A 57,671-nucleotide genomic window follows, 5' to 3' on the forward strand; every position below is an offset into this window, starting at 1 on the left:
AAATGGTCGTGCTCGCGATTGCCGAAATAGGGAAAGTCGACCGGGACGACCAGGTCGTGCTGATCGTCCATGATCGCCGACAGGCGCAATTGGACATCCGCACCCTCGCCGGTTTTTTCCTCGAGGTTCCACTTGCCCTTTTCGCCCCAGCGGAACCCGGCAGAGCCCAGCGGCACCACCGGCTTGCCCGTCGCATCGTCGATCGCGACAGTCTTCCATTCGGGATTGTTTTCTTCGCCCAGCGCGTTGTCGAAGTCGCTGGCGCGCAGCAGGCGCTCCGGCACGTAGCCATCGCCCTGCCGCACCAGCCGCACCAGCATCGGCATGTCGGAATATTTGCGGCAGTAATCCTCGAAATAATCGGCCTGCCGGTCGAGATGGAATTCGCGCAGGATCACATGGCCCATCGCCAGCGCAAGCGCCGCATCGGTGCCCTGCTTGGGGTTGAGCCAGATGTCGCCGAACTTGGTCGCCTCCGCATAGTCCGGGCTGACCACGGCGACCTTGGTCCCGCGATAACGCGCCTCGGTCATGAAATGCGCATCGGGTGTGCGTGTCTGAGGCACGTTGGAGCCCCACATCATCAGGAAGCCGGCATTGTACCAGTCGGCGCTTTCGGGAACGTCGGTCTGCTCGCCCCAGGTCTGCGGGCTGGATGGCGGCAAGTCGCAATACCAGTCGTAGAACGACATGCAGGTGCCGCCGAGCAGCGAAAGGTAACGCGAACCGGCCGCATAGGAGACCATGGACATGGCCGGGATCGGGCTGAAGCCGATCACCCGGTCGGGGCCATAGGTCTTGGCGGTATAGGCATTGGCCGAAGCGATGATTTCGTTCACCTCGTCCCAGGTCGAACGAACGAAGCCGCCATGACCGCGGATCGCGGTATAGCTTTTGCGCTTTACCGGATCCTCCACAATCGAGGCCCAGGCGCCGACCGGCGTGCGCACCGCCCTCGCCTCGCGCCACAGCTTCAGCAGCCGCGAGCGGACCATCGGATATTTCAGCCGTTGGGCGGAGTAGAGATACCAGCTATAGCTCGCCCCGCGCGGGCAGCCGCGCGGTTCGTGATTGGGGAGGCCCGGCCGGGTGCGCGGATAGTCCGTCTGCTGCGTTTCCCAAGTGATGATCCCGTTCTTGACGTAGATCTTCCAGCTGCACGATCCGGTGCAGTTCACCCCGTGGGTGGAGCGCACGACCTTGTCGTGCTGCCAGCGTTTGCGATAGCCGTCTTCCCACGCACGCGACTGGGTGGTGGTAACGCCGTGCCCGTCGGCAAAGTCCTGCTTCGCGTGGCGGAAGAAGGTCAGGCGGTCGAGAATATAGCTCATCTCAGGCTTCCTTGAGAATGTGAGGGGTGGCCGCCGGGGCGGGTGCGCGTCCGCGCTCGATGTCGTGGAGCAGGCCGCCGGGGCGGGTGTAAGCCCACCAGGTCAACACCGCGCAGCTGGCGTAGAAGGCGAAGAAGCCCCACAGCGCCATCATCGGCGATCCCGTGGCCTCGATCGAGCTGCCGAAGCTTTTGGGAATGAAGAAGGCGCCATAGGCCGCGACCGCCGAGGTGAAGCCGACGATGGCCGCCGATTCCTTTTCCGCCTGCCGGGTCAGTTCGGCGCTCTTCAGTTCAGGCATTAGCCGGGGCACTTCCTGGCGCATGATGATCGGGATCATCTGGAAGGTGGAGGCATTGCCCACGCCGGTCAGGAAGAACATGGCGATGAACATGCCGAGGAAACCCCACCAGCTGCCCGCTTCGAGGAAATAGACCACCCCGACCACGGCCAGCATCATGCCCACGAACACCCAGAAGGTGACGCGCCCGCCGCCCCAGCGGTCCGAAATCCACCCGGTGGCGGCGCGGCTGAGCGCACCCACCAGCGGGCCGAGGAAGACGAATTTGAGCACGTCGACATCGGGGAACTGGTGCTTGGCCAGCAGCGGCAGCCCGGCGGAAAAGCCGATGAAGCTGCCGAAGGTGCCGGTGTAGAGCCAGCTCATCAGCCAGTTGTGCTTGCGCTGGAAGATCACCGCCTGTTCGGCGAAGCTGGCCTTGGCATCGGCGATGTCGTTCATCCCGAACCATGCGAGCAGCGTGGAGGCGATGATGAAGGGCACCCAGATGAAGCCCGCATTCTGCAACCACAGCTGGCCGCCTTCTGCGGTCTGTTGCGGCATACCGCCCAGCGCGCCGAACACACCCGCCGCAATCACCAGCGGGACCGAGAACTGCATCACCGACACGCCAAGATTGCCCAGCCCTGCATTGAGCGCCAGCGCATTGCCCTTCTGCGCCTTGGGGAAGAAGAAGCTGATATTCGCCATCGACGACGCGAAATTGCCCCCTCCGAACCCACATAGCAGCGCCAGCACCAGGAAGATCAGATAGGGCGTTTCGGGATTTTGGACGGCATAGCCGATGCCGAAGGCCGGGATCAGCAGCGAAGCTGTCGACAGCGTGGTCCACAGGCGTCCGCCGAAGATCGGCACCATGAAGCTGTAGAATATCCGCAACGTCGCGCCCGAAAGACCCGGCAGCGCAGCCAGCCAGAACAGCTGATTGGTGCTGTAGTCGAAGCCGATCGAGGGCAGTTTGGCCACGACGACCGACCACACCATCCACACGCAGAAGGCGAGCAGCAGCGCGGGGATCGAGATATAGAGGTTGCGCCGCGCGATCTTCTCGCCGGTTTTCTCCCAGAACTCGGCATCCTCCGGGCGCCACTCCTTTAGTACCTTGCCATCCGGCTCGTAAGCATGGGGCTCGTGCTTGGCATCCTCATGCAGCTCCGCCATTTCGGGGAATTCGGGCAGTGTGCGCCCTTCCACGCGGGCGGCCTTCTGCTCCATTTGGCGCACCGCGATATGCATCCAAACCAGCGCCACGGCGACCAGTGCGAAGAGCACCATGAAACAGCTCGTCCAGATGCCGGTAAGATCGCTTACCGCGCCGAAGATGATCGGCAGAATGAAACCACCCAGCCCGCCGACCAGGCCCACCATGCCGCCGACCGAGCCAACATGGTCGGGATAGTAGACCGGAATGTGCTTGTAGACCGCAGCCTTGCCCAGCGACATGAAGAAGCCGAGCACGAAGATCGTCACCACGAAGGGCACCAGGCCCATTTCGGTGGAGAAGGCGATGTCGCCCCGCGACCCGTGAATGATATAGTCGGTCGAAGGATAGGACAGCATGAACAGGCAGACCAGCGATACGCCGAAAGTGGCGTACATTACCTTGCGGGCGCCGTAGCGATCCGACAGGATGCCGCCGTAAGCGCGGAAGACACTGGCCGAAAGCGAGAAGACGGCGGCCAAGGTACCGGCCAGCTTCACGTCAACGCCATAGACCCCGATCAGATATTTCGGCAGCCAGAGCGCCAACGCGACGAAGGCACCGAACACGAAGAAGTAGTATAGCGAGAACCGCCACACCTGTTCCTTCTTGAGCGGCTCGAGCTGCTCGCGCAGGGTTTTGGGCTTCGCGCCGCTCAGCTTGCGCGCGGCAAGCTCCGGGTCGTCCTTCGAAAACAGGAAGAAAACCACCGCCATCACCGCGGCGACCGTTGCCCAGATTTGCGCGACGGCCTGCCAGCCGAATGCCACCATCACCCACGGCGCGGTAAATTTGGTTACTGCGGCGCCGACATTGCCCATGCCGAAGAAGCCGAGCGCGGAGCCCTGCTTTTCCGGAGGATACCACTTCGACACATAAGCCACACCCACGGCGAAGGTACCGCCCGCGACCCCGAGGCCAAGCGCCGCCAGCAGTGTAAGAAAATAGCTGTCGGCGAAGGAAAGAAGATATGTCGCGATCGCCGAAGCGATCATCGTCAGCGGGAAAACAATCCGTCCGCCATACTGGTCGGTCCATACACCAAGGAAAAGACGCGTGAGCGATCCGGTCAGGATCGGCGTGCCGACGAGCAGACCGAACTGCGTGTCGCTGAGGCCGAGTTCGCCTTTGATTTCAATCCCAATGATCGCGAAAATCGTCCAGACCGCGAAACATATCGTGAATGCGATCGTGCTGAGCCCTAAGGCCCGATTCTGGTCACTCTTGCTAGCGGCTGAGCCAAGCTGCATTTTGGCCTCCCTTGGCTACGTGTTCGTGCATCTTCCAGAAAGGAGCCAGCCCGCCCATCCCTTGATTCAAGTCAAGAAAACAGGATCGTTCGGGGAAAATGGTGGCCGCACTGATCCATGTGAGGTAGGTGAAGGTGTCACATCAATCCACTACTTGATAATTATCAATTTCAGTCCAGCTATTCGACAAGCCAGGAGTCTGACACTGCGCCCCGCCGAAAAACCCGAAGTCGCCAATCTTCCCCTCTTTCGCGCAATGAACGAGGAGGAGCGCGACCGTATCTTCTCCGGATCCTTCCTGCAGGTATTCCCGCCGCAGCTCGTGCTCTTCGAAGTCGGGCAGCGCGCCGATTTTCTCCACGTGCTGGTGGATGGTCTCGCCGAACTCTATACTTCGGTCGGCGATCGCGACACGACCATGCGGATCGTCCAGCCGGTTCGCAGCTTCATCCTGGCGGCGGTGGTCACCGACCTGCCCTATCTGATGTCCGCGCGTACACTCGAATCATCACGCGTTCTGCTCGTCCCCGCCGCCTTGATGCGCGAGGTGGTGCGCAAGGACACGGCCCTGATGGAAGCGACAATGCGCGAGTTGGCCTTCGGCTATCGCGATCTGGTGCTAGCGCTTGCGGATATGAAATTGCGCCAGTCCGCCGAACGGCTGGCGCATTTCATCCTGCAGCAACATGATGTGCAGGGTCTGCCCGAGACGACCGTTCTCCCCGCCGAAAAGCGCGTTCTGGCATCGCTGCTGGGCATGACGCCGGAGAATCTCTCGCGCGCTTTCGGCCTGCTTGGCAAGCAGGGCGTAAGCCTCAAGGGAAGGATGGTAAGGATGTCAGACCGCGCGATGCTGGAAACGTTCGCGCGGCCTGACAAGGTTCCCCGCTAGCCGGGAGAGAGTGGCTGCGGGGTTCAGAATTTCGCTTCGATCGAGAACCAGGCTTTGGTCCGATCGGTTGCAAAGCCGTTTGAGTTGTACTGGGCAAATTTCGCCGAAACGCCGATCTGTTTGGTTAGCGGGTAGGCAACGAGCGCATCGAACTCATGCCCGTAGGCCACATCTCCAACCGTCGAATGGAAGTCGTGATAGCTCGCGCGTAGCAGCAGCCCCTTCACGGGGCCATCGGCGAATTTGTACGCCGCATCGGCATAGAGGTCGCGCAATCCGCTGGCCGGTGTGTTCAGGAAAACGTCCGCCCAGCCATTGAAGGCGTGCAGCGTCGCGAGCGGGGTTTGCAGCGCGACCGCACCATTGCCTTCCAGCCGTTCGTAACCGGCCTTCAGGGTCAATCCTTTGAAGGCAACACCCGGCTCCAGCGCGAGATAATCGAGGCCGAAATTTGCCGGGTTGGGCGAGAGATCGGTCTGGTGGGCATATTCGGCGGCGTAGAGCACCTTCACCCCCTCTGCCACCGGATACTGCCCGGCCAGCCGCCCGCCCAGCGTGCGCGAACTTGCTGCAGGTGCCTGCGGAATATCCAGCCAATATCCATAACCGGTCAGCGTCCCCGCCTCGCCCAATTTATAGCCGATATTCACCGCATTGATCGCGGTATCGCGCCAGATACCCTGCGGCGAGTCCGGGCCGAAGATGCGGTTGACGCGCCAGCTATGGATATATTGCGCGGTCAGCCTGGCGACCGGCGTGACACTGATCCGGCCCGCATCGAAGGTCTGGTCGTTCTGACGCCAGCCAACCGATCCGATCCAGCGTTGATTGTCCAGATTGATGACCTGGCGACCGGCGATAGCGTCCACCGTCTTACCGGGATTGAAGCGCACATAGGCCTGGTTGAGCAGCACGTCGGTCGGGTCGGCCACCACCGGATAGCGGGTGAGCCCGTTGGTGGTGTCGTTATAGTGCCGGGGGCCGATGCGCATGATCGCTTCACCTTCGACCAGCGCGCTCAGGCCCTGCCATGATCCTGTCTTCACACCCGCTTTGACCCGCAGCGTCGATGCGGTGGCGTCTTCCGGCACACCGCCCTGATCGACCAGTTCGAGCCGGTAGCGGATGTCCGCATAGGGGGTGACGACGGGCTCTTCAGCAGCTTGCGCGTGAAGAACTGCGGGCGAGAGCGACACGGCGAGAAGCGGTGCAGCGAGAAGTGTGGCTTGCTTCATATCGCCCAGATACGCGATTCTTCACTGGTGTAATTGATATTAGTCAAAGAAAATGGGTATATCATATGCAATATAGTCGACATGCCTGACGATACCCTCCCGCAACTCTCCCCCGATGAGGCGCTGGCCCTGCTGAAAGACGGCAACCGGCGCTTTCTCGACGATGCGACTTATCAGCCTCCGATAGACCGCATGCGTAGGCTGCACCTGGCGGCGGCCCAGCGGCCCTTCGCGGCTTATCTATCCTGTTCGGATTCGCGCGTGCCGCCGGAACTGCTGTTCGAGCGGGGTCTGGGCGAGCTGTTCATCGTGCGCAATGCCGGCAACACGCTGTGCACCAGCGCACTCGGCAGCCTGGAATTCGCGGTGACGCAGCTCGGCGTTCCGCTGATCGTGGTCATGGGCCACGAGGCCTGCGGCGCATTGCGCGCGGCGGTCGCGGTAACGCGCGAACAGCGCCAGTTCTCGGGCAATGTCAGCAAGGTGCTGCAATCGCTGCTCCCGGCCGTGCTGGAGGCCGATCCCTGGGCCGAGAATCTCGTCGACGCCGCGGCGCTGTGCAATGTGCGCAAGGTGGTCCGCGAATTGCAGCAGGAGGCTTCGCCCGCCCTGCTCGAACCGCAGCGGCGCGGGGCCTTGCGGGTGGTCGGGGCCTATTACCACCTCGATACCGGTCGAGTCGATTTTCTCGACGAGGAGAGATGATGGGAGGAACGCTCGACAATCGCGACCGGCTCGAATTGCGCCGCCGCCGGATGGAACAGGCCCCGCCGGTACTGCGCGGCGGCTTTCGGCCGTTCTTTCTGGGCGCGGGCATTTGGGCCGCCATCACCATCGCGATCTGGCTGTGGGCTTTCAGTGTTGGCGTGCCGCAGATCGGCGCGCTCGATCCGCTGGCCTGGCATCGCCACGAAATGCTGTTCGGCTTTGTTGGCGCAGTCATAGCCGGTTTCGCGCTGACCGCCGTGCCCAACTGGACCGGCCGCCTGCCGATCGCGGGCGCGCCGCTGGCCGCGCTGGCGCTGTGGTGGCTCCTCGCCCGCGCCCTGCCCTTCGCCGCGCCCGAGCTGCCGCTCGCCCTGCTGGCGCTGGTCGATGGCGGGTTCTACCTCGCCCTCGCCGCGCTTATCCTGCGGGAGATCGTGCTGGCGAAGAACCGCAATCTGCCTGTGGTGCTGGCGATCGCCCTATTCGGCCTTGCCGACCTGCTGGACTATGCCGGATCGGCGGGCTTGATCGGATACGATATCGGTCACCGTGCGGGCATTGCGCTGGCCGTGACGCTGGTTTCGCTGATCGGCGGGCGCATCGTCCCCTCCTTCACCCGCAATTGGATGCAGCGCGAAGGGCTGACCGGCAGCCTGCCCTCGCAACCGACCCGTTTCGATATTGCTGTGGTGCTGGCGACCGCCCTCGCGCTGGGGGCATGGATGCTGGCCGGTGCGGTGCCCCCTGTCGGTGCGGCGCTGGTCTTTGCCGGAAGCATCCAGTTGGTCCGCCTAGCGCGGTGGCGGGGATGGCGCACGCTCGCCTCGCCGATCGTGCTGGTGCTCCATCTCGGCTATGTCTGGATACCATTGGGCCTGCTGCTACTCGGCGCGACCGGGTTTGGCGCGCCGATCCCCGCGAGCGCGGGGGTCCACGCGCTGACCGTGGGCGCGCTGGCGGGCATGATCCTGGCGGTGATGACCCGCGCGACGCTCGGCCATACGGGCCGCGCGCTCCATGCCGGGCCGGCCACCCGGGCGAGCTACCTGGCGCTCCACCTCGCCGTGCTGGCGCGTGTGGCAGCCTCGCTCGTCCCGGTGCATTACCAGTCGCTGCTGCATATAGCCGGCGGGCTGTGGATCGCCGCTTTCGCGCTCTTCGTGCTCGCCTATGCCCCTGTGATGCTGCGCTCCCGCCCGGGTGAATGAATGCGGCGGGCGGAATTCTTTGCCCCAGGTCAAAGCGCGTTCGGGACCACCCCCTAGGGTCGACGGCAAACAGCGGATTCGCAGGAGAACAGGATGGATTTCACACTCTCGCCCAAGCAGATCGCATGGCGCGACCGTGTGCGGGCCTTCATGCAGGACCACGTCTATCGTGCCGAGAATGCCTATCACACCCACGCCCGGCAGGAAGGGGCAGCGCGGTGGCAGATCCCTCCGGTGATCGAGGAGCTGAAGGCACGCGCCTATCAGGAAGGGCTGTGGAACCTGTTCCTGCCCCCATCCGAACACGATACCGAAGATTTTCGCGGCGCGGGGCTGAGCAATTTCGAATATGCGCTGTGCGCCGAGGAAATGGGACGCGTCAGCTTCGCGTCCGAGGCGTTCAACTGTTCGGCGCCCGATACCGGCAACATGGAGGTCCTGCACCGCTATGGCACGCCCGAGCAGAAGGCGCGCTGGCTCAGGCCGTTGATGGATGGCGCGATCCGTTCGGCATTCCTGATGACCGAGCCCGACGTCGCTTCTTCCGATGCGACGAATATCCAGACCTCGATCCGGCGCGAGGGTGACGAATATGTCATCAACGGACGCAAATGGTGGTCTTCGGGCATTGGCGACCCCCGCTGTGCGCTGGCGATAGTGATGGGCAAGACCGATCCCGAGGCCGAGCGGCACCGGCAGCAATCGCAGGTGCTGGTCCCGCTCGACACGCCCGGGGTGGAGATCGTGCGGATGCTTCCGGTCCTCGGCTTCGATGGCGCTCCTCACGGCCATGGCGAAGTGGTGCTGCGCAACGTGCGGGTGCCGGTGGACAATATGATCCTGGGCGAAGGGCGCGGCTTCGAGATCGCGCAGGGCCGGCTGGGTCCGGGGCGCATCCACCATTGCATGCGAGCCATCGGCGCAGCGGAACGGGCGATCGACAAGATGTCCGAACGGCTGCAGGCGCGCATCGCCTTTGGCAAGCGCCTGTCGGACCAGTCGATCTGGGAACAGCGCCTGGGCGAAGCCCGGCTCGACATCGAAATGACGCGCCTTTTATGCCTCAAGGCCGCCGACACGATGGACAGGACCGACAACAAGGCTGCGCGGATGGAAATCGCTATGATAAAAGTCGCCGCGCCGCGCACCGCGCTGCGCGTGGTCGATCACGCGATCCAGGCGCATGGCGCGGCCGGCCTGTCGGACGATTTCGGGCTCGCCGAAGTCTATGCCGGTATGCGCGCCCTGCGGATCGCGGACGGTCCCGACGAGGTTCACCTGCGCTCCATCGCGCGCATGGAACTCAGCCGGGCGGAGGCTCGGCTCGCAGACTGGCGCCGCACGGGAAGCGGATCGCTATGAGGATGGCGAAGGACGCCGCCGATCCCTTCGCGACCTTCGCCGCGTGGTATCGCGAAGCGCAGGGCCATGCCGATATTCCCGACGCCTCCGCCGTCAATCTGGCGACCGCGTCACCCGGCGGTGCACCGTCCAACAGAATGGTTCTGATCAAGGAATTCGGCCCGGCGGGGTTCGTGTTCTATACCAATCTGTCCAGTCGAAAGGCGGAGGAGCTGAAAGCCAATCCTCTGGCCTCGCTGTGCTTCTACTGGGCTCCGCTCGGCCGACAGGTCCGGATCGAGGGGGCGGTAACGCAGGTCGGCGACGGCGAGGCGGACAGCTATTTCGCCACGCGCCCGATCGATAGCAGGATCGGGGCCTGGGCCTCGCGCCAGTCGGAAGAACTCGTAAGCCGTACCGAACTGGCGGGCCGGATAGCGCGAACGGCAGCCCGCTTTGCTGCGGGAGAGGTTCACCGACCGCCCTTCTGGTCGGGTTTCAGGCTGACGCCCGACCGGATGGAATTCTGGACCAACAGATCGGGACGCCTCCATGATCGGGTGGGGTTCGAAAGGATCGGCGCGGATCGCTGGCGACGGTTCCTGATCTACCCCTGAGTCTGACGCCCCCGGAGAAACTGCAAACGGAATCATCTCGGAACGCACACCCGGTCCGCGTCATTCGTCCTTGAGCACCGATATCTGGCGCAAGGCAGAGGAGTATCTCTCCAGCGAGTTCGACGTCTTTCCGCGTGGAAGCATGACTTCGATCAGTTGGAAGCTCCCGGAATCCTCCCGCGCTGCCTCGAGTGCCTGCTTCAATTGCGAGCGAGTTGTCACCCGCACGCCCTTCCCGCCAAGCGGCGCGGCCATCTGCGCGAAATGCCAGTCGTCGAGATCGTGGTAGGGCTGGCCCGGCTGGAAACAGCGCAGCATTTCCCAGCTCCGGTTATTGAGCACGATAACGATCGGCGCCCAGCCATTACGGCGGCAATTTCCCAATTCCCAGCCGGTCATCTGGAAGGCTCCATCACCCACCAGAGCAACCGGCCGCCGCCCGGTCGAAGCGCAAATCGCCAGTGCGGCTGGCACGCCCATGCCCATCGACGCATAATAACCTGGCGCGACGAGATCGGTATCGCAGACCTCCAGCCCCACGAAGAGGCTATCGCCGACGTCCGCAGCCATCGGCATGGTTCCCGACGCCGCGAACAGATCGTTCAGCGCCATCGCCACGTCGGAAGGTTCAAGAGCGGTGTCGTCACACGGCAACCCGGTCGCATAGCAAGGGGCCGCCGCCGCCGAAGCCTCTCCGATCGGACCCGCGATCTCCGCCAGGGCATCGACCAGAGCTTCCAGAGTGATATCGGGATAATTGTGGTGCGAAAACGCCACGGCGCTGTCGAAGGCCCGGATCGATGCACGCACATCGACATTGCGATGCGAAACGCCGAAATTGGTGTCGCTCAGGATCACGCCCAGCATCAACAGGCAATCGGCCCCCTCGATTGTCTCGGCTATGCTCGCCTTACCGGCGGAGCCCAGATAGGTCCCGAGGAGCGGCAACACTTCGCCGGCGAACAGGCCACGGCCCATGAACGTCGTCGCGACCGGAATTCCGAGCGTTCTGCATAGCGAGGCAAGCTTGCCCTCGAGACCGTAGCGCCGCGCTTCGACGCCGATCAGGATCGCCGGACGCTCTGCCGATTGCAACCGGCTCAGGATCTCGGCGGCGCAGGCATGGGCCGCCCCTGCGTCGACCGGCGGCTGCGATAGCTGCGGTACGCGTTTGCACGGCCTGTCGACCAGATCGCGGGGCACTTCGAGATAGACCGGACGCGACAGGCTGAGCGCCGTATCGAGCACTCTCGCGATCTCGTCAGGGGCCGTATCGAGATCGTTCAGGATAGCCTGAGCACAGGTCACCTCGCGAAAGATCTCGAACTGGGAGTTCAACGACTTGACCTGGTGGTGAAGCCCCAGCCCCATCCGCGCTTCTTCCGCTCCCGGCCCGCCAGAAATAACGACCATAGGCGATTTTTCCGCATAGGCCTGCGCCACCGCATTGACCATATTGAGAGCCCCGGCTCCATAGGTCACCACCGCCACGCCCAATGTGCTTCCCAGCCGCCCCGCGGCATCGGCGGCGTAACCCACCGAAGGTTCGTGGCTGAGCGTATAAAGCGGCAGGATACCGCTTTCCTGTACTGCCCGGAAGAACGGCAGGACAAAATCCCCGGGAAGACCGAATGCCTGCCGCGCCCCGCGATCCTTCAACGCATCGAGCAGCGCGGTCGCCAGCGTCCTGCCATTCGCCCGGCGGTTTTCCACGGCCGCAACCGGTGCAATCTCATGCAATGCTCTGTCTCCACCTGCTGGAATGACGATGCTCACCCGCTCAACTCGATGGCGTCGGTGGACAGGAGAGCGCGCGATGGCACCTAATCGAAAAAGAATTCCTGTCCTTGATATTTGTCAAATAAATTGCACCACATGAGGTATATTTGCGGCGGCATCATACCATATATTGAGTTAGCTCCGGCTCGATCGATAGCAACTCACACTCAGGGAGTTCGCCATGACCATGACCACCAAGCAATTTTCGATGGAGAGCACCGCTTCGGGGTCCTCGTCGGTCTCCCTGTCCGGTTCTCCGCTCGACACGCTATTCTCCGGACGGTCGATCGACTGCTCCGAAACGGTCGGCGAGTACATCACGGGCGCGGACTGGCGCATCAAGGCCAATGCCAATGTCGGCTATTCGCATGCAGGCCTGGTCAGCAATGTCGCGGGCAAGGTCATCGCCAATTTCTGGCTCGACGAAATCTACTCGCCGGCGGAAGGCAATGCCCATCGCCAGGCCGATCTGCATATCCACGATCTCGACTGCCTGACCGGCTATTGCGCGGGGTGGGCGCTGCGCGCGCTGCTGAACGATGGGTTCAACGGCGTACCGGGCCGCGTCTCCTCGCGCCCGCCGCGCCATTTCCGCGAGGCGCTGGGGCAGATGAGCAACTTCCTCGGCATCCTGCAATCGGAATGGGCAGGCGCACAGGCCTTCTCCAGCTTCGACACCTATCTCGCGCCCTATGTCTTTTACGACCAGCTCAGCTTCACCGAGGTCAAGAAGGCGATCCGCCAGTTCGTCTACAACCTCAACGTGCCCGCGCGCTGGGGCCAGTCGCCCTTCACCAACATCACGCTCGACATCGTCGTGCCCGAAGACCTGCGCAATCTTTATCCCACCTATCGCGACCTGCATCTGTTCGACGGTATCGAAGACGATACCCTGATCGCCCGCGCACAGGCGCGCGACATGGGTATCCGCACGCTCGACGATCTGCGCTTTGTCCATTTCGAACCCGAAATGGAGATGATCAATATCGCCTATTACGAAGTAATGACGGAAGGCGATGCCGGGGGCCAGCCCTTCACCTTCCCCATCCCCACGGTCAACATAACCGAGGATTTCGACTGGGACAGCAAGGTCGCCACCGCCATTTTCGACAACGCGGCCAAGGTCGGTTCGTCCTATTTCCAGAACTTCATCGGCAGCCAGTTCATCGTCGACCCGGAGACCGGCGAAAGAAGGCGCAATCCGGAGGCCTACTCCCCCGGCGCGGTCCGTTCCATGTGTTGCCGCCTGCAACTGGACCTTCGCGAACTGCTGAAGCGCGGCAATGGCTTGTTCGGCTCGGCGGAGATGACCGGATCGCTGGGCGTGGTGACGATCAACATGGCCGCGCTCGGCTATCGCTTCAAAGGCGATCTGCCCAGCCTGATGCGCGAGCTCGATCGGTTGATGGATCTCGCCAGTTCGACGCTGGAAAAGAAACGCGCCTTCGTGCAGCAGATGTACGATCGCGGGCTCTATCCCTACACCGCGCGCTACTTGCCGTTCCTGCGCAACCATTTCTCGACCATCGGGGTCAACGGGATGAACGAGATGGTGCGCAATTTCACCAGCGATGCGTCCGACCTCGCCGATGAACGCGGCATCGCCATGGCGCTCGATATTCTGGAGCACATGCGCCAGCGGCTGGTCGGCTATCAGGAGCGTACCGGCAATCTCTACAACCTCGAAGCCACGCCCGCCGAAGGCACGACCTATCGCTTCGCCAAGGAGGATGTGAAGCGCTTCCCCGATATCATCCAGGCGGGCAGCGGAGAGAATATCTACTACACCAATTCCTCGCAGATCCCGGTCGATCTGACCGACGATCCGTTCGAGGCGCTGGAGCTGCAGAACGATCTGCAATGCAAATATACCGGCGGCACGGTGCTGCACCTCTACATGAGCGAAAAGCTGTCGAGCGCGGATGCCGCGCGGTCTTTCCTCAGGAAGGTGCTGACCAATTACCGCCTGCCCTATGTCACACTGACCCCGGTATTCTCGGTCTGCGACACGCATGGCTATCTCGATGGCGAGCAGCCCGAATGCCCCACATGCGGAGAGCGAACCAAGGTCTGGACGCGGGTGATGGGCTATTTCCGCCCGGTCGACAGCTTCAACAAGGGCAAGCAGGGCGAGCACCGGGCGCGGCGGCATTTCACCGAGGATGCGGCCAGTGTCGGCAACCTCTTCACCGGGATGGAGTGAGGGGACAATGACGCGGTGTGCCACGGCGCAGGGCGAAGGGGCGGTGGAGGGGCGAGCCATATCCCCCTTCCACGCGATCACGCCCTTCACCATGCTCGATTATCCGGGCCGCATCGCCTGCATATTGTGGATCGCCGGATGCAATATGCGCTGCCTCTATTGCCACAATCCGCAGATCGTTACCGGCAAGGGCACGATCGGTGAGGAGCAGGCGCTGGCATTCCTGCGCAAGCGCAAGGGCCTGCTCGAAGGCGTGGTCTTTTCCGGCGGAGAGGCGACCAAATGGCCCGGCCTTGCCGCCTTCATGGCCCGGGTGAAAGCGCTGGATTACGCGATCAAGCTCGACACCAACGGCCTGAGGCCGGATGTGATCGCGCGCTTGATCGAGAGGAACCTGCTCGACCGGGTGGCGCTCGACTACAAGGCCCCCCGGCATAAATTCCGCACGGTCACCGGGGCGAGCGTCTTTGCCCGCTTCGCCCGCTCGCTCGACCTGCTGTGCGGGCAGGATCGAATCGCGGTCGAAGTGCGCAGCACCATCCATTCGGATCTTCTGGGCGAGGACGATATCCTCGACATGGCCCGCGACCTTTCCCGGCGCGGCTATCGCGGAACCTATGCCCTGCAACGAGCGATTGCCGGGCCGGATCGGCCCACATTGGGCGACCTGCCTCCCAATACCCACCCCTTCGACACCGTGCGGCTGGCCCGGCTCAGCCCGCTGGAGCTTACCGTGCGCTGACCCCACTTCGAAACAAGGATATGCACCCATGACCCATTCCGCGCTGATCGTCGGCGCAGGCCCGGCCGGGCTTGCTCTCGCCATCGGGCTCGCCAAGGCGGGCGTCGCCGTGACACTGGTGGAACGACAGGCTGAGGACGAGCTTGCCGAACCCGCTTTCGACGGGCGCGAAATCGCCCTGACCCATGCCTCGATAGCGGCGCTGAAACGCCTTGGCGCGTGGGACCGGATCGGGGCGGACGCGATCCACCCGCTGGCCGAAGCGCGTGTGTTCAACGGCGCATCGCCGCTGGCCCTGTCTTTCGCACCGGGCAGATTGGGCACGCGCCAGCTCGGTTCGCTGGTGTCCAATTGCGACATCCGCCGCGCCCTGTTCGCGGCGGCGCGCGAGTTCCCCTCCATCGAACTGGTCAGCGGGATCAGCGTCGCGCGGGTCGCCACCTGCGAGAACGAGACACGCATATGGCTGGACGATGGCAGCGACCGGGCCGCCTCGCTCCTCGTCGCTGCGGATTCGCGCTTCTCGGCCATTCGCGGGCAACTCGGCATTTCTGCCCGGATGAACCGGCTGGGCAAGTCGATGCTCGTCGGGCGCGTCGCCATCGAGCGCGATCACGGGCAGGTCGCCACCGAATGGTTCGACCACGGGCAGACACTGGCCTTGCTGCCCCTGGGTGAGGGACAGGCCTCGGCGGTGGTCACACTCCCGGACGGGCAGGCGCAGCGGCTTGCCGGGCTGGATGAAGATGCGATGGGCGCGGAGCTGACCCGCCGCTTCGCACGGCGCTTTGGCGAGATGCGGATGCTGACGCCGCTGCATCTCTATCCGCTCACCACGACCTATGCCCACCGCTTTATCACGCAGCGCTCCGCGCTGGTCGGCGATGCGGCAGTAGGTATGCACCCGGTAACCGCGCATGGCTTCAACCTCGGCCTGACAGGGACAGAATGCCTGTCCCGCATTGTTGAGTCCGCGCTCCGGCGTGGATTAGACCCAGGCCACTCGGATCTCTTGCGACGCTATCAACGCGAGCACCGCGCTGCGACATGGCCGCTTTATACAGCGACCAACGCGATTGTCGGCCTATATACCGACGAGCGTCGCGCGGGACTGCTCGCTCGCCAGCTAAGCTTCCGGGCTGCCCGCTTCGCCCCCGCGCGCAAAGCAGTCTCGCGGATGCTCATGCAGGGGGCGTGACGGTAGCCTTTGCTCGCGGATTGCGTTCTTGGGGATACCCGGTCGCATCCGCTTTTTTAGGATTCAAATGACGTAAGAGCGTAATGTCTCGGACGTCTCGACGTCATTGCCTGTGCAGAGTGGCCATCCGGTCGGCTTCGTCCAGGGAAACGATTAGTTGCAGAACCTCCGAAATCACCATCCGCCTCGTGTCTCACCTGCTCCACCTCAAGGGGCGGCCATTTGCACCTATCGCCGCTTGCGATGTGTCGGATTTGGGGCGTTCGTATTGGCCGCCATGTCGATGGCGCCTGCTCAGGTCGCTGCGCAAACGACCGTTTATGAGACAGAGGAGTTCTCACTGGACGTCGGCCTCGATGCGGCAGCCGTGGTTTTCATACAGAACAACCCCTGGTTCGGCGAGGCGGAGGCCAATATCGGCGTCGACACCGACGGATGGACTGAATTCGCGATCGAACCGCAGCTCTATCTCACCGTTCCTCAAGTTCTCGGCGGAGAACTGACTGCCGGCGTCTCAGTTGTAGGCACCAAGACCATTGGCGAAAGCGCCGAAGGCCTCGGTGTCGGCTTCGACAATCCTTCGGCGACGACCATTGAAAAGCTCTATCTGGGTTGGCGGGGCGATCTCGGTCAAGGAACCGTGCTCGATCTTAAGGCTGGCGATTTTGATTATCAGATCGGGACCGGGTTCTTGATCAAGGATGGCGGCCGCGATGGCGGTGACCGCGGAGGCTTTTATCTCGGTGCTCGCACTGCGTCGCGCGGCAGTGTGCTTGCCCAGATCTCAAATGGTGGCTTCACTTTCGAGACATTCTGGCTGGGAAACAATCCCGGCCGCAGCGGTGTACGCGCGCATGTCGGCGGTGCCAATGTGGAATATTCGCTTTCCGATCGAACATCCGTCGGGCTGACGTACATCCAGGTTGGGCATTTCGATGATGCCATCGCGGCAAATACGGTGGAAGAACTTAAAACCTATGACGTCAGGGTCTCTGTTGGCCTCGCGGAAGGACTGACACTGTCCGGTGAATACGCCCGTCAGAGTGGGGCCGAAACTTATGATGGTCTGGGCTGGTACGTCCAAGGTGACTATCTCTTTGACAAGGTACCTCTCGAGCCCACGCTAACCTATCGCTACGCGGTCGTGTCGGGGGATGATCCGCGAACGGTAAAGAACGAGGGATTCGTCCCTCTCGCCTACGGCTTCACCGATTACGGACAGTGGTATCAAGGCGAGATTACGGGAAACTGGATCTTCGCGAATTCGAACCAGAAAACGCATATGGTCAAAGCCGCCGCTTCGCTAAGCGAGCGTCTCTCGCTTAGCGGCTCGTGGATTAATTTTACGCTTGACGAGCCTGGTCAGCTTGGCGTGCTCGACGAAGATTTCGGCAATGAGTTCAATCTTTTCGTAGATTGGCAGGCAACCGAAGAATTGTTTTTGTCAGTCGCTGGCGCGATCATGGTTCCGAGCGATGGGGCCAGGCAGTTCACGGGCGGTGACCGCACTTGGTCGCACGTGATGCTCTATGCTTCGGTATCGTTCTGAAAGGGTCCCAAGCATGACAAAAAATGGCGCACGCACTCCCGAATCCCGCAAAGCCTGGCGTTTTGCCTTTCCCACCGCATACACGATATTGTTTGTACTCATTGCCCTGGTCGCGGCGGGCAGTTGGATCGTGCCTGCGGGCGAATACCAGAGGGCCGAGAATGCGGAACTTGGCCGCAGCGTTCCAGTTCCTGGAACATACGAACCCGTTGCCTCAAACCCGCAAGGCATTGTCGACGTCTTCATCGCGCCAATCGCCGGCTTCTACAATCCCGACAGCTATGAAGCCCAGGCCATCGATGTCGCTCTCTTCGTTATCATCCTCGGCGGATTCCTCGGTGTTGTAACGAGAACTGGAGCAATCGATCGCGCGATCGAGCGAGCTATGGCCGCACTCAGGGGGCGCGAGGTTTGGATGATCCCCATCTTGATGGCGTTCTTCGCTGCAGGGGGAACGACATATGGCATGGCGGAGGAGTCGCTCGCCTTTTACGGTCTTCTCATCCCGGTCATGCTGGCTGCCCGGTTTGACTCCGTGGTTGCAGTCTCGGTAATCTTGCTCGGTGCAGGCGTGGGCGTATTGGGTTCAACCATCAATCCCTTCGCCACCGTCATCGCTTCCAACGCGGCAGGTGTGCCCTTTACCTCGGGTTTAGGCCTACGCCTTTTCATCCTCGTCGCGGGATGGGCTGTGTGTTCCGCCTATGTCGTACGTTACGCGCTGAAGGTACGAGGCGATCCTTCGAGATCTATCGTTGCCGACGAAAGCGATTCAATCGCGGCGCGCTTCAAGAGCGAAGATCACGATCCGACAGCGCCTTTGACCTGGCCCCAGACTCTCACTCTCATCATCTTTGCAGCGACATTTGGCGTAATGATCTGGGGAGTCTCCTCGCAGGGTTGGTGGATGGATAAGATGTCCGCTCTGTTCATCGCCGCCGCCATCCTAGTCGGGGTTGTGACGTGGATCGGCGAAAAAGGGTTTGTGGAGGCATTCATGGAAGGCGCGAAGGACCTATTGGGCGTCGCGCTAATCATCGGCATTGCCCGTGGAATAGTGGTCGTCATGGATGCCGGGAAAATGACCGACACCATCCTTCATGCTGGCGAGCAAGCCCTGAGCGGGCTCGGTGCGGTGGGCTTTATCAATACCATGTTCGGGATCGAACTGGGTCTCTCCTTTCTCGTTCCCTCTTCTTCCGGTTTGGCCGTACTCAGCATGCCGGTGCTGGCGCCGCTTGCCGATTTCTCCGGCGTGGACCGTTCGCTCGTGGTTACGGCATACCAGTCTGCAAACGGGCTGGTGAACCTGATCAATCCCTCATTCGCCGTGGTGATGGGCGCACTCGCAATCGGCGGCGTTCCGTACCAACGATGGCTCAAGTTCATGTGGCCGCTGCTTCTCACCCTCGCGCTGTTGATCATGGGCGCGCTCAGCTTCGCCGTCCTGATCGGCTGAAACACCATTCCCCGTTCCAAGAAAGGACCGCATTTTATGACAGGCTTTGGCGTTCACTCCGAGATCGGCAAATTGCGCAAGGTCATCACCTGCCAACCCGGATTAGCTCACTCACGTCTGACGCCGGCCAACGCCGATGCGTTGCTCTACGACGATGTTTTATGGGTTCAGGAGGCACGCACGGATCATGCCGACTTCCGCATGAAGATGAGCAACCGCGGTGTCGAAGTATACGAATTTCACGATCTGCTGAAAGAGGTTGTGGAAATACCCGATGGACGGGCCTGGCTACTTGATCGCCGCATTTCGGAAAATGAGGTCGGTCTCGGCATGCTCGGGGAATTGCGGGCTTGGCTCGACGAGCTCCCGGCTGCGCAGCTGGCGGTGTTTCTCATCGGCGGCATCGCTGTCCATGAACTGCCCTTCGAAATGCATGACATGTTCGGAAGCTATCTCGGCCCTGACGGCTTTGTCATTCCGCCTCTGCCGAATACACAGTTCCCTCGCGATAACAGTTGTTGGATCGGTAAGGGCCTGACGCTGAACCCGATGTACTGGCCCGCGCGACGCCCGGAGACTCTGCTCGTTGCCGCCGTCTATAAGTTCCATCCAGCTTTTGCCGGAGGCGACTACGGTATCTGGTGGGGCGATCCAGATTTGGACCACGGACCCGCAACGTTGGAAGGCGGCGATGTGATGCCCTGGGGAAATGGGACGGTCCTCATCGGCATGGGCGAGCGCACTTCCCCGCAGGCTGTCGGTCAGGTCGCCAGAGCCCTGTTTTGCAACGAAGCCGCATCGCACGTCATCGCCTGCCAGTTGCCCAGAGCGCGTAGTTCGATGCACTTGGACACAGTCTTTTCCCATTGCGACCGCGACGTCGCAACGGCCTATGTCGAGGTATGCGACCAGATCCAATGCTACAGCCTGCGACCCGGCGGGAACGGCAATGAAATAGATTTTCGCAAGGAAGAGAAGCATCTTTTCACCCTTGCGGCCGAGGCAATCGGACTGAAAAAGCTCCACATCGTCCAGACAGGAGGCGATGCTTACACACAAGAGCGCGAGCAATGGGATGACGGAAACAATGTCGTGGCCATCGAGCCTGGCGTCGTGCTCGCCTATGATCGAAATACCTCGACGAATACGCTTCTGCGCAAGGCAGGAATCGAGGTCATCACCATCAGGGGCTCGGAGCTCGGTCGCGGTCGTGGTGGTGGCCATTGCATGACTTGCCCTGTTTGGCGCGACCCGGTCGATTTTTGACCGAATCTCTCGATCCCGCACCACTTTCCCCTCCTTTCGAACGAGAGAAATTATGGCTTACAACCTCAAAGGCCGCAGCTTTCTGAAGCTGCTCGATTTCGATCAGCGCGCCATGCGCCATCTGCTTGACTTGGCACGCGACCTTAAACGGGCAAAATACTCCGGCACCGAACAGCAACATCTGAAGCGCAAGAACATCTGTCTTGTTTTCGAGAAGTCTTCGACCCGTACCATGTGCGCCTTTGAAGTGGCCGCAATGGATCAGGGCGCAGGCGTCACGTATCTCGGCCCCACCGGTTCCCAGATCGGGCATAAGGAAACGATGAAGGATACAGCGCGCGTGTTAGGTCGCATGTATGATGCGATAGAATATCGCGGGTTTGGGCAAGAGAAGGTCGAAGAACTAGCGGCTTTCGCCGGAGTGCCGGTGTTTAACGGATTGACCGACGAGTTCCACCCGACGCAAATGCTGGCCGACCTCATGACCATGCGCGAGCATGCCGATAAACCGCTATCCGATATCTCCTACGCATTTGTCGGTGATGCACGTAGCAACATGGGCCACTCCCTCATGATTGCTGGATGCCTCATGGGTATGGATGTCCGCATTGCGGCGCCCAAAGTGCTCTGGCCATCGCGCGATTACCTGGACCCCGCTGAGGCTTTGGCGGAGAGATACGGAGCGCGTCTGACGCTGACCGAGGACCCGGCCGAGGCTGTCGCTGGATGCGATTTCGTGAACACCGACGTCTGGGTGTCGATGGGCGAGCGGGACGAGATCTGGAAAGAACGGATCAAATTGTTATCTCCCTATCAAGTAAACGCTGATCTGATGAAAGCGAGTGGAAAACCTTCGACCAAATTCATGCATTGCCTGCCTGCCTTTCACAATATCGACACCACGGTCGGAAAAGATATATTCGAAAAATTCGAAATTGCCGAAATGGAGGTAACTGAAGACGTTTTCGAATCCCCTGCAGGAATTCAATTTGAACAGGCAGAGAACCGGCTTCATACGATAAAAGCAGTTCTTGTCGCCACGATCGGGGATTGACCCCATGCGGATTGTTGTAGCACTTGGCGGCAATGCGCTGCTGCAGCGTGGGGAAGCCCTAACGGCAGCCAACCAGCGCGAGAACATCCGTATTGCGGCGGCCGCCTTGGCGCCGCTCGCGGACGAGCACGAACTGATCATTTCTCATGGCAACGGACCACAGGTAGGTTTGCTGGCTCTTCAGGGAGCGGCCTACAAACCCGAAGAGGCCTTTCCGCTGGATGTCCTCGGCGCGCAGACCGAAGGGATGATCGGTTATATGATCGAGCAGGAGCTGAGAAATCGGCTACCGCCGGACAAGCCGCTTGCCACGATGCTAACCATGGTGGAGGTCGAACCGGACGATCCCGCCTTTGGCAACCCAACCAAGTTCGTCGGTCCGGTTTACGCCGACAACGAGGCCCAGCATTTGGCCCGCGAGAAAGGCTGGGCGATAAAACGCGATGGCGAGAATTTTCGCCGGGTTGTCCCCTCCCCCGCACCAAGGCGCATTGCAGAAATAGCTCCCATCCGCTGGCTTCTGGACAAATCGGCTATCGTGATATGTGCCGGAGGCGGCGGAATTCCGGTAACCCGTAGCCCGGACGGCCTCGTCGTCGGGGTAGAGGCGGTGATTGACAAGGACGCGGCAAGTGCTTTGCTGGCGCACAATCTCGATGCCGATTTGCTCGTGATGGCAACGGATGTTGATGCCGTCTATCGCGACTGGGGCCAAACTACTCAGCGACGCATCCAGTCCGTAACGCCAGGAACAGTCGACGCCTATGAGTTCCCGGCAGGATCGATGGGACCCAAGGTCCAAGCTGCGGTGGATTTTGTCACTCGAACCGGGAAAAGAGCTGCAATCGGAGCGCTGACAGAGCTAGGGGCTGTGATCGCGGGACAAGCCGGGACAGCGATCATACCGGATGAACGCTCTTAGTATTCCGGGCACACACCCGGCTGGAAATCTCACCATCATATGCCGCTCTGATCTCGTTCTTCGCTAACTGCGCCTCGCCGCTGGAATGATCCCTCATCGGCGTTTCCCGAGTTCGGGGTGGGCTTTGGCAGGCGAGCGCTCGTCAATATCACACCTGCGGTCGCGATGGCGGTCCCCAGCGCCATCAGCGGCGTGACACGCTCGCCGAAGAATGCGACGCCAATCGTCAGTCCAAACACGGGAACAAGAAAGCTAAAGACATTGGCATGTGTAAGCTCGATCTTCCCGAGCGTATATTGCCATAGCCAGAAAGCGATAGCAGTTCCGGGAATGCTCAGGCCTGCAAGGCTTGCGATGAACCGAAGTGACCAGTCAATTCTTGCGGGGTCTTCGGTCAAGCTCGCGATAAGCGCGAGCGGAACGGCCCCAATCAGGAGTTGTAGCCCCATGGCTACAGCCGCATCGGCTTTCTTCGAGATTTTTTTGATAGCGATATTGCCCACAGCAACACCCGACGCAGCCAGCAGGACATAAGCCAGCCCCTCGAGCGAGGACGATCGGTTTCCGTCTGCGATCTGCGGTGCCCCAATGACCGCAATGCCCAGGAAACCGATACCGAGGCCGATCCAGCCCTTTGCGGACAAGCGCTCCTTCAGAAGGAGAAACGCCAGAACCGCCGCAATGAGAGGTTGGCTATTGGCGATCACCGTCGCCAGACCCGGAGCGACGAACTCGGCAGCGTGGAACATACCGTAATATCCAAGCCCGGTCATTCCGAAGCCCGCGAGCGAAATCCATCCCCACGTCGGCCCGTCACGCGGCAGAGGTTGGCGTAGCAGCGCGGCAAATCCCACAAGCGTCATCCCCGCGATCACTGCGCGCAGCGCGGCGAAGGTGAGATGAGGTGCGCTATCAAGCCCAATCGTTATCAAAGGATAGCAAGATGCCCACAACACCATCACCAGAGCAGCGGAGAACCGGGCGGGCATGAATATCGTCGCTATATTTTGCGAAGGGAAACGGGGAACGCCGCGCCGCCGCCCGGTACAAACCGTTTGACCGTACGTCGACATGCAAGCTTGATGGCTCGATATAACCGAGAATTGTCCTGCCCCAAACCACCCCCCGGAGCATCGCTACGCGGCGGATGACATTTCGATCGATCCTTGACCACCATCTAGCTCGCGCCAGCGTTGGCACAGCGCCGGTTCCCGAACTCCAAAGCCGGTTCACTCGCTGGGTCCGACTGGGCATCGCCTGTGCGATTATACAGATAATCGCGTGTCAATGGCACGGCATCGCGCTGTAGACTGAGCTGCAGTTGGAAGACCATCAGATCGCCGTTTCTGAACATCATCTCGCAGGCCGCCAAATAGTACTCCCACATGCGGCAAAAGCGCTCGTCGAACATGTCCACCACGGTCCCGCGCCGCTGTTGAAAGCGCTCATACCAGTGCCGCAGTGTTTCAGCGTAATGGAGGCGGAGTATTTCGATATCAGCGACCCACAGCCCTGCACCTTCGACTGCAGCAAGGGTTTCCGAAAGAGAGGGGATATATCCGCCGGGGAAGATGTATTTGCTAATCCACGGATCTCTCCCTCCGGGTGGGGTCCGACGACCGATCGAATGAACTACCGCGATTCCATCGGGCGCTAGATGCTGGCTGATAGACCTGAAGAACGGCGCATAACTGGGCGGGCCGACATGTTCGAACATGCCTACAGAGACAATCCTGTCGAACTTACCACCGACATCGCGGTAATCGCAAAATTCGAACGTCACCTGTTCATCCATTCCGCTTTCGGCTGCTCTTGTTCGAGCGCGAGCGAGTTGTTCTTCCGACAGGCTTATACCGGTGACATGCGCATCGGAACTTGAGGCAAGGTCAAGCGCCAGGCCGCCCCAGCCGCACCCGATGTCGAGTACGCGCGAACCCGGCTCCAGCATAAGCTTGCGCGCGATATGATCTCGCTTGGCAGTCTGCGCTTGCTCGAGGGAGTGGCACCCATCGCTAAAATAGGCGCAAGAATACTGCCAGTCCTCATCAAGAAAGAGCTCGTAGAATTCGTTGGAAACATCGTAATGGTGCGCAACATTTTTCGCGGCACGCCCCCGACGGATCGCGGTCAAGGCCGTCGTCAGTTTCGAAAGCGAGGCCCGAAGCCGCTCAAAAGGCATACGATCGAGCGCATCGAGACCGGACGTGACAATGGCCAACAGGTCCCGAACGTCGCCTTCTTCGACAGTGAGCGCCCCATCCATATAGGCTTCCCCCAAGGCGAGCGAAGGACGAATCATCAATTTGAGTGGCAGGGTCGAACTGTGAAGTCTGATCGTCACCGATGGTCCGGACGCACCGGAATCCACGTTTCGCTTCCTTCCCTGAGCGTCGATGATGGTCAGGCGTCCGCGCCGTAGCAGGGCCTTGAGCGTAGGTGTGATCAGCCCAAGAAAGCTGAACGTCATAGTGTTACTTGCTGTCCGTCCCCGTTCCATACCGGTCCTCGAGTTCATATTGGCAGTGCCAGTTCAAGGACGCCAGCATGGGACGTTGCTTACAGTACGAGTCGCGCGCGTTGCGATCGGGACGAGGATGTAAGAGCGCTGTAAGAAAGTCGATGATCGACCGTCTATCATCCCAAGCCCTAAAAACTGGGCAAGGTAGACGTTGGAAGACCTAGATTATGGCGCACGAAACGCCCGAAGGGCAAAAACCGCTGATGAAAACGAGGGCAGGCGTTTCGCTGATCGCGTTTCTCGCGGTGATCGGTTTCCTACTCCTTTTCGAACACCGCGCGCACATTCCGGGCAATTATCTGGTTCTTGGCGTGCTGCTCGCTGGCTGCATGATTATCCACCTGTTCATGCACGGCGGTCATGGCGGCCATACATCAGGCGATCCGCACGGGGAAGGTCACGCCGACCGGACGATATCCGGTGACGGTGCTCCTGGAAAGCGGATCGCACACAGTACAGAAAGAGACCCTGCCACCAACGATGGGGAGGCGCGCTGATATGAGTGGCTCGTCTTACGGCCTGTGGATCTTGGTCCTATTCAATTCGGTAATCTTCATCCTGTTCGCCTTCAGCTTCTTCAAGCCGCGAACGGGGCGAGACTGGCGCTCTTTCGGAGCGTTCAGCGCTTTCGTTATCGCGCTTTTCACAGAAATGTATGGCTTTCCGCTCACGATCTATTTTCTCTCAGGCTGGTTGCAGAGCAACTACCCGTCGGTCGACTGGCTCGCACACGATTCCGGACACCTATTGGAGATGCTGTTCGGATGGCGCGGCAACCCGCATTTCGGACCTTTCCATCTTCTGAGTTTCGGGCTGATAGGCGGAGGGTTCATTCTTCTGTCCGCCGCATGGCGCGCACTTTATCAAGCCCAACGAACCAACACGCTCGCATCGACCGGCCCTTACGCCCGAATTCGGCATCCGCAATATGTCGGCTTCGTGCTCATCATGCTGGGATTTCTGGTGCAGTGGCCCACGCTCCTGACGCTGGCGATGTTCCCAATCCTGGTCGTCATGTATTGGCGTTTGGCACTACGCGAGGAACGCGAAGTGGCAGCCGACTTCGGCGAGGAATACCGTCAATACAGGAACAGGGTTCCGCGCTTCATCCCGAAATGGGATGCCATCATGCCAACCGGGCAAGGTTCATGAGCGCCGCGCGTGCGCGCCTGATACCCAGACAAGGCGCATGACGGACACCTCACCCGTCACAGTGGTTGGTGCAGGCCCGGCCGGGCTTTCCGCAGCCATCGTGCTCGCACGAGGAGGTCGTGAGGTGATCGTGCACGAATGGCATTCTCAGCTCGGTTCGCGCTTCCATGCCGATTACCAAGGGCTGGAAAATTGGAGCACGACGACGGACGTCTTGCTCGATTTTCAAAGGGCCGGGATCGAACCGGAGTTTCTCGCGCACCCTGTCAAAAAGGGATACGGCTTCGACGCCGAAGGCACGCGACACGAACTCTCTTCCGATCGCCCTCTTTTTTATCTCGTTGAACGCGGAGGCGGTCCCGAAAGCCTGGAGCAGGGCCTCCTGAAACAAGCACAGTCGCTCGGCGTCGAGGTACGCTTCGATAGCCGTGTCGAGACCGTTACCGGGTCGGCAATTCTCGCTGCGGGACCGCGCCGGGCAGACATCATTGCCTCTGGATTTGTATTCGACACAGACATGGCCGACGGGGCCTTTATCGTATTCGACGACGATCTCGCCCCGTCTGGATACGCTTATCTCCTGGTCCACCGTGGGCGCGGGACCGTCGCCAGCTGTCTATTTTCCGATTTCAAGCGACAGAAACTCTATGTGGAACGTACATGCGCGTTCTTTGCAAACACAGCCGACCTGAAAATGATGAACCCACGGCCGTTTGGCGGATTCGGTAATCTTCGATTTCCTCACACGGGACTGCAAGGGGGACACCCTGTCATAGGCGAACATGCCGGCTTTCAGGATGCTCTCGCCGGGTTTGGGCTGCGTTACTCGGTTCTTTCCGGCGTTCTCGCCGCCCGCAGCCTCTTGGAAGGCAGAGACTATCAGGCGCTTTGGCGAGGCAATCTTTTGCGCGGCATGAAGGCTTCGATCGTCAATCGATTTCTCTTCAACACGGTAGGCCGCAGGGGGCGAGGTTTCGTCACAAGGAAACTGCTTGGCGGCGATACGGTGCGGTTCCTTCATAGCCTCTATTCGCCATCACTGCTGCATCACGCTCTCTATCCGATCGCCCGACACCGCTTTCGGGCGAGCCTTCGAGATCCGAGCTGCGATCATCAAGACTGCTCCTGCGTCTGGTGCGAACATGGTCTGGGAGACAATCATGAAAATCACTGATCCCGTATGCGGAACGACCATCGCGCTGGAAACCGTCGAAGCTCATATGGAGTTCAGGGGATGGTCGTATTTCTTCTGCTCGAGGGCATGCCTAGAGCGCTTCCAGCGTGAACCGGACCAGTTCGTCGAGGAGCGGAGTGGAATTCCGCCCACGATCCGAACAAGCGGTTGAAGGGACAGGAGGCTGTTTCGCCAGCGGCAGCCGTGCATCCGACAGGTCTTGCTCCCAGATTCTCATCGGCGCCGTCCCCGGCCAACATATATCCCTAAGGTGCCATCTCATCAGGAGACTGAATCCGACCGACTTTCGCAAGCAAGCGACATCATCCGGGTTCAGCGCAGCGGTCCGTGGACTATCCAACGCCTGCGATCAAACTTGTGGAGTGATCGACTTGTACCCTCCGGCGTCTTCGCATCATATCGGCCGATTATTAGGTGGGCATCGAGGACATGCCCCCTGATCGGTGGTATCAGCCTCACCTTCATGGGTCAGGCGCAGGGAGTGGCGACGTGCGGAAGAATATCGCTACAATAGTGGACTGAACAACCGCGCCAGATTTTCGGTGAAGCGCATATAGGCCGGTCGGCCTTGCCATTCCGCAGGTGTAAGCAGATCACTTCTGGCCATGTTGGCCTCGTTCTCCGCCTGAACACGCTGCGCGAAGGCCCTATCATATACAATGATACCGGCTTCCGCATTAAGTTCGAGCGATCTCAGGTCTACGTTCATGGAACCGACCAGGCACAATTGTCCATCGACATGGACATGTTTGGCGTGCAGCAACCCATCCCTGTAGAGATAGATTTTGGCACCTGTACGCAGCAGGTGATCGAAAAACGAGTTTTGAGCGAGCTCAACCAAGCGATGATCACCTTTCGCAGGCAGAACAAGCGACACGTCAACGCCGCGCAGCACAGCCGCTTCCAAAGCCAGGACAAGGGCTTGGTCGGGAACGAAGTACGGCGTCGTGATGACAATGCGTTTCTGTGCAGCGTGAATGAAGGCATCCAGAAGAAGGCGGAACACGTAACCATCATATTCGGGTCCACCCGCAACGAGTTGCGCATGGGCCGTTCCAGACGCATGGCCATGTAGAAAGAGGGAGTCTTGTGTCAGCGCTTCTCCTGTCTCCAGAAACCAATCCGTAGCGAAAAGTGCCTGAAGCTGCACCACAATCGGCCCTGCGACGCGGACGACGAATTCCTTATTCCGGGAACCGTCCGATTGTTCGGCTCTGATGATGTTTTGCGAACCGATATATCCGACACGCCCATCGATTATGCCGATTTTGCGATGATTCCGCAGATCCGGGCGCACGGACTGACCTCCCCAAAAGGAAATTGGAAGCGCGCGTCTGACCTCGATCCCACAGGCCCTGAGCTTGCGGATAACACGGCGCGCCCACCAAAAGGAGCCGAGGGCGTCGATCAGAACGCGACATCGAACCCCGCGCTGGGCCGCAGATCGGAGCGCCGCACTAATCCGTCGCCCAACCGCATCGTCGGCAAAAATGTAAGTCGTGAGATGGATGTGGTCAGTCGCTGACTCGATATCCCGCACGAAGCTATCGACGAGCGCGTCATAATCCGGAACAACATCGATGGAGTTGCCCCCGACAGCCGGAAATGTTCTGGCCTGCTCGATCAGGCGTGCCGTTGGAGTGAGGTCTTTGGCGAGCTCGGGCGAGGAGCAATGGCTCGACATCGAAATGTCACGATGCGCAGTTTTCAGCAATCGCCGCGCCTCTTCCAGACGCCTGCGGCGGCGTGACAAGGCGACGGGGCGGACGAAGCACAGCGAGAGGAGTAGAGCGGGGATCGGGAAAACGAGCATCAGCGGCAGCCATGCGCGGGTCACCGCAGCGGGTGCGCGCAGGACAGCGGCAAGCAGGATCGCGATGCGTGCGATCCAGTCAATTACAAGATAGAACGCTATCGTCGACATGGGGATTGTCTGTGGCCGTGCGCGAAAGCCCCGTTAAGCGACGAATCGAATATTTCATAAGTCGCTACATGCACTGGGAGGAAGAGGCAGCACACCGAGCGGGATGCTGCGCGCCTCACGGACGCTGCGCAAGCTTGGATTGCCGTGCTGGAAAAAGGAGCTCGACAGGGCCGATGCTCTCCGGTCGATTCATGTGATGATTTGATCTGGAGGAATCGTTTGCGCACATAAGGCGTACCGGCACCGTCGCCATTACACTCCTCTCGCCATGCATTGGTTGGCGGCGTTCCGGTCTTCATCACACATGCAGCGCTACCGGACTATCGGCCAAAGCGTTTCGAAACGCAGCGCGCGCGCGATGCAGCCGTACCGCCAGATTGTTGGGAGAGATTGAAAGCTCTTCGGCAACTGCAGCAGGTTCGTGTGCACTTAAATCAACCTGCCGAATGAGCGCCGCGTAGCCCGGCCTCATCCGTGAAAGTGTATGCTGGACGACAAATTCCTCATCCAGCCAAAGCGTCTCTCCCGGCTGGTCGGCCAGGCTACCCACCCCTTCGTCCAAAGAGACCGTCCGCGCCCGCAAGCGGCTTGCCTGTCGATAATGGTCGAGAAGTGCCGTTTCGAACAGCCGCCGCAGCCAACCGTGTACGGCCCGGGTATCGCGCAGCTGCGTTGCGCGTTCGAGCGCTTTGAGGCAGAAGCCGTGAAGAACATCATCTGCTTGCGACAGATCGCCTATTCGTTTGAGCGCCAGTCGGCGATACATGGGGTAATCGACCAACAAGATTCTTTCAACGACAGCCCGCGCTCCTGCTGCCGGTTCCGTTCTCTTTTTCGCGCTACCGTGTCGTTGTGTACAGCTATTGCACTCAAGCATGACCCTCCCCCCGACGAATTGGTGTATCGGTTTCAGATACGCAGAGGCGAGCTCCAGCCCTCAAGAAATTCGGCCGAGTGACCAACCAAGAATTCGTACTGATTGATGATCAAGCAAATCCTCTCACCAGTAATTCCGAATTTTGGTTTGAGTTCACGACACTTAGATCACCAGATTCTGTCCAGATCCGCGAGCAAAATTATCAATATTGGCGATTGTGGTATCGATAATGCGCGCGAAAGCTTCATGTGTGTTGTAAGCGATGTGAGGGGTGACAATCACATTGGGAAAACGCAGCAGCACATGATTTGCCACGAGCGCCTCCAAATTGTCTTTGCCCAACGCAGGGCCGCGAAAGACCTCCGCTTCTTCGCGAATGAGCGGCTCTTGCGGCAGCACATCCAGCGCTGCCGCACGTATTTTTCCGTTGGCAAGCGCGCGTACCAGAGCTGGAACTTTGACGATATTGCCCCGCGCCGTATTGATCAGAAGCGCCCCTGATTTCATCTGATCGAACTCGGCATCCGAAATGAGGTTTTCCGTTTCGGGCGTGGCTGGAAGATGCAAGGTTACGATGTCGCCCTTGGCCAGGAGTTCACCGAATGAGACATACTTAAATCCCAGCTGGTCTGCGAGGCTCGCGACTGGCTTGAGATCATAAGCGATCACCTCCATTCCGAAACCGCGCGCGATCTCGATCGCGCGCAAACCAATGCGCCCTGTACCTACGACACCCAGTATTTTGCCGCGCAGCTCGATGCCGCGCAGATCATCCTGAGTGAAGTCTCCTCGCCTCGTCCGATCAACGGCGGTAACGACATGTCTGGCAGCAGCCAGCATCAGCGCATAGGTGTGTTCGGCAACCGTCACGTCACCATAATCGGGCACATTGGCAATCGCGACATCGTTCTGCGAGCACCAATCAAGATCGATATGATCATAGCCTGTCGAACGCGTCGCGATGAGTTTCAGATCGGCGAAGCAAGCCAGCACATCGCTTGAAAGCCGCGAATTGATGAAGGTGCTGATCACATCGGCATTTTCATACTTTGCCGCCTCGGATGCAGTGAGCCGCCCTTTGACACATTCGACATCGTATTCGCCGACAAGGCGGCGGCACGCCTGGACCTCCCATTCTTCCGCCTCGAAAATGACGACTTTCACGAGTGCTTTCCTTTCTCAAGCCGAGCTTCTGCCTCAGCAACCACGCCCAGAGCGTTTACAAAGCTGTCCGGATTCAGCGAAATGGAGTCGATTCCCTGCTCGACCAGGAAAGCCGCGAAGTCGGGATGGTCGCTCGGCGCCTGACCACAAATGCCGATCTTGATACCCGCCGCATGGGCCTTGGCAATCGCTTCCGCGATAGCGTGTTTGACCGCGTCGTTGCGTTCATCGAATTGATCAGCCAACAGGTCGGAATCGCGGTCGATTCCGAGGACAAGCTGGGTCAGATCATTCGATCCGATGGAAAATCCGTCGAACCGGCGCGCAAATTCTGTGGCGAGAAAGACATTGGCCGGAATTTCGCACATCATGTAAATCTCAAGACCACCCTCCTCGCGTCGCAAACCGTTTTGCGCCATCACTTCCAGCACGCGATCAGCCTCTGCAATGGTCCGACAGAAGGGTATCATGACGATGAGATTGGTGAAGCCGATCTCATCGCGCACACGCTTGATCGCGCGGCACTCAAGTTCGAACCCAGACCGATAACCGGGACTGTAGTAGCGCGAGGCGCCGCGCCACCCAATCATCGGATTCTCTTCATCAGGCTCGAAGGCTGCACCGCCGAGCAGGTGGGCGTATTCATTGGTCTTGAAATCGCTGAGGCGGACGATCACGGGTTGCGGATGAAATGGGGCAGCGAGTTTCGCAATACCCAGCGCCAGCGTGTCGACGAAATACTCTGCAGGGTCTTGAAAGCCCCTCGTCAATTCGCTGATCGCAGTCCTTTCTTCAGGATCGACAACACGCTCAGGCTCGACCAGGGCCATGGGGTGCACCTTGACGAGATGGTTGATGACAAACTCCATTCGCGCCAAGCCTACGCCACGCGCGGGAAGGCGCCACCAGCGCATTGCAGCGGCCGGACTGGCGATATTGAGCATCATATCCGTGCGTGTTTCGGGCAGCTCGGTGAGGTCGATGTCGGTCGCTTCGAACGCAAGTACCCCATCATACACCACACCGCGGTCTCCTTCGGCGCAGGATAGCGTTACCATCTGCCCGTCCTGAAGAAGACGGCTCGCAACTTGACTTCCCACGATCGCCGGCACACCAAGCTCGCGACTGACGATAGCGGCATGGCTCGTCGTTCCACCATGGTCGGTGATGATGCCAGCCGCACGCTTCATGATCGGGACCCAGTCGGGGTCCGTCATCCCGGTGACGAGAATCGCTCCATCGCGAAAGGCACCAATCTGCGAAGCGTCACGGATCGCACAGACTTCGCCGGTGGCGATTGCCTCTCCAACTGCCGCCCCGGTAAGGATCGGCTCGGCGCGTTCTTTGAGCCTGTAACTGACGAGCTTTCCTAGCTCTTGGCTCGCCTGCACCGTTTCGGGGCGAGCCTGAACAATAAACAGTTCCCCACTTTTACCATCCTTGGCCCATTCCATGTCCATGGCACGGCCGTAATGTTCCTCAATGATCTTTGCGCAACGAGCAAGCTCAAGAACTTCGCTGTCGGTCAGAACGAAAGTTTCACGTTCACGGCGCGTGGTTCTCTTGGTTAGGGTCCTCACGCTACCGCCGTGAGCATAGACCATCTTGCGCTCTTTGGCGCCCAGGCTCCGCTCGATGATAGGAGCGAGGCTTTCTCGCTCGAGAAATGGCTTGAAAACCCGAAAAGTGTCGGGATCCACTGAACCCTGGACAACCGTTTCGCCCAGGCCCCACGCGGCACTGATGACGACAACGTCAGGGAAGCCCGTTTCGGTGTCGACAGAGAACATGACCCCCGAACCCGCAAGGTCAGAACGTACCATGCGCTGAATACCGACCGACAGGGCAACGCTCATATGATCGAAACCCTGAATCTCCCGGTAGCTGATAGCCCGATCGGTGAAGAGCGAGGCAAAGCAGCGCCGGCACGCATCAAGCAACGCGCGTCTTCCGCTCACATTGAGAAAGGTTTCCTGCTGGCCCGCAAAGCTTGCCTCGGGAAGATCCTCGGCTGTTGCGCTACTTCGTACGGCGACGCCAAGGGCCTCCTGTCCTGCACGACGCGAGAGCGAATCGTAAGCGTCGCCGATTGCCCTCTCGATTGCCGCTGGAAAAGCGCCTTCGAGAAATGCGTGACGGATCGCGGCTCCTGCCTCTTGGAGTGATGCGCGTCCCTTATCGAGCGCTTCGATCCAGCGCCTTATTTCCGGCGCGATGCCGTTTTCCTCGACATACGCGCGATAGGCATCTGCCGTCGTTGCGAAGCCTCCTGGAACCCGGACTCCTCGCCGCGAGAGCGCGCCCACCATCTCACCGAGAGAAGCGTTCTTGCCGCCGACGAGCTCGACATCTGCCTGACCGATTTCCTCAAACCAAGCGATATAGACATTGCTCATGATTTTCTCCGGATTGGAAGCTTGCTATTTCGGCCGGAGCCCTTCGCGGATGGGCGATTTGGGCGCCCCGGAGCCGTCCATTTTGAGACGGGTTTTGTGGCCCCACATTACAGTCCAGAATTCTCATCGTTCCGGAAAAGAAAGCGCAGGCCAATCGGCGTGAGTATGGTCGTGACGAGCGCCATGAGCACGAGAGCGGAAAACAGATTAGCAATCACGGGATCCGGATGATCGAACAGCCCGGCTTCTAAAGCGATACTGACAATCACCAGTTCAACCGCGCCGCGGCCGCTCATGCCGATGCCCACTCCCAACGCCTCTTTGCGCGTAAGTCCCGACAACCAGGCGGGGACGCCCGCTCCCAAGACTTTTCCGAGAAGCGCAATGACGATTAGCGAGATGACGAAGCCGGGCATGACTGTCAGAGCCGCAAAGTCGGCTCGAATGCCAATCGAAACGAAGAAGAGCGGCGCGAACAGACCAAGCGTCATGTCGCTTGTGGTCGCCTTGAGGCGCGCAAATCGCGCGGCTCCAAGATTTTTCGCGTCGAAAAACAATCCGGCCACGAATGGCCCCAAAATGAAATCCAAACCGAGCATCTCGGCAAGTCCCGAAAACGCCAGCGCCAGCAAAAGCAGGGCAGAAAATTCGGAAGCCGGGACCCTTAGCCGCGCGACGAAATCGGCTATCCTAGACGCCGCAAAATATCCGGTCGTGCCTGCTATCAGAAAAAAGAGCGCGGCCTTGCCAACGACCCAAATCATGGCCTCGATGCCTGGAACACTTCCCATGGTGATCGCTCCGACCAGAAGCGCCAGCAAGACCAGGCCGGCCACATCATCGAGTATTGCGGCCGCCACCACTGTACGGCCGGTCGAGGTGTGCAACATACCCAGATCCATGAAGACGCCGATGGCGACCGGTACCGCAGAGATAGCGAGCGCCACCCCGACCAGAAGGGCCTGGACGAACAGTAGCGGATTCTCGGGAATGACCACCCATGCCAAGGCGAAGCCGAGCGTTAGCGGAACCACCACGCCGCCAAGCGCAACTCCAACCGAACGTGCTGAATGTCGAAAGAGCTCACTTGGCGCGATTTCAAGCCCGGCAAGCAGCAACAGGAAGAATATGCCAAATTCCGCAGCGAGATCGAGGAAGGTGCTGTCGGCAAGCTCAAGGAGGAATGAGGCATTTCCATAAAGGGCCGCAAGTGCGAGCAGGAGTCCGGCCAATATCTCGCCAACGAGCGCCGGTTGACCGAGCCGGGCTGCCACTTCGCCGAGAAATCTGGCCAGCAAAAGCAGTAGAATAAGATGGATCAGATGGTCGATCATGTTGTGATGCTCATAAGGAACATTGCGAAAAGACCTACAGCTCCCGCATATCCGAGCATCGGGATTAGCGTCAGTCGGATGATTGCTCCCTCGCGGCCCGACAAACCGACTATGGCAGCTGCGGCGACCACGTTCACCACAGAGACCATATTACCGGCACTCGCACCCAGAATTTGGGCCGCCAGGACAATGTCAGGCCGCAAGCCGCCTTGGTCGGCGGCGGTCAGCTGAAATGCCGCGAAGGTCATGTTGCTGAACGTCGCGCTACCAGACAGAAAGCTACCGAAGGCACCGATGAATGGGGCGAAGAATGGCCAGCGCGAAGCGGCGGCATCGACCGCGAGACCAGCCAGCGCCATCGGCATACCGTCCAATCCGACGCCATTATCGGCAGAGTGCACAAAAACACGGACCATTGGCACGGCGGCGGCAAGCGTCAGTCCGCTGGTCATTGTGGCCTTAATCGTTGCGCGCCCTGCACGGACGATCTTCCTATTCTCAAGGGAAAGCACCCCGATCGCGACCAGGGCTGCAATGACGAACATGGTGCCCGGTAAGTAGAATGGCGCAACCGACGCATTGATCGACGTCCCCAAGATGGAGGTCCAACCGATCGTCACAGTTTGAAGAGCCTCCTTGAACGGCAGGAGCTCTATCCGACTCAACAAGAGTAGCACGGTGAGAGACAGATAGGGAACCCAAGCGTGAAGAAGCGATAGGGACGAGGTCTTCACGGGGTGTATGGTACCGCGCGCACCAACAAGAGCAGGTGAAAGAAGCAGGCCACGCCTTGCGATCGGCACCACGATCATGATCGCGATGAGCGCGCCAGAGAGTGTGGCAAGTTCTGGACCGAGAAAGCTGACCGCGAGAAAGGCTGGCAGCGTGTACGCACAACCGGCAATCAGCGCGAAACGCCAGTAGCCCAGACCACTGCGCCAGGTTCGCTCATCGGAGAAAATTCGCGAATAGATGAGGATCAATACGAAGGGTACGAACGAACCAACCAAGAGATCGATGCCAGCCGCCGTCACGGCCGCGCGTTCAACCAAACCTGCGGGTATCTCGCCTGCACCGCCTTGATTCAGTCCTTGAACAAGTCCGATCGCCACGGGAGTTCCAATCGCGCCAAATGCTACGGGCGTGCTGTTTGCCACAAGCGCCAGCGTCACGGCGCCCAATGGTGGGAATCTCAAGGCAACCAACAGGGGGGCCGTGATCGCCGCCGGCGTACCGAAGCCTGCAGCCCCCTCGAGAAACGCGCCAAAAACCCAGGCTACGAGGACGAGTTGAACACGCGGCTCGGAAGAAATCGACGAGAATCCCTCGCGGATCCTTTGCATCGCCCCTCCCTCTATCAATAGCTTTAACAGAAGGATGGCGCCAAACACGATCCAGAGGATCGAGGCGGCAATCGCCAGACCCTCGATCGATGCCGCAATGATCGTCCGGATGGGCATCCGCCATACCGCGAGACCCGCCACGATCGTAATCACATAGCTCAGAGCCATAGCCTTTGATGCAGACGTCCGGAGACCGACGAGCAGAAGCAAGACGGCCAGCAAGGGCGACAATGCTGCAAGAATGAGCCAACTCGTTATCACGCCCTTCCCAACCCTGAAGATTGTCGACGATAGATCCGACGCGTTTCGCCAATGCGATTCCCAGACGACAACACCAGCCTTGCCTTCAGAGGATCTTCTGGCCGGTCAGACCAGCGCCAAATACAGCCTGATCGTACACTGCGATACGGCAGTGGAAGGAGGTGAGCACAAATCGTAAAATATTTCAGTCATGCGCGTAGTCGAAGTGTACCGTCACGCTTCGAACGCGGTGCATCCGAGGAGGAGTTGAGGGTGATTGGGGCGCTTCCATGTGAGGCGGCCAATCCATCTTGATACCGATTTGGTAGTCGTTCCCCCGGGAAAAGCTTGTGAAGCCACCATAAGTCAAGGCCCCTGCCACGGTCATCGGTTCAAGACGCACCACTCGTTGGAAACCACCAGGCTCCGTAATATGCGCTGTGACCTTGGCATTGGTAATGCGCCTTCCGGAAGCTTTCTCGAAAACTGCGGCGACGATGTGCACACTATGCACGCTAGTCGGAGCACCGCCGTGCATGCTCGATTCAGGGTGACCGGCAGGATGTCCACGTACAGTCGCCGCGGGTACGACACCAAGGTAAACCGCAACATCACCTGAGGACTTGAACCCGTCCACGACGCCGGCGACACTTGCGGTCGGCCTGCCCACGAAGCTTGCGATAACGATTGCACCGGCTGCACTTCTCCAGCCCCAATTTGCCAAATTCAGCACACCACCCTCACTCCTAATGTAATGGATATGACGGCTTGCAGGTCTATACATTACACCGCGCAGGACCTCGCTCTTCCGGACGGCGAGCACGGCTTTGGACGCGCTCCAATCACTCAGCCGAAAGCGAACTGTAAGACCAATCGACTGGCGGCGTCCGTTCTCTGTTATAGCGGAAAGGTGAGGAAACGACTTGTCGGCTTCCTCACACCTTCGGCTATATCGTCCGATGTGGACCTTTACGGACGGCATATGACCGCTGTCAGGGTTCCAGCTGTCCTGCGTCCTTCCAAACGCAACACATACTCCCGGAAGTCTCTCACAAGCCGATGATCAAACCTGCTCGTCCCTCACAAGTCACTGCGGACAAAACGCAAGCATGGCATGCCCTGCCTGTCGATCAGGTTCTGAAGTTTCTGGAAGCAGATCATCGAGGGCTCGCTGACTCCGAAGCTGCGCGGAGGCTCGCCGCCACGGGGCCAAACCGCCTTCCCCCGGCCCGCGCCAAAGGGCCAATAAGGCGTTTCGCTTCACAATTCGACAACCTGCTCATCTACGTCCTTCTTGCTTCGGCAATCATCACCTTCGCGCTCGGGCACCGACTAGATGCGGGGGTAATAGCGGCTGTGGTCCTGCTGAATGCCGTCATCGGCTTCGCACAAGAGGGGCGCGCAGAATCTGCGCTCGACGCCATTCGGGCCATGCTTTCCCCAAACGCCACAGTCATCCGAAGCGGAGAGCGGAAAACGCTCGACGCGGAAGGTCTCGTTCGCGGAGACTTGGTCCTTCTCGGCCCGGGCGACAAAGTCCCGGCCGACCTGCGATTAGTCCGGACCAGAAACCTAAGGGCCGACGAAGCCGCGCTGACTGGGGAATCGGTACCGGTCGCCAAATCGCCACATGCTGTCGGCTCGGATACAGCGTTAGGAGACCGCAGCTCGATGGTGTTTTCGGGAACCCTGGTGGTGGCCGGACAAGGGACTGGCGTGGTCGTCGGCACCGGCGGCGCTACCGAATTGGGACGCGTCAGCGCGCTTGTCAGAAGTGTTGATACGCTCAGGACACCCTTGCTGCGGAAGATAGATGTCTTTGCACGACGCCTGACCTTTGTAATCCTGGTCTTGTCGGTGGTAATTTTCGCCTTTGCCGTAATGGTCCGGGGTTACGCACCGGAAGAGGCGTTCCTTGTTATTATCGGCGTTGCGGTAGCGGCAATTCCTGAAGGTCTTCCCGCCGTTCTGACCATCGCTCTGGCGATCGGTGTTAGGCGCATGGCAGCGCGGAAGGCCATCATCCGACGGCTTCCCGCAGTCGAGACCCTCGGTTCGGTCTCGGTAATCTGCACCGATAAAACCGGCACACTCACTCGGAATGAAATGACTGTTACGGCCGTCGCGATCGACATGGGTTCGTACGCAGTGAGCGGTGTCGGTTACGAACCAGATGGAGAGATCCAACGCAATGGCCTAGTGATACAGCTTTCCGAACATCGCCCGCTGACCGAACTAGCTCGCACGGCCCTGCTTGCCAGCGACGCAGGCTTATACAAGAGCGTTTCAGGTTGGCACGTCGAAGGCGATCCGATGGAAGGTGCGCTTGTGGTCTTTGCGGCCAAAGCTGGACTTGATTCAGGGCCAGTCCGCCAGCGCTATCCTCGTCTCGACGAAATTCCCTTTGATGCCAACCATCGTTTCATGGCCACGCTGCACAGCAAGCCTGACGGTCAAGGGACCTTCATTTGCCTTAAAGGCGCTCCGGAACGCATCGTCACAATGTGCGATCGCCAAGGCGCGGCTGAGGGCGCGCGCGCTATCGACCAAGACGAATGGCGGGCACGGGTGGAGGAAATGGCAAGCCATGGGCAGCGGGTCATAGCGATTGCCACCAAGGATATGCCATCTGGAACCGAGACCCTGTCTTTCCCTGAGGTGGCAGAAGGCTTTGCGTTACTTGGATTGATAGGCCTGATCGATCCGCCTCGTGCTGAAGCGCTATCGGCAATCCGCGGCTGCCAGAGCGCCGGTATCAGGGTGAAAATGATCACGGGAGACCATGCCGCGACCGCTGCAGTAATTGCCGACCAGATTGGGATAAGGGTAGCGCGAGCGCCCCTGACCGGCGCGGATCTGGATAAGCTTGACGATAAAGCGTTGCAGAGCGCCATCAGCAACACCGACATATTTGCTCGCACAACACCGGAACACAAGCTGCGACTGGTCACGGCACTGCAGGCCAGCGGCGCCATCATGGCGATGACAGGAGATGGAGTTAACGATGCTCCGGCACTGAAGCGAGCGGATGTGGGTGTGGCCATGGGTCAGAAGGGAACTGAAGCCGCCAAGGAAGCAGCCGACATGGTGTTGATCGATGACAATTTCGCCTCGATCGTTGACGCTGTGAAAGAAGGCCGGACAGTCTATGATAACGTGCAAAAGGTCATCGCATGGACGCTGCCCACCAATGGTGGTGAGGCGCTTGCAATAATCGGCGCGCTCCTTCTTGGGCTGACATTGCCCATGACCGCTGTCCAGATCTTATGGATCAACATGGTGACCGCGGTCGCGCTGGGCCTTACACTTGCCTTCGAGCCACCCGAACCGGGAGCGATGCGCAGATCCCCGCGGTCGATCGATGAGCCGGTCATTTCAGCTTTTGTAGTCTGGCGTATCGTGTTTGTATCGGTGCTGTTCGTAATCGGTACATTCGGCGCTTTCTTCTGGGCTGCAAGCCGCAACCTACCTTTGGAATCTGCGCGGACTCTCACTGTAAATACGATAGTCGTCATGGAAATTTTCTATCTGTTCAGCATCAGATATCGGCATGGTGCATCTCTCTCTTGGGGCGGTTTGCTGGGCACTCCGGCAGTTTTGACGGGTGTCGGTACCGTGGTCTTGCTGCAGCTTGCCTTCACCTATGCTCCACCGCTGCAGGCATTGTTCGACACGCGACCGCTGGATCCGATCGATGGAGCAATGGCAATCGGATCAGGGCTGCTGCTGTTCATCGTTCTGGAACTGGAAAAGCTTGCAGGCAGACATCTGGCGCGTGGTTTCGGCCATTGAAGCTGGGCGAACGCTGCGACAGGCCGATTGTAGCGACTCCGCCGACTGGACCTCCTCGCAGCCCCATCGCTTCGCGATCCTTGCCCACGGACCGCAATATCACCCGCACAGATCCGCCGAAGGCACTCGGCGCGAATATAGCGAAAGGGGAAGTGTAAGACAGGCAAGCGGATATCGTCTGAATCTGAATCCATATGTGTTCTTCCTGCGAGAAAGGATTTTGGTTTGTCCACACTGACGCTTGAAGTCGGCGGCCTATTTGAAGAGCTCGATCATCTGGGGGTCGAAAAGCAGCTTCTTCAGGAACCCGGTGTCATTTCGGCAAATGCCAATCCGGCAGGAGGGAGCGTAACCGTCAATTTCGACCCAGGATTGACCAATCCGGATCGGTTGCGGAACACCATTTCGCGCTGCGGCTTCCGTTGCAACGGCTCGATCACACCGAAACACGTCTGTTCGCCGCCAAGCTCAGGGCGGACAATTGCGGAGCACGCTGGAGATGCCCCTGGGCATTCACACCGCTCCATGGCCCCATCGGGCAAGGACGAAATGGCCCACGAAATGGGGCACGGCGGGGGCATGGACATGCAGGACATGGTGCGCGATATGCGCAACCGGTTCTGGATCGCGCTTCTTTTTACAGTTCCGATCTTCATCTACTCCCCAATGGGCGGGTTTTTCACACCGCCTGCACCGCCCTTCGGCATCGCGCTGGAACACTGGCTCTTCGGGCTGGCAAGCGCGGCTGTGATCTATCCCGCATGGCCGTTCTTTATCGCCGCCTGGCGGGCGTTACGGAACGGCATTCTGAACATGGCTGTTCTGGTCGTCCTGTCGGTAGGCACGGGTTATCTCTTCAGCGTCGGATCGACGTTCTTCTTCCCCGGCGTCCAGTTCTACGAGGCAGTCGCGGTGCTCCTGGTTTTCATTCTGCTCGGCCATTGGCTGGAAATGCGCGCGCGAGCAGGTGCCTCGCAGGCGATCCGGGCACTGCTCGACCTGGCACCACCCATGGCGGTGGTCGAGCGCGACGGCGAAGAGCTGGAAATCCCCACGGCGGAAGTTCTTCAAGGCGACCTCATCATCATCCGGCCGGGCAACAAGATACCGGTCGACGGCGAAGTGATCGAAGGCAGTTCCCAAGTCGATGAGTCCATGCTGACCGGCGAGTCCATGCCGGTGGGCAAGGCCCCTGGCGACACCGTCATCGGCGCGACGATCAACAAGAGTGGCAGCTTTCGCTACCGGGCGACCAAAGTCGGTGCCGATACGGCGCTCGCGCAAATCGTAAAGCTTGTCCAAGAGGCGCAGAATTCCAAAGCGCCAGCCCAGCTGCTCGCCGACCGTGCTTCGCAGTGGCTCGTCCTGATTGCGATCGTCATCGGCCTCCTTACCTTCGCTGTCTGGTTCTGGTGGATCGGCCAGACCCTGCTCTTCGCCGTAACATTGAGCATCACCGTCTTCGTGATCGCCTGTCCCGACGCGCTCGGGCTGGCGACACCGATGGCGGTTATGGTCGGGACGGGTTTGGGCGCGACGCATGGCATTCTCTTCAAAAATGCATCCGCGCTCGAGGACGCGACCAAACTCGACGTGGTGATCTTTGACAAGACCGGCACGTTGACGATGGGCGAACCGCGCGTCGTCGATGTCGTACCGGCTGCTTCGGAACAGGTCGATGACGTTCTCAAATATGCTGCCGCTGTCGAGCGGGGATCGGAGCATCCACTCGCGATTGCCATTCTTGACCACGCAAAACATCTTGACGCACCTCGTGCGGAGAACTTCCTCAATATCGACGGCAGGGGTGCCCAGGCCGACTTGGGAGATGGGACGGTTCTGCTCGGCAATCGTCGACTGATGGACGAGAACGATGTCGCAATCGGCGATCTTTCTTCGCGCGCAGAGGATTTAAAGGGCGCTGGGCGGACCGTCGTCCACGTCGCCTATCGGGGCCGTCTCGTGGGCCTCATCGCGATAGCCGATGCACCGCGGCCGACTGCACGGCAGGCGATCGAGAAGCTCCACTCCAAGGGCATCGAGGTAGCCATGCTTACCGGCGACAACGAAGGAACGGCGCGCCGCGTGGCCGAAGAGCTGGGTATCGATATCGTCCTAGCCGATGTTCTTCCGGGCCAGAAGGCGGAAAAGGTAAAGGAACTGCAGGCGCAGGGTAAGCGGGTTGGAATGGTCGGTGACGGGATCAACGATGCCCCCGCGCTCACCCAGGCCGACGTCGGCTTTGCCATCGGCGCGGGTACCGACGTTGCCATGGAAAGCGCCGATGTCGTCCTGATGCGCAGCGACCCCTACGATGTCGTCGGGGCAGTGGAACTGTCGCGTGCAACTCTGCGGAAGATGCATCAAAATCTTTTCTGGGCAGTCGCTTACAACGTCGTCGCTTTCCCGGCGGCGGCGGGCGTATTCTATCCACTCATCATCAGCCCTGCGGTCGCTGCGATCGCCATGTCGGGCAGTTCGGCTCTCGTCGCCGTAAATGCGCTTTTGCTGAAACGAACGCGCCTGGAAGGGATTTCGTCTCCGGACAAGACAATACGGCAGGAAACTGAACACGACGTAAATCAGCTGTCGGTCTGATCAGCAATGTTCCATGACGCCTCCTTCGTGGGCAGAGCGCAGCACTCAAGTGGTCGGCAAGGCCCGCAACAATATCGTATGGTGATCCAGCCCAACGCCGCTGCCACCATACGCGAAGGCGCGGGCTGCGGGATCGAGGCGCACTGCACAGAAGCCGTCAAATACCGCCGGAGGAGCATGCCTGAGGCAGACGGCCTCAAGCGCGAGGGCAGCCATTTCGACAAACCGCCGAGCGTCTGCTTCTTTAGGCAATCCCTCGGCCAAAAGCGTGTCCAGCCTTTCAATCGTCGTATCGAGCAACGCATGCGCGCCGGAAGCTTGGACCAATTCGCCGCGAAACGCTTCCCAACCATCGGGTTCGCGGCCAAGCGCGCGCAAAACGTCGAGCGCAATGACATTGCCCGAGCCTTCCCAGATCGCGTTCAAGGGACTCTGTCGGAACAGCCGAGGCATGGGTCCTTCCTCGACATATCCGGCCCCTCCCAAGCATTCGAGGGCCTCGTGGACAAAGCCGGGTTGGCGTTTGCAGACCCAGTATTTCGCGATTGGCGTCGCGAGGCGGGCAAAGGCTGCTTCCTTTTCGTCCCCCTTCGCCGCGGCATCAAATGCCGAAGCTATGCGCATAGTCAGAGCACAGGCACCTTCGGCTTCGAGCGCAAGGTCAGAAAGCACGGCCTGCATTGCTGGCTGGTCGGACAGCCGCCGCTGGAATGCACTGCGATGTCGAGTGTGCCAAATTGCCTGCACGAGGGCGGCACGCATTCCGGCGGCAGAGCCTGCAATACAATCAAGGCGTGTGCCCTGCACCATCTCAATGATCGTCCTCACCCCTCTGCCTTCATCGCCAACACGCTGCGCGAGAGCACCGTGATACTCGATTTCAGACGACGCGTTCGAGCGATCGCCCAGCTTGTCCTTCAGTCGCATGATGTGAATGGCATTGCGGCTGCCGTCAGGGCGCCATCGCGGAACCAGAAAACAGGTCAATCCGCCTTCGGCATAGGCCAGCGTCAGGAAGGCATCGGACATTGGCGCGGAACAGAACCATTTGTGCCCTGTCAGCTCGTACTCTCCTTCCCCGACACAACGCGCGCGTGTCGTATTTGCACGCACGTCGCTCCCGCCCTGCTTCTCGGTCATCGCCATGCCCATGGTCGCGCCCTCTTTATCGCCGACCGGGATGACTCGAGGATCGTAGCGACAGCGCGTCACGCGAGGCTCCCATTCATTCGCAATCGTCGGCTCGACGCGCAGGGCCGGGACAACCGCATAGGTCATAGACATCGGACAGACGGTGCCGGCATCCGCCTGCGTCATAAGATAAAGCAGCGCGGCGTGCAGCGCATGTCCGCCTTCTGCTTCTTTCCATGCGGCCGCAGAGACGCCCCCCTCCAACCCGAGGCGCATCAGCTCGTGGTAGGCTGGGTGGAACTCGACTTGGTCAATACGATGCCCGAAGCGATCAAATACCCTCGACTGCGGGGGATTTTCATTGGCGAGCCGCCCCCATTCGATTACCTCCGCACTGCCAACCTTCTTGCCGAAAGCCGAGAGACGAGAGCCATGCTTCTTCGCGCTTGTGCGGTCCAGTGCATCGCGCAAGGGCTGGTCGAGTGCAAAGGCATCGAAGTCTTCAAGAGGTGGAGGTTGATTGGAAACCTCGTGGGTGATGAGCTGACTTTGCGGGCGATATATAGACATTCCGAACTTTCGTAACAGGCGAAGAGAGACGCGGATGCGATATGCTATCGGAACTGTGCCTTATATCCAAAGGAACTCGGCCTCTTGGGAAAATCCATTGATGAGATCCAGAATTTGACTATTTCCACCACGACCACGCTCAACGCTCAAAATGCCAACGTCGATTGTCTGTGCATTACGCTCGACACGGCAGCGCTCGTCCGGATGCTCGACGAGCGCATCGGGGAGCCTGGTTTCGGCGAGGCCGTTCTCGCATCGCATCCGCATTTGTTCTCCAGTTCCCCTGTGTTCGTCGATAGAGAAGTACTGGACCGCATGATGTTGGTGGTCGAGGCGAGCGAAGCAGTCGCGCACAACCCCGGATTTCGTTCGACAGCCCTAGGTTATGCCCCGCCTATTTCGGCCCATGACTTTGGCATCAGAGGTCTGTTCATGGGTTACGATTTCCACCTCACCGCCGATGGACCAAAGCTCATCGAGATCAACACCAATGCCGGAGGCGCATTTTTGAATGCCATCCTGGCCGACGCACAGGAAAGCTGCTGCCCTACCGCGGAAACAGCTTTCCTCGCGCACCACCCGAGCCGCGCCTTCGACGATCAGATCGCCTCCATATTCGAAGAAGAGTGGCGGACGCAGCGAGGTACGGGACGTCCAGGGCGTATAGCAATCATCGACGAAGAACCGCAGTCGCAGCTTCTATATCCGGAATTTCTCGCGGCGCGCACGCTGCTGGAAAACGCGGGATTCGCTGTCGACATCTGCTCGCCAGAGCAGCTTTCCTTTTCTGGCCATGCGCTGATGTTGAACGATCAGCCCGTCGATTTTGTCTACAATCGATTGGTCGATTTTGCACTGCAAGAGCCTACGAATGGCGCATTAAGAAAGGCCTATTTGAGTGGCCGCGTCGTAGTATCGCCAAATCCTCATGTTCATGCCCTCTATGCCGACAAACGCAATTTAGTGTTTCTGTCGGATCGCAATCGGCTGATCGCACACGGGGTTTCGGAAACGCATGCCGGGATTTTGCACAGCGCCGTTCCGGAAACGCTGATCGTCGAGCCTGACAACGCATCTACGCTCTGGAAAGAACGCCGGGCGTGGTTCTTCAAACCGGCTGGCGGTTATGGAAGCAAGGCTGCCTATCGCGGCGCAAAACTGACCAAGAAGGTCTGGGAGGAAATCGTTCGTGGCGGTTACGTTGCACAGCGCTACACCGCGCCCAGCCTGCGCCGGGTCAGCGTGGCTGGCGAACCCGTCGATCTCAAGGTCGACATCCGGCTCTATACCTATGCCGGGCGCGCACTGATGGCAGCCGCCCGGCTGTATCAGGGCCAGACCACCAACATGCGCACATCGGGCGGAGGGTTTGCACCAGTCCTTTCCTTCGCGGCCCCTGTATAGACGATCCCACAGACAACAGTGTAATCCCAGGCCGGCCACCACGTCTCTTTACCTACGCGCGCCAATTTGACGCAGCGGGATTGAGAAAGGTCGAAAGTGAGCTTCAAACTGAGCTTCCTCGGTGCGGCGGGAACGGTCACCGGATCGAAATATTTGCTTCAAACGCCAGAACACCGGATCCTGATCGATTGCGGCATGTTCCAAGGCTTCAAACAACTCCGGCTCCGCAATTGGCAACCCTTCCCGGTCGATCCCGCATCGCTTGATGCTGTCCTTCTGACACACGCCCATCTGGATCATTCAGGCTATATACCCGCCCTGGTACGGGATGGCTTTGCCGGGCCTGTGATAAGCACTCATGCGACGCACAGGCTGTGCGAACTGCTCTTGCCCGATAGCGGTTACCTGATGGAAGCCGACGCGCGGTATGCAAAGCGAAGGGGGTACAGCAAGCATGACGACCCCCGCCCCCTTTACACGCAAGCCGACGCCAAAGCCTGTCTCAATTCGTTCAGAAGCGTCGATTTTTCTAAAGCCGTCGCGGTGACGCCGGATTGCAGCGCTATTTTCAGACCGATGGGTCATATCCTCGGTGCCGCGAGCATAGAACTGCGATGCGGAGACCTTAAAGTCGCATTTTCAGGCGATATCGGTCGCTATGGCAGCGCCACGATGGTCGATCCAGAACCCATCCGTGAAGCCGACTACATCATAACGGAATCGACTTACGGCAACCGGCATCATGGAGAAGGCGACCCGGAGACCTTGCTCGAGGAGATTATCGGACGGACGGTGAGGCGCGGCGGCACAGTGCTGATCCCCTCCTTCGCTGTCGGTCGCGCCCAGACATTGCTCTACCACCTCGGACAGTTGCAACGGAAAGGCAGGATCCCAGCGCTGCCGATCTATCTAGACAGTCCCATGGCCATCAATGCGAGTTCGATCTTTTGCGAGCACGTTGGCGAACACAGACTTACGGAAGAAGAATGCCGCGCAGCGTGCGGTATCGCGACCTATGTTCGTGAGGCAGAGGAATCGAAGCAACTCAACCGCGACGCCATGCCCAAAATTATCATTTCGGCAAGCGGCATGGCGACGGGCGGGCGGATACTCCATCATCTCAAGCACTATGCGCCAAGCCATCGCAACACAATCGTCCTGGCGGGCTTCCAAGCGGGAGGCACGCGGGGTGCAGCGCTGCGCGACGGGGCGAAGGAACTCAAGATCCACGGTAGCTATGTTCCCGTCCGAGCCGAAGTTGCGCAGCTCGACATGCTGTCTGCTCATGCCGATCAGAACGAACTTCTACGCTGGCTCGAAGGATTCAGATCGCCGCCGCGCAAGGTTTTCGTCACCCATGGCGAGGCAACCGCGTCCGATACATTCCGACTGCTCATTTCCGAACGCCTGGGATGGAACGCGCGTGTGCCGGAACACGGCGAAGAGGTGGCACTCTGATGCACAGCAATTCTGCTAGCCCGATCGCCAGTGACGCGGGCGAACACCACCCCTTGCGCGCACGGGGCTTGCCGATCGAAACCGATGGCGAAGCGCTTATCTTCATCCACGAGGACTGTCCGGTTGCCAAATCGGAGGGATTTCGGGCGCGTAGTAGGGTTGAACTTGTCGCAAACGGCAGAACGCTGCTTGCTACGCTTTATCGTGCGAAAAACGATTTGGTTGCAGAAGACGAAGTGGGCATGCCCTTCCCGCTCCTGGACAGGCTGTGCCTGGGCGATGGAGATACGCTCACGGTAAGGCATCCCCAACCGCTCGCCTCCCTCAGCGATGTCAGGGCCAAGCTTTACGGACACCGGCTCGACGAAGCACGGCTGAGGCAGATTGTCTCCGACGTTGCGGGAGGCCGATTCTCCGACATCGAAATTGCTTCTTTCATCGCCGCCTTCGCCGCACAACCGACGGACGTACACGAGACAGCCGCACTTACGAAAGCAATGCTCGCGGCCGGCGACCGATTGGAGTGGCCGGCAAGCCAGGTGGTGGACAAGCATTGTGTCGGCGGTTTGCCGGGGAACCGTACTACGCCGATCGTCGTCGCGATCGCCGCCGCCGCAGGCCTTACGATGCCGAAGACATCCTCGCGCGCGATTACTTCGCCTGCAGGAACCGCGGATACTATGGAAACCATGGCTCCGGTTATGCTGGACGTTAACGCGATGAAGCGGGTCGTCGAGCAGGAAGGCGGCTGCGTAGCCTGGGGCGGAAGCGTCAACCTCAGTCCGGCGGATGATGTCCTTATCCGGATCGAACGGGCGCTCGATATCGACAGCGACGCGCAACTGGTCGCATCGGTGCTGTCAAAGAAGCTCGCCGCCGGCTCAACCCATGTGCTACTCGACTTGCCAGTCGGTCCGACAGCCAAGATACGCAGTGCCGACGATGCCGATGCCCTGGCGCACTTGCTCAAGAGCGTCGCATCCGAATGCGGCCTTACCGTGGCTACGGTTCAAACCGACGGACTCTATCCAGTGGGACGAGGGATCGGCCCCGCGCTCGAAGCGCATGACATACTTGCCGTGCTGGGCCGTAAGCCGGATGCGCCGATGGATCTGCGAGATCGGGCTCTGGCGCTGGCTGCCGGAATATTTGAACTGAGCGGGACTCCCAAGGACGACGCCTATGCCTTGGCAGCGCGATTGCTCGCAGAAGGCGTGGCGGAGGCCAAGTTTCTGGCCATCTGTGAAGCACAAGGTGGCTTTCGCGATCCGGGCTATGCTCCGCAGACGCTCGACTTCCTTGCTCCGCGTGCGGGAATGGTGAGCGGTTTCGACAACCGGATCATCGCTCGGATCGCAAAGCTGGCGGGTGCGCCACAACGCTCCACCGCAGGCCTCTATCTCCATGTCAGGCCGGGCGAACGGGTGAAGAAGGATCAACCCCTCTTCACGATCCACGGCGAAAGCCGCGGCGAGCTCGACTACGCTTTCGCATACGCCTTGCGAAACAACGCAGCGGTTCAACTGGAGGCATAATGAAAAGAATCATATTTTCCTTGAGCGCCGCCCCGGGAATGCCCGAAGAGCTTGCGCGGATTTACGGCGCGGAACTCGGACAGATCGAGCATCGGCAGTTTCCGGACGGCGAAACCTATCTTCGGCTCATCAGCCCGGTACAAGCCGCAGACGTGGTTCTGGTCTGCACTCTGGATCGACCCGATCCGAAAATCATGCCGCTACTCATCGCGGCAGAGGCGGCCCGCAACCAAGGGGCTCGAAGTGTTTCGCTTGTCGCCCCCTACTTGGCCTATATGCGGCAGGATAAAGCCTTCCGAAGCGGTGAGGCTGTATCCTCGACGTCGTTCGCCCGGCTCTTGTCGGCCTATTTCGACCTTCTCTTAACTGTCGATCCGCATTTGCACCGCATCGCAGCGCTCGAAGACGTCTATACGGTGCCAAGCCGGGTCGTATCCGCTGCGCCGACGATCGCCAATTGGGTACGCACAAATGCGCCCAACGCTCTTCTCATCGGTCCGGACGAAGAGAGCGAGCAATGGGTGCAGGATGTCGCGCAGCGCGCGCAGGCTCCCTCCGCCGTCCTCGAAAAAAGGCGCTGGGGCGACTTCGACGTTTCCATCAGCGGCGGCAGCCTGCCCGACATGACGGGGAAGCAACCAGTGATCATCGACGATATTGCGTCAAGCGCGCGAACGCTGGTCGAAACCGTCGAGCTCCTTAAGAACGCTGGAGCAGCAGCCCCCATCTGCGTGGTAGTGCATCCGATATTCGCCGGGGATTCCTATGACGAGCTGCTCGCCGCTGGGGCGAAGCAGGTGGTCAGCACGAATGCCGTGCACCATCCCTCGAACGCAATCGACATGTCAGAGTCAATCGCTGCGGCACTCGAAGAGTTCGGCCTGGAGAGCGACGAACTCAACGATGCCGAGCAGTTCCCCCGCCCTGTAAGCACATGATCGCCCGCCTACGGCGATATACGATTGAGATTTGGAGAATGCGGACATGACCGGGAATAATAGGAAGATAGGCGTCGGCGTCGTCGGATATGGTGTGATCGGGCGCCGTGTCGCGAGTGCCGTTGAGCAACAAGCGGACATGTCTCTAACCGGGGTCGCAGACATTGCCGCCGATTGGCGGATCGCACGCCTCGCACAGCAGGATGTCGATCTTTATTCGGCCAGCCCGACCGCTACATCGAATTACGGCGACGCAGGAGTGAAGGTGGTCGGGACGCTCGAGAATCTCGCGGAGGAATCCGATGTGATTGTCGATTGCACGCCCAAGGGCATCGGCGCCGAAAATGCGGAGCTATACCGACGCGTCGGATGCCCCTTTATCATCCAGGGCGGCGAGAGGCACGAAGTCGCAGGCCATTCCTTCGTCGCCGAAACGAGTTACGAAGGCGCTGTCGGGCGCGAAGCCACCCGGGTAGTATCATGCAACACGATGTCAATCGTGCGTACACTGGGCGCTCTCAAACGGGTCGGCCTGCTCAAACGAGCGCGTGGCACGCTGATGCGCCGAGCAACCGATCCCTGGGAAAGCCATCTGGGTGGGATCATGAATACGCTGGTCCCCGAGCCCATTGTTCCAAGCCATCAGGGTCCCGATGCGCGTCTGGTCGATCCGGACCTCGATGTGGTGACGATGGCCGTCAAGGTGCCCGAAACGCTCGCACATCTGCATAGCTGGTATGTCGATTTGACGCGCCCTGCGAGCCGGGAAGAAATCCTCGAGGCGTTCGCCTCCTCGACGCGTATCCTTCTGATCAATGGGCGCAGCGGTCTATCGGCACTCAACAGCGTGAAGGAAGCTATGGCGATGCACGGTCGGCCCAATTCGGACCTTTACGAAGTCGCCCTGTGGAGCAACATTCTATCGGTTGAAGGCACCGAACTCTGTTACAATTACATGGTCGATAATCAGGCGATCGTAATTCCCGAAACAATCGATGCAATCCGTGCGCTCTCCTCAGCCGAGAGCGAACGCGCAGTTTCGATGGCTCTCACTGAACAGAGCCTCGGAATCGGAGAACTCAATCTGGCCCAATAGGAGCGGATGCAATATCCGGATGTAAAATATGAGTGCCAAGAAAAACGAAACGTGCGAGTCCGGTAAGGCCTCGCATGCGCACCGGGTTCGCGAGGAAGCAATCGACGAAGCCTTGCGCGCATCCTACCCCGCCAGCGATCCCCCTTCGTGGACGCTCGGAGCGGAACAATCGGGTGAACCGAACTGCACCGGACCGGGGTGGAAGACCCCGCCGGGGACCGTTCGCTGAGAAAACGTGTCAGCGCTTGGGAAAGACACGCCGCCTCTCAACAACGCTTACACGTGCGCCGATGCGGCCTCATGGGCTTTGCATTCGCAGTCGAGAAAGCCGTGAATAACGCAGGTACGGCACATTTGCAGCAATCGCTCACGCAATGCCCCACGCGCGCGGTGGAGGCGCACATTGATGTTGTTGACGCTCGTGCCAAGGCTCTCGGCAATGCTTTCGCGCGGCTCCTCGAGGAGGTCCGCGCGCCAAATAACCTCGCCATATTCGGGCTTTAAAGTCGGCAGAAGACGATAGAGGCAGTCACAAACTGCCGCTTCAAGCTCTTGATCGGGCACGCCCGCCGCTTCGCCCATCTCCGCAAGATCATGCGGATCGACGACCGTTTCGTTCTTGCCGCTTCGCGCAGCCTGCCGGTAAAAATCGGCAATCGTCGTAGCAAGAATTCTCGACAGCCACCCCCGCACGGAGTCGATGTTCCGGAGATCGCCGGCCCTCTCTATGGCGCGCAACATGAAGCGCTGCAGGACTTCTTCGGCTTCCTGGCGCCCACGCATGCGGCGCACCAGGAAGCGCATCATATCTTCGTGACTCTCGACCAAGGCCCGACGCACAGCTTCATCCATAGGCCTCAACGCCTCATCTACACCTTCGGTGGCGGAAAGTTTGCTCTGGTTCATCTAATTTTCCGGTCGATCGAAGTTCTTCAACGGAGTCCAAGCGCAATTCATTCCGGAGACAAACACACAGAACACCTGACTTCTGAAAACCGTCCTTCGCACTGTCGCGGCAGGAGGGCAAGGCGAATACAATGAATATAGGCGGGGATCGGAAGGAGGATATGGTGGCAGCACTTGCGGGCTCTCCAAGACATCGGTGGGAGAGCACGGGCACCAAAAACGATCCTGCCTCGTCCCGCCAAGCTGGCTTTCCCTCCTGAAGCACAATGTGCGCGACCATAAACGGCCCGATATATGTGCGAACAAAATCACCTCATAGGACAGTCTACCCCGTTCGGCGGCGGAACAGCCAGATAGCCGCCGAAAGGCTTACGGCCGCAATGACCGCCAGGGGCCAGATATGGGAGAAATAGAGCCAGAGGGGCGCTTCACGCAGATATACCGCTTTGCTGATGACTATGAAGTGCGTGATGGGGATCGTAGTGGCGATACCCTGTAGCCAATCGGGCATGTTTTCTACCGGTGTGGCGTAGCCCGAAATAAGCACGGCCGGCACCATGTACATGAACAGCCCGATAATCGCCTGCTGCTGAGTCTTGGCAAGCGAGGAGATAAACAGGCCGATCCCGATAATCGCCGATAGATACATGACCATGCCAATGAAGAGCAGAGCCAAGGAGCCGCGTATCGGGACGTTGAGGAACAGCAGTCCCAATACAAGCATCGCACTCGCACTTGTCAGCGCGATCAGGAGAGCCGGAACGCTCTTGCCTACCAGAATCTCGAACGGGCGCAGCGGCGAAACCAGCAGTTGTTCGAAGGTTCCGAGCTCACGCTCGCGGGCGATCGAAAGCGCGGACACCATGAAACCGACCACGGCTACGAGGACGGCAAAGAGCGCTGGCACGGCCGACCAGAGCGGCTCAAGATTGGGATTGAACCAAGTCCGCTGAACCAGCCGAATAGGCGGGACGCGCCCAAGCTGGCGAAGACGGTCTTCGTTGAAGGCCTTAACGATCCGGCTGCTGTATCCTAGGAGGATTTGCGCCGTGTTTGACCTGCGACCATCGAGAATGAGCTGAACCTGAGCATTTTCGCCGCGCTCGAGACGGCGCGAGAAGTCTTCCCCGACACGCAGGACCAGCGTTGCACGGCGCGTATCTATAGCCCTCGCGATCTCCGCCTCGGCGCGCAGATGCAGTATTTCATCGAAGACCGTGGCCCCCTTGAAACGGCTGATAAGCTCGACCGAGGCATTGCCCTGATCCTGATTGTACACCGCCAGCGTGACGTCCGACACCTCCTGCGTAATCGCGAAGGCATAGATGAGAAGCAGGAATGGCGGCGAGAACAGCACCACCCACCGCGTTTGCGGGTCGCGCGCGCTTGCGAGAAGCTCCTTCACGATCAAGGCATAGATGCGGTGCCACATGGTCTCAGTCGAGCCGCGTGCGAGTGAACAGCGCGCAGACCGCGAAGATCACAATCGCGAAAATGGCTAGCCCGGCAAGGTCCGGCAACAGGACCGCCCATACGTTGCCAGCAAGAAATTGCGTCTGCAGGGTCGAGACGAGAAAACGGGCCGGAATTACGTAACTGAACAGCTGGAGGGCCAGTGGCATGCTGTCGAGCTCAAAGACGAAATTGGAAAAGTAGAAGGCGGGCAGGAAAGCAACCATCACGGCGACCTGCGCTGCCACGAGCTGGTTTCGGGTGAGAGTCGATATGAGCAGTCCCTGGCCGAGCGAACACAGCATGAAGAGCGAGGCTGCGAGTGTCAGGGCCAGAAACGAGCCGCGAAAGGGGACATCGAAGAAGCCCACCGCCACAAACACGGACAGCATAAACGAGCCAAGCCCGAGAACGAAATAGGGGATCAGCTTGCCCAGCAATAGTTCGAGCGGGCCGACCGGAGTTGCCAGAAGCGCTTCCATTGTACCGCGTTCCCACTCCCGCGCGACAACGAGCGCCGTGAGAAGCGCACCGATTATGGTCAGAATAATGGCCAGAGAGCCGGGCACGAGATAATTGCGGCTCGACACCTCGGCGTTGAACCACGTGCGCGGCTCGATCGAGACGAGCGGCGCAAGCGGCGGTTGTCCCCTGTCCAGCCATTCCTGCCCGAGCCAGTTGAGAACCAGCATTTCGACGTAAGAGCCCACCAGGCCAGCTGTGTTCGGATCACCCCCGTCAACAAGAACCTGTATCGGCGCGGCCTCGCCGCGAAGCGCAGTTGCACTGAAATCCTGAGGCAATACGATGATCGCATCGAGCTTTCCTGCAGCCATGCTAGATGCCAACACCTGGCGGTGGTTGGCGACCTCGATTTCGAAATAGCGCGTATTTCGCAGGGATGCGACGAGGCTTTCGGTTTCACTCGTCGGTTGTTCGACAACAACCCCGATAGAGAACTCGCGGGGATCGAAAGACACCGCATAACCGAAAAGAAAAATCAGCATTATCGGAAGCAAACCGGCAATCATGAGGGTACTCGGATCCCGAACGGCTTGCCGGGTTTCCTTGCGCATGATCGCAGCCAGACGCGAGAAGGTCATTGTGCCCTTACCGCTTCATTCTGCTCGACGAGAGCGATGAATGCATCCTCGAATGTCGGGCTGGGAATTTCGGGCGAGATTGCCCGATCCTTGAGCTCGTGAGGGGTACCCAAGGCGATCATACCGCCGCGATATATAAGCGCTGCGCGGTCACAATATTCCGCCTCGTCGAGAAAGTGTGTCGTTACGATAACCGTCACACCATTTGTGACCATCGTATTGATGTGGGCCCAGAATTCACGGCGGGTACGCGGATCGACACCCGAGGTAGGTTCGTCGAGAAACAGAACGTCCGGCTCATGCATCGTGGCGCAGGCGAGCGACAGGCGCTGTTTGAACCCAAGCGGGAGCTGGCTGGAATTCTCATCGAGCTTGTCGGCCAAGGCGAAGCTGTCGATCATGCGCTCGATCGTCAGACGCTGCTTCGTGCCGGTCAGGCCGTAAACGCGCGCGAAAAATCGCAAATTCTGCAATGTGCTGAGGTCGCCATATAGCGAGAACTTTTGGGCCATATAGCCGAGGCGAGCCCGCGCCTGGCTCGCCGCAGTGCGTAGATCAACACCGGCAATACGAGCCTCACCGCTCGTTGGTTTCAGCAGGCCGCACAGCATCTTGAATGTAGTCGATTTGCCGGCCCCATTCGGACCGATGAGCCCGAAGACCTCACCGCGGCGTACATCGAAACTGATCTCCGACGCCGCGATGAATGATCCAAACATCCGGGTCAATCCGCGCGCCTCGACTACAACTGCGGCATCATGACTGCGCTCCGAATTACGTGCAAAGGCTGATTCAGCCCGAAACCCGCCGCCGATGAGATCGATGAAGGCGTCCTCGAACCGCGGCGGGATGCGTCGTAATCTGGCGCCGGGACCTCCCGTTAGCGAATCCAAAGAGGGAACCTGCGCCGTCCCGCTCAGCAGCAGTCGTATGTCGCTGGCCTGTATCGTACCGTCCAGAACAGCTTCGTGCTGGCGTGCGCGGTTCAGCGCTTGACGTCGGTCGCCCTCTATTCCCTCGACAAGGAACACCCGCCCCTCGACCCGGGCGGCCAGATCCTCCGGCCGACCGTCGAAGATGAACTTGCCCTCGCTCAGGACGAGCACCGTTTCGCACTGTTCGGCTTCATCGAGATATGCAGTCGCCCAGACGACCGTGATCCCTTCATCGGTCAACTGGCCCACCATGCGCCAGAGCTCGCGCCGTGAAATCGGATCGACCCCAACACTCGGCTCGTCCAGCAAAAGCAGTTCGGGCGTTGCGACGAGAGCGCAAGCAAGCCCGAGCTTCTGCTTCATGCCACCCGACAGGGCGCCAGCCAGCCTGTCCGTGAATGATCCTAGACCGGTAAACTCCAGAAGCCGCTCGAAAGTCTTCTTCCGCGCCGCCCCGACGACTCCTCGAAGGTCAGCATACAGAATGAGATTTTCTTCAACGCTAAGGTCCTCGTAAAGGCCGAAACGCTGGGGCATGTAGGCAATACGCCTGCGCACCTGTCGAGCGTTGGTCACGGGATCGAGACCTGCGACTTCGATCCTGCCATCATCGGCACGGAGCAATCCGGCAATCAGGCGCAGGAGCGTCGTTTTACCCGCGCCATCGGGGCCGACGAGCCCTACGATGCGTCCCGCTTCTATCTGTGTGGTCACATTCTCTAATGCCGGTCTCCTCTGGTTGTGGAACCGCTTGGTCAAGCCATCGATCGTCACAAGTTTCGGCATTGATCAGCTCTCGCGGTCGTTTGGGCGCACGATCACGGAAACGGGCATACCCTGCTTCAGGATGCCCGTTTGATCTTCGACCCGCACACGTATGCGGTAGACAAGGCTGGTGCGCTGCTCGCGCGTTTCGACGGATTTGGGTGTGAATTCAGCTGTTGGTGAGATGTAAGCAATACGCCCGCGAAATTTGCGCGCGCCTTCGGTCAGGACTGTTACAGGTGCCCCGAGATCGGCGCGCTCGAGATCAGGTTCCTCGATATACGCCCGGATCCACATTGGCGATGTATGCGCCAGCGTGAAGACGGTTTCACCGGGGCCCACGATGGCTCCAGCCTCGCGTGCACGCGTCAGGATGATTCCATCGGAGGGCGCGTAAAGGTTCGCATCCACCAGACGTTGCCGGGCGAGCGAAGCAGCAGCGCGCTCGGCACCAAGCGCGGCGCGTCCTTGCTGGATTTCCTCGCGCCGCGGCCCTTGGCGAGTAAGCGAGAATTCTTCGAGTGCCGCTTGCCGTTGGGCGGCGGCACGATTGCGCTTGGAAAGCGCCTCGTCCTGCGTCTGTCGAGAAGCAAACCCCCTTTGGGCGAGGTGTTCGACCCTATCCAAAGTGGCCTGCGCGACATCGAGCGCCGATTCCGCTTCGGCAACGCGCGCTCTTGCCCGTTCGATTTCCTCCGGCCTGCTACCCGCTTCAAGAGCAGCAACCGCCGCCGAGCGTTGACTGGCTCTCGCCTCGGCCAGCGCAATTTCGTTCTCGTAGTCCTGCGGCTCGAGCGAAGCGAGAAGATCGCCGACCACTACTCGATCTCCTTCATCGAAAACCAGGGTTTCGATTCTGCCGGAAACCTTGAATCCGAGATTGACCTGCCGGATATCGACGTTGCCGTTCAGAACCAAATGACCTTCTTGTTCGTGTGGATCGGGACGCACGAACCAGATCACCGCAGCCACCGCAACGAGTAGGACGACCAAGCCCGCGCCAATATAGAGGCCCTTCCGAGAGTTCATATTTGCTCTTCCCCGTTGACGCACCCGTCTGCCAGCAGGCCGTGGAGCTCGAACTCGGTACAATGTGCTGCAAGCACCTCGCTCGGGGCATCCGGTGCAATGAGAACAGAATAGTGCATTGTCCGCTCGATCAGCCCGATCACCAGCCAAGCGGCCAGTCGCGCGGGTAAGTCCTTGATGAGACCCAGTTGCTGGGCATGCTCGACATATTGAGCGAGGGTGTCGGAACCTTGTTCGAAATGTCGGTTGATATGATTTCGCTGCTCTGCTGGAAGTGCCTGCGTCTCGCGAAGAACCAATTTGGTGAGCGACCTGTGCCGACGACAATATCGGATCACCGCATTCCAGATCATCTCAATCTCTTCCGTCACTTGCACGCAGGTTTGCAGTTTCTCGACAGGAAGTCGCCCGAGGGTTTCCTTCAACAGGCCGGAAAAGAAATCATCGACGAGCTCGACGAATATCGATGGCTTGTTCTCGAAATGGAGATAGAAGGTGCCCTGGGCCACGCCCGCCTTGGCGACAATGTCGGCAACGCGGGTCGCAGCAAAACCGTGCCG

At 59.7% G+C, this 57,671-nt stretch carries 43 protein-coding genes (2 of these 43 running past the window's edge); 23 read left to right on the forward strand and 20 right to left on the reverse strand.

The window, feature by feature from the left end:
- Window positions 1-1,331 carry the 5' end (the start) of a nitrate reductase subunit alpha gene (locus L5849_RS04905; RefSeq protein WP_236924666.1) on the reverse strand. Its footprint begins 2,407 nt before the window's first position, so 1,331 of the gene's 3,738 nt are visible here — the first part of the coding sequence; its start codon is at window positions 1,329-1,331; the stop codon falls past the left edge of the window.
- Window position 1,332: 1 nt separating this feature from the next.
- Entirely contained in the window at window positions 1,333-4,083 is a 2,751-nt protein-coding gene (locus L5849_RS04910) for an MFS transporter (RefSeq protein WP_305040834.1), read from the reverse strand.
- 1 nt (window position 4,084) lies between these two features.
- Here L5849_RS04910 and L5849_RS04915 point away from each other — a divergent pair, with 1 nt between their 5' ends.
- On the forward strand, window positions 4,085-4,975 hold the full coding sequence (locus L5849_RS04915) for a helix-turn-helix domain-containing protein (RefSeq protein WP_236924667.1): 891 nt from the start codon (window positions 4,085-4,087) through the stop codon (window positions 4,973-4,975).
- 23 nt (window positions 4,976-4,998) lie between these two features.
- Here the strand turns inward: L5849_RS04915 and L5849_RS04920 are convergent, their stop codons facing one another.
- Window positions 4,999-6,210: an alginate export family protein gene (locus L5849_RS04920; protein WP_236924668.1), complete on the reverse strand. Its 1,212-nt coding sequence runs from the start codon at window positions 6,208-6,210 to the stop codon at window positions 4,999-5,001.
- Window positions 6,211-6,291: 81 nt separating this feature from the next.
- On the opposite strand from L5849_RS04920, the gene L5849_RS04925 reads away from it, so the two are divergent.
- The 4 genes from L5849_RS04925 (at window position 6,292) to pdxH (ending at window position 10,084) form a co-directional block, all read left to right on the forward strand.
- On the forward strand, window positions 6,292-6,915 hold the full coding sequence (locus tag L5849_RS04925; RefSeq protein WP_115416483.1) for a carbonic anhydrase: 624 nt from the start codon (window positions 6,292-6,294) through the stop codon (window positions 6,913-6,915).
- On the forward strand, window positions 6,915-8,126 hold the full coding sequence (locus tag L5849_RS04930; protein WP_236924669.1) for an NnrS family protein: 1,212 nt from the start codon (window positions 6,915-6,917) through the stop codon (window positions 8,124-8,126). The genes L5849_RS04925 and L5849_RS04930 overlap by 1 nt, the downstream gene beginning before the upstream one ends.
- Window positions 8,127-8,219: 93 nt before the next feature.
- Window positions 8,220-9,488: an acyl-CoA dehydrogenase family protein gene (locus L5849_RS04935; protein ID WP_236924670.1), complete on the forward strand. Its 1,269-nt coding sequence runs from the start codon at window positions 8,220-8,222 to the stop codon at window positions 9,486-9,488.
- Complete coding sequence (gene pdxH / locus L5849_RS04940; RefSeq protein WP_370459132.1) at window positions 9,485-10,084, forward strand: pyridoxamine 5'-phosphate oxidase; 600 nt, start codon at window positions 9,485-9,487, stop codon at window positions 10,082-10,084. The genes L5849_RS04935 and pdxH overlap by 4 nt, the downstream gene beginning before the upstream one ends.
- Window positions 10,085-10,144: 60 nt before the next feature.
- Here pdxH and ipdC read toward each other — a convergent pair whose 3' ends face one another.
- A complete protein-coding gene (gene ipdC / locus L5849_RS04945) occupies window positions 10,145-11,824 on the reverse strand; it encodes an indolepyruvate/phenylpyruvate decarboxylase (RefSeq protein WP_236924671.1) in 1,680 nt (559 codons plus the stop codon).
- 220 nt (window positions 11,825-12,044) lie between these two features.
- Between ipdC and L5849_RS04950 the strand changes: the two genes are divergently transcribed.
- From L5849_RS04950 to arcC, 8 genes are all read left to right on the forward strand, one after another.
- Window positions 12,045-14,066, forward strand: coding sequence for a ribonucleoside triphosphate reductase (locus L5849_RS04950; RefSeq protein WP_236924672.1), 2,022 nt, complete (start codon window positions 12,045-12,047; stop codon window positions 14,064-14,066).
- 7 nt (window positions 14,067-14,073) lie between these two features.
- Window positions 14,074-14,808, forward strand: a complete 735-nt coding sequence (locus L5849_RS04955; RefSeq protein WP_236924673.1) for an anaerobic ribonucleoside-triphosphate reductase activating protein — start codon at window positions 14,074-14,076, stop codon at window positions 14,806-14,808.
- 28 nt (window positions 14,809-14,836) lie between these two features.
- Window positions 14,837-16,006 (forward strand): 5-demethoxyubiquinol-8 5-hydroxylase UbiM, encoded by a 1,170-nt coding sequence (gene ubiM, locus L5849_RS04960; RefSeq protein WP_236924674.1) that lies wholly within the window; start codon window positions 14,837-14,839, stop codon window positions 16,004-16,006.
- Window positions 16,007-16,274: 268 nt separating this feature from the next.
- Window positions 16,275-17,555, forward strand: coding sequence for a hypothetical protein (locus tag L5849_RS04965; RefSeq protein ID WP_236924675.1), 1,281 nt, complete (start codon window positions 16,275-16,277; stop codon window positions 17,553-17,555).
- Between the two features lie 13 nt (window positions 17,556-17,568).
- On the forward strand, window positions 17,569-19,014 hold the full coding sequence (locus L5849_RS04970) for a YfcC family protein (RefSeq protein WP_236924676.1): 1,446 nt from the start codon (window positions 17,569-17,571) through the stop codon (window positions 19,012-19,014).
- A gap of 36 nt (window positions 19,015-19,050) precedes the next feature.
- On the forward strand, window positions 19,051-20,280 hold the full coding sequence (locus L5849_RS04975) for an arginine deiminase (protein WP_255703938.1): 1,230 nt from the start codon (window positions 19,051-19,053) through the stop codon (window positions 20,278-20,280).
- Window positions 20,281-20,332: 52 nt separating this feature from the next.
- The gene (argF, locus tag L5849_RS04980) at window positions 20,333-21,334 is read left to right on the forward strand and encodes an ornithine carbamoyltransferase (protein WP_236924678.1); all 1,002 of its coding nucleotides are present in this window, start codon (window positions 20,333-20,335) and stop codon (window positions 21,332-21,334) included.
- A 4-nt stretch (window positions 21,335-21,338) separates the two neighbouring features.
- A complete protein-coding gene (arcC, locus tag L5849_RS04985) occupies window positions 21,339-22,256 on the forward strand; it encodes a carbamate kinase (protein ID WP_236924679.1) in 918 nt (305 codons plus the stop codon).
- Between the two features lie 35 nt (window positions 22,257-22,291).
- Here the strand turns inward: arcC and L5849_RS04990 are convergent, their stop codons facing one another.
- On the reverse strand, window positions 22,292-23,245 hold the full coding sequence (locus L5849_RS04990; protein ID WP_236924680.1) for a DMT family transporter: 954 nt from the start codon (window positions 23,243-23,245) through the stop codon (window positions 22,292-22,294).
- 188 nt (window positions 23,246-23,433) lie between these two features.
- Window positions 23,434-24,723, reverse strand: a complete 1,290-nt coding sequence (locus L5849_RS04995; RefSeq protein WP_236924681.1) for a cyclopropane-fatty-acyl-phospholipid synthase family protein — start codon at window positions 24,721-24,723, stop codon at window positions 23,434-23,436.
- 218 nt (window positions 24,724-24,941) lie between these two features.
- On the opposite strand from L5849_RS04995, the gene L5849_RS05000 reads away from it, so the two are divergent.
- Genes L5849_RS05000 through L5849_RS05010 form a run of 3 tightly spaced genes read left to right on the forward strand, consistent with a single transcriptional unit; the run spans window position 24,942 to window position 27,100 of the window.
- Window positions 24,942-25,271, forward strand: a complete 330-nt coding sequence (locus L5849_RS05000) for a DUF2933 domain-containing protein (protein ID WP_236924682.1) — start codon at window positions 24,942-24,944, stop codon at window positions 25,269-25,271.
- A gap of 1 nt (window position 25,272) precedes the next feature.
- Window positions 25,273-25,926 carry an isoprenylcysteine carboxylmethyltransferase family protein gene (locus L5849_RS05005; protein ID WP_236925070.1) on the forward strand — a complete coding sequence of 218 codons (654 nt, stop codon included), beginning with the start codon at window positions 25,273-25,275 and terminating at the stop codon, window positions 25,924-25,926.
- A gap of 37 nt (window positions 25,927-25,963) precedes the next feature.
- A complete protein-coding gene (locus tag L5849_RS05010; protein ID WP_236924683.1) occupies window positions 25,964-27,100 on the forward strand; it encodes an NAD(P)/FAD-dependent oxidoreductase in 1,137 nt (378 codons plus the stop codon).
- 91 nt (window positions 27,101-27,191) lie between these two features.
- Here L5849_RS05010 and L5849_RS05015 read toward each other — a convergent pair whose 3' ends face one another.
- The 7 genes from L5849_RS05015 to L5849_RS05045 all read right to left on the reverse strand — a co-directional run bounded on the left by L5849_RS05015 (window position 27,192) and on the right by L5849_RS05045 (window position 36,420).
- On the reverse strand, window positions 27,192-27,338 hold the full coding sequence (locus L5849_RS05015; protein WP_236924684.1) for a hypothetical protein: 147 nt from the start codon (window positions 27,336-27,338) through the stop codon (window positions 27,192-27,194).
- 288 nt (window positions 27,339-27,626) lie between these two features.
- Window positions 27,627-29,045 carry a cardiolipin synthase gene (gene cls, locus L5849_RS05020; protein ID WP_236924685.1) on the reverse strand — a complete coding sequence of 473 codons (1,419 nt, stop codon included), beginning with the start codon at window positions 29,043-29,045 and terminating at the stop codon, window positions 27,627-27,629.
- Window positions 29,046-29,343: 298 nt separating this feature from the next.
- The gene (locus L5849_RS05025) at window positions 29,344-29,826 is read right to left on the reverse strand and encodes an RNA polymerase sigma factor (RefSeq protein WP_236924686.1); all 483 of its coding nucleotides are present in this window, start codon (window positions 29,824-29,826) and stop codon (window positions 29,344-29,346) included.
- A 258-nt stretch (window positions 29,827-30,084) separates the two neighbouring features.
- Window positions 30,085-31,086, reverse strand: a complete 1,002-nt coding sequence (locus L5849_RS05030; RefSeq protein WP_236924687.1) for a hydroxyacid dehydrogenase — start codon at window positions 31,084-31,086, stop codon at window positions 30,085-30,087.
- Window positions 31,083-33,482, reverse strand: coding sequence for a phosphoenolpyruvate synthase (gene ppsA, locus L5849_RS05035; RefSeq protein ID WP_236924688.1), 2,400 nt, complete (start codon window positions 33,480-33,482; stop codon window positions 31,083-31,085). Before ppsA ends, L5849_RS05030 begins: the two co-directional genes overlap by 4 nt.
- Window positions 33,483-33,589: 107 nt before the next feature.
- A complete protein-coding gene (locus L5849_RS05040; protein WP_236924689.1) occupies window positions 33,590-34,816 on the reverse strand; it encodes a cation:proton antiporter in 1,227 nt (408 codons plus the stop codon).
- Window positions 34,813-36,420, reverse strand: coding sequence for an L-lactate permease (locus L5849_RS05045; RefSeq protein WP_236924690.1), 1,608 nt, complete (start codon window positions 36,418-36,420; stop codon window positions 34,813-34,815). Before L5849_RS05045 ends, L5849_RS05040 begins: the two co-directional genes overlap by 4 nt.
- A gap of 1,038 nt (window positions 36,421-37,458) precedes the next feature.
- Between L5849_RS05045 and L5849_RS05050 the strand changes: the two genes are divergently transcribed.
- Window positions 37,459-40,191 (forward strand): HAD-IC family P-type ATPase, encoded by a 2,733-nt coding sequence (locus tag L5849_RS05050; protein ID WP_236924691.1) that lies wholly within the window; start codon window positions 37,459-37,461, stop codon window positions 40,189-40,191.
- A 225-nt stretch (window positions 40,192-40,416) separates the two neighbouring features.
- The gene (locus L5849_RS05055; RefSeq protein ID WP_236924692.1) at window positions 40,417-42,789 is read left to right on the forward strand and encodes a cation-translocating P-type ATPase; all 2,373 of its coding nucleotides are present in this window, start codon (window positions 40,417-40,419) and stop codon (window positions 42,787-42,789) included.
- A gap of 45 nt (window positions 42,790-42,834) precedes the next feature.
- Here L5849_RS05055 and L5849_RS05060 read toward each other — a convergent pair whose 3' ends face one another.
- Window positions 42,835-44,490 carry an acyl-CoA dehydrogenase family protein gene (locus L5849_RS05060; protein ID WP_236924693.1) on the reverse strand — a complete coding sequence of 552 codons (1,656 nt, stop codon included), beginning with the start codon at window positions 44,488-44,490 and terminating at the stop codon, window positions 42,835-42,837.
- Between the two features lie 84 nt (window positions 44,491-44,574).
- Between L5849_RS05060 and L5849_RS05065 the strand changes: the two genes are divergently transcribed.
- The 5 genes from L5849_RS05065 (at window position 44,575) to L5849_RS05085 (ending at window position 50,921) form a co-directional block, all read left to right on the forward strand.
- On the forward strand, window positions 44,575-45,894 hold the full coding sequence (locus tag L5849_RS05065; protein ID WP_236924694.1) for a hypothetical protein: 1,320 nt from the start codon (window positions 44,575-44,577) through the stop codon (window positions 45,892-45,894).
- A gap of 96 nt (window positions 45,895-45,990) precedes the next feature.
- On the forward strand, window positions 45,991-47,352 hold the full coding sequence (locus L5849_RS05070; protein WP_236924695.1) for an MBL fold metallo-hydrolase: 1,362 nt from the start codon (window positions 45,991-45,993) through the stop codon (window positions 47,350-47,352).
- Complete coding sequence (locus L5849_RS05075) at window positions 47,352-48,887, forward strand: thymidine phosphorylase family protein (RefSeq protein WP_236924696.1); 1,536 nt, start codon at window positions 47,352-47,354, stop codon at window positions 48,885-48,887. Before L5849_RS05070 ends, L5849_RS05075 begins: the two co-directional genes overlap by 1 nt.
- Window positions 48,887-49,825 carry a ribose-phosphate pyrophosphokinase gene (locus tag L5849_RS05080; protein ID WP_236924697.1) on the forward strand — a complete coding sequence of 313 codons (939 nt, stop codon included), beginning with the start codon at window positions 48,887-48,889 and terminating at the stop codon, window positions 49,823-49,825. Before L5849_RS05075 ends, L5849_RS05080 begins: the two co-directional genes overlap by 1 nt.
- Before the next feature lie 46 nt (window positions 49,826-49,871).
- Window positions 49,872-50,921 carry a type II glyceraldehyde-3-phosphate dehydrogenase gene (locus tag L5849_RS05085; RefSeq protein WP_236924698.1) on the forward strand — a complete coding sequence of 350 codons (1,050 nt, stop codon included), beginning with the start codon at window positions 49,872-49,874 and terminating at the stop codon, window positions 50,919-50,921.
- A gap of 276 nt (window positions 50,922-51,197) precedes the next feature.
- On the opposite strand, the gene L5849_RS05090 is transcribed toward L5849_RS05085, so the two are convergent.
- From L5849_RS05090 to L5849_RS05115, 6 genes are all read right to left on the reverse strand, one after another.
- Window positions 51,198-51,827 carry an RNA polymerase sigma factor gene (locus L5849_RS05090; protein WP_306664121.1) on the reverse strand — a complete coding sequence of 210 codons (630 nt, stop codon included), beginning with the start codon at window positions 51,825-51,827 and terminating at the stop codon, window positions 51,198-51,200.
- 325 nt (window positions 51,828-52,152) lie between these two features.
- Window positions 52,153-53,259, reverse strand: coding sequence for an ABC transporter permease (locus L5849_RS05095; RefSeq protein WP_236924700.1), 1,107 nt, complete (start codon window positions 53,257-53,259; stop codon window positions 52,153-52,155).
- Window positions 53,260-53,263: 4 nt separating this feature from the next.
- Complete coding sequence (locus L5849_RS05100) at window positions 53,264-54,382, reverse strand: ABC transporter permease (protein ID WP_236924701.1); 1,119 nt, start codon at window positions 54,380-54,382, stop codon at window positions 53,264-53,266.
- Window positions 54,379-56,103: an ATP-binding cassette domain-containing protein gene (locus L5849_RS05105; protein ID WP_255703939.1), complete on the reverse strand. Its 1,725-nt coding sequence runs from the start codon at window positions 56,101-56,103 to the stop codon at window positions 54,379-54,381. The genes L5849_RS05100 and L5849_RS05105 overlap by 4 nt, the downstream gene beginning before the upstream one ends.
- Window positions 56,104-56,106: 3 nt before the next feature.
- Window positions 56,107-57,045, reverse strand: a complete 939-nt coding sequence (locus tag L5849_RS05110) for an efflux RND transporter periplasmic adaptor subunit (protein ID WP_236924703.1) — start codon at window positions 57,043-57,045, stop codon at window positions 56,107-56,109.
- Between the two features lie 62 nt (window positions 57,046-57,107).
- Window positions 57,108-57,671: the 3' portion of a TetR/AcrR family transcriptional regulator gene (locus L5849_RS05115; RefSeq protein WP_236924704.1), read on the reverse strand. Its footprint extends 81 nt past the window's final position; the window shows 564 of its 645 coding nt (coding positions 82-645); its start codon lies beyond the right edge, outside the window; it ends in the stop codon at window positions 57,108-57,110.

The organism is Erythrobacter sp. SN021 (assembly GCF_021864455.1).

Excerpts from the sequence above, each read along its gene's own strand:
- ppsA (WP_236924688.1), bottom strand. The coding sequence starts at position 33,482 with ATGAGCAATGTCTATATCGCTTGGTTTGAGGAAATCGGTCAGGCAGAT.
- arcC (WP_236924679.1), top strand. The coding sequence starts at position 21,339 with ATGCGGATTGTTGTAGCACTTGGCGGCAATGCGCTGCTGCAGCGTGGG.
- L5849_RS05040 (WP_236924689.1), bottom strand. The coding sequence starts at position 34,816 with ATGATCGACCATCTGATCCATCTTATTCTACTGCTTTTGCTGGCCAGA.
- L5849_RS05085 (WP_236924698.1), top strand. The coding sequence starts at position 49,872 with ATGACCGGGAATAATAGGAAGATAGGCGTCGGCGTCGTCGGATATGGT.
- L5849_RS05080 (WP_236924697.1), top strand. The coding sequence starts at position 48,887 with ATGAAAAGAATCATATTTTCCTTGAGCGCCGCCCCGGGAATGCCCGAA.
- L5849_RS04920 (WP_236924668.1), bottom strand. The coding sequence starts at position 6,210 with ATGAAGCAAGCCACACTTCTCGCTGCACCGCTTCTCGCCGTGTCGCTC.
- ubiM (WP_236924674.1), top strand. The coding sequence starts at position 14,837 with ATGACCCATTCCGCGCTGATCGTCGGCGCAGGCCCGGCCGGGCTTGCT.
- L5849_RS04995 (WP_236924681.1), bottom strand. The coding sequence starts at position 24,723 with ATGACGTTCAGCTTTCTTGGGCTGATCACACCTACGCTCAAGGCCCTG.
- L5849_RS05005 (WP_236925070.1), top strand. The coding sequence starts at position 25,273 with ATGAGTGGCTCGTCTTACGGCCTGTGGATCTTGGTCCTATTCAATTCG.
- L5849_RS04975 (WP_255703938.1), top strand. The coding sequence starts at position 19,051 with ATGACAGGCTTTGGCGTTCACTCCGAGATCGGCAAATTGCGCAAGGTC.
- L5849_RS04935 (WP_236924670.1), top strand. The coding sequence starts at position 8,220 with ATGGATTTCACACTCTCGCCCAAGCAGATCGCATGGCGCGACCGTGTG.
- L5849_RS05050 (WP_236924691.1), top strand. The coding sequence starts at position 37,459 with ATGATCAAACCTGCTCGTCCCTCACAAGTCACTGCGGACAAAACGCAA.
- L5849_RS04970 (WP_236924676.1), top strand. The coding sequence starts at position 17,569 with ATGACAAAAAATGGCGCACGCACTCCCGAATCCCGCAAAGCCTGGCGT.
- L5849_RS05100 (WP_236924701.1), bottom strand. The coding sequence starts at position 54,382 with ATGACCTTCTCGCGTCTGGCTGCGATCATGCGCAAGGAAACCCGGCAA.
- L5849_RS04930 (WP_236924669.1), top strand. The coding sequence starts at position 6,915 with ATGGGAGGAACGCTCGACAATCGCGACCGGCTCGAATTGCGCCGCCGC.
- L5849_RS04955 (WP_236924673.1), top strand. The coding sequence starts at position 14,074 with ATGACGCGGTGTGCCACGGCGCAGGGCGAAGGGGCGGTGGAGGGGCGA.
- L5849_RS05060 (WP_236924693.1), bottom strand. The coding sequence starts at position 44,490 with ATGTCTATATATCGCCCGCAAAGTCAGCTCATCACCCACGAGGTTTCC.
- L5849_RS04910 (WP_305040834.1), bottom strand. The coding sequence starts at position 4,083 with ATGCAGCTTGGCTCAGCCGCTAGCAAGAGTGACCAGAATCGGGCCTTA.
- pdxH (WP_370459132.1), top strand. The coding sequence starts at position 9,485 with ATGAGGATGGCGAAGGACGCCGCCGATCCCTTCGCGACCTTCGCCGCG.
- argF (WP_236924678.1), top strand. The coding sequence starts at position 20,333 with ATGGCTTACAACCTCAAAGGCCGCAGCTTTCTGAAGCTGCTCGATTTC.
- L5849_RS04950 (WP_236924672.1), top strand. The coding sequence starts at position 12,045 with ATGACCATGACCACCAAGCAATTTTCGATGGAGAGCACCGCTTCGGGG.
- L5849_RS05010 (WP_236924683.1), top strand. The coding sequence starts at position 25,964 with ATGACGGACACCTCACCCGTCACAGTGGTTGGTGCAGGCCCGGCCGGG.
- L5849_RS05095 (WP_236924700.1), bottom strand. The coding sequence starts at position 53,259 with ATGTGGCACCGCATCTATGCCTTGATCGTGAAGGAGCTTCTCGCAAGC.
- L5849_RS05000 (WP_236924682.1), top strand. The coding sequence starts at position 24,942 with ATGGCGCACGAAACGCCCGAAGGGCAAAAACCGCTGATGAAAACGAGG.
- L5849_RS05015 (WP_236924684.1), bottom strand. The coding sequence starts at position 27,338 with ATGAGAATCTGGGAGCAAGACCTGTCGGATGCACGGCTGCCGCTGGCG.
- L5849_RS04925 (WP_115416483.1), top strand. The coding sequence starts at position 6,292 with ATGCCTGACGATACCCTCCCGCAACTCTCCCCCGATGAGGCGCTGGCC.
- L5849_RS05105 (WP_255703939.1), bottom strand. The coding sequence starts at position 56,103 with ATGCCGAAACTTGTGACGATCGATGGCTTGACCAAGCGGTTCCACAAC.
- L5849_RS05090 (WP_306664121.1), bottom strand. The coding sequence starts at position 51,827 with ATGAACCAGAGCAAACTTTCCGCCACCGAAGGTGTAGATGAGGCGTTG.
- cls (WP_236924685.1), bottom strand. The coding sequence starts at position 29,045 with ATGTCGACGATAGCGTTCTATCTTGTAATTGACTGGATCGCACGCATC.
- L5849_RS04990 (WP_236924680.1), bottom strand. The coding sequence starts at position 23,245 with ATGCCCGCCCGGTTCTCCGCTGCTCTGGTGATGGTGTTGTGGGCATCT.
- L5849_RS05075 (WP_236924696.1), top strand. The coding sequence starts at position 47,352 with ATGCACAGCAATTCTGCTAGCCCGATCGCCAGTGACGCGGGCGAACAC.